A 57,671-nucleotide genomic window follows, 5' to 3' on the forward strand; every position below is an offset into this window, starting at 1 on the left:
CAGATCCAGGTGGACAATGGACCGGAGTTCACCAGCAAGGCACTGGATCAATGGGCTTCCGAGCATGGTGTGCGATTGCAGTTCATTCGGCCTGGCAAGCCGGTAGATAACGCGCACATAGAAAGCTTCAACGGTCGGTTCCGGGATGAGTGCTTGAACCAGCATACCTTCCGTAGCCTGCATGATGCACAACAGAAGATCGAGGCGTGGCGTCTCGATTACAACGCGGCCCGGCCACATAGTGCGCTGGGCTATTTGACCCCGGCGGAATACCGGGAAAAGCATCAACCCCCAACCGCTCAGATTGCTAATTTATGCGTGGTAGACCGATTGGGGTAAGGTCAAGATGGCCCAAACAGAAGGTGCAGGCGCATTTGGACCAAGGCAGCTACTTCAGTAGCTACGAGTGGCAGGTCTTCCAGAAAGTGCATCGATACCCAGCGTTAACCGGCGAGGCAGCTGTCACGACAACGCCGTGGCCAAGAGCTGGTTCCAATTGCTCAAGTGCAACCGGATTCGTCGCAAGAACTACCCATAATCAGGAGGAGGCAACGCGTGATGTGTTCGACCAAATAGAACTCTTCCACAATTAAACGTGCAGTCAGCCGCCAGGAATTAGACAGCGAGGGAAGTTACTCATCACTCACATACTGCTTCCACAAAAACTTGCCTATATCTCTCCAAGAGATTGGATACCATCCTACTCCCCTGCAGCAGCTTTACGAGCCTGTGCCATATGTACCCAATCTACGATTCGATCACTCGGAACATAGCCAGGTACTAGCCTTTGGACTAGCCGTCGAATAGAGGCAACATCGTTTTCATTTAACACCACTTCCAATTGTTCTAAATGTAATAACAATTCACCCCAGGGAATAAACTCCTCGTGCGCCTTCATGATTCTCGGGTGCTTGGTTGGCTGTGGGTTGTCTCCAATCAGCAGCTCCTCAAAAAGCTTCTCTCCTGGCCGCAAGCCAGCCAACTCAATTCCGATATCGCCATCAGGGTTTTGCGCATCCTTCACAGTTAATCCAGATAACTCAATCATGCGGCGAGCGAGATCTATTATCTTTACTGGTTGCCCCATATCCAAAACAAATACATCCCCCCCTTTGGCCATAGCTGCAGCCTGAACCACAAGTTGCGCAGCTTCGGGAATTGTCATGAAATAGCGTGTAATGTCCGGATGAGTTAAGGTAATCGGTCCCCCATCCCGAATCTGCTGGCGAAACTTGGGAACTACAGAGCCGGATGAACCTAATACGTTACCAAATCGCACCATACTGAATTTGGTGTTGGTGCCGGTTTCCGCAAGAGCCTGCAGCACCATCTCGGCGAGCCTCTTACTAGCTCCCATTATATTGGTGGGCCGCACTGCCTTATCTGTACTGATTAATACAAAATCAGAAACGCCTACCTCAACTGCAGCTTGTGCCGTACGCAATGTACCTAACAAGTTGTTTTTTATTCCCACGGCAGGATTATGCTCAACCATCGGCACATGTTTATAGGCGGCGGCATGGAACACTGTGTCAGGTTGCCATGTAGACATGATCTCACGCATACGACCATAGTCTTGCACAGATGCCAGCAAAGGCAACAAAATTGGCCTTGCCTCAAGTTCAAGACTTGCAAGCCTTTCTTCAAGCTCTTGATGAATGGCATATAGAGCAAACTCTGATTGCTCTATTAATAATAACTTGGCAGGTCCAATAGCAATAACCTGCCTACAAAGCTCACTACCAATGGAGCCCCCAGCTCCAGTTACGAGCACCTTTTTAGACGCTATATTCTTAGCCAATAGTATATGATTAGGCGCAACGGGCTCTCGACCCAGTAGATCGTCAATATCCAACTCACGTAAGTCCGATACACTTACCTTGCCTTGCGCCAAATCTGTAACACTTGGAAGGGTTCGCACAGCAACATGAGCTTTACGAATATTGCCCAAGATTTCGTTACGACGACGGCGCGATATAGAGGGCATGGCAAGCAGAACATCACCTATCTTGAGCGAGGCCACAAGGACCTCAAGATCAGTAGGGCTATAAATTGGAAGGCCATTCAAAGTATGACCTTGTAAACGATCATCGTCGTCTAAAAACCCAACCACCTGCATTTCCAGACTTCGCGCCATGGCTGCTGCTAATTGCCGGCCAGCATTACCCGCGCCATAAATCAGCACCTTTGGGCAAGAAATGCGCGTAAACCGGCTTTGGTACTGATCACCCAACCAAGCACGAGCAAAAACTCTGGATGACCCTACCAATAAAAGCAAAAGAACCGGTTGAATGATACCTAATGTTCGCGGCACGTCAGGCATGCCCATAACAGTAAAGATGGCAGCATAAAGCAAACCATAAATGCTAACGCCTCGAACAACGACCATAAGCGCCGACCAACCGCTATAACGAAAAATTGCTCGATAGAACCCGGAAAGAATAAACACAGGTATTGCTATCGAAACGGACGCACACATAGCCAAATACACACCACCCGACAGAGGCACAAACTCATCGAGCCGTAAATAAAATGCCAACCAAACAGATAAGGCGCAAAGGCCAACATCCATAGAAAAAACTACTGTACGCTTGACAGAACGCGGCAAACCCAATGCTGGCATAGAAAAACGGCTTAGAACATACATCATAGAATCACCATAAGAACTGTAAGTTTTGATTAATGCTTGCTTAATTAAACTATCAACCACGACTCACATTCCTACACTCCAACAAGATTGACGCACTGCTCATTAGCAAACGGGAAATGGGGCTATCCCATGTGCTTCAACAATGATCTGATTAGTTTATAGCCCCCAATTGCGCCAAAACAAGATATATCCCACCGGGAAACATCAAAATCCAGAAGGCAATTAACGATTCATCGACCAGAGAAAAGGTCACTGAGAACATCAATTACGCGATCTTGTTGCACTTCAGATAAGTTCGAACCGGATGGCAAACAGAAACCCGTCTCAAACAGATGAGCAGAAATTGACTCATTGGGGCGATGACTGTAATAACGAGCATTTGCGAACAATGGCTGTAGTTGCATAGGCTTCCAAACCGGTCTAGCCTCAATGTTGGCATTCATCAAGCGACTCATCATTTGGCGAAGATCAACTTGGGTATGGGCTAAGTTAATCGTGCCAGTGCTCAACCAGCGATTCGAAAAACTCCAACTAGGTTCGTTCATCCATTCAATAGCCGCTATATGTTTAAGTCCTTCGCGATAGCGCTCAAAAACTCGGCGCCGAGCATCAACACGATCCTTGAGCACACGTAGCTGTCCGCGTCCCACGCCAGCCAAAATATTACTCATACGATAATTATAGCCAATGGTCGTATGCTCATAATGAGCCACAGGTTCTCTGGCCTGCGTAGCAAGAAACCGCGCTCGTTTGATTAATGACTCATCATCAGAAACCAGCATACCACCACCTGAGGTGGTAATAATCTTATTCCCGTTAAAGGAAAAAATCCCCATACGTCCCAGCGAGCCGCTAGGCCGGCTTTTATATCGCGCTCCTAGGGACTCTGCAGCATCTTCAACCAATGGAATACCATAAGCATTACAAAGGTCCAACAACGGATCCATATCTGCGCTTTGGCCGTAAAGATTCACGACAATAACGGCTTTGGGTAGCCGGCCTTCAGCTTTTGCATCTATCAGGGCACGCTCTAGAGCGAGCGGAGACATGTTCCAACTACTAGGCTCAGAATCAATGAATACAGGCTCGGCGGATTGATAAATAATTGGATTAGCAGTTGCGACGAAAGTGAGTGCGGAGCAGAAAACCTTATCTCCAGGGCCGACGTCTAATAACCGCAGTGCCAAGTGAATTGCTGCAGTACCAGAAGATACTGCCGCAGCATGGCTTGTACCAACCTCCATCGCCAGCTCACGCTCGAACGCGTCCACATGTGGGCCCAACGGAGCAATCCAGTTCGTTCGAAAAGCATCCTCAACGAACTCGCGTTCGAAATCACCAATATGCGGTGTAGACAGCAAAATCTGCTCATCTAGTTCTTTACGTTGCAATAAGTCAACCACAGAACCAGCCTCGTCTAAGACTGGAATATGATGAATAGAGTGCTCACTCATCAAAGACAGCGCCTGCTGACGTGTGTATGAACCAACACGCAACGTAACTGGATCTAAGGTGCCAAGCAACGCAAGGGTAGAGCTGAGATCGGAATTACTCAGCATCAGTCTGCGTAAATCACCATCTGTGACCGTGCGCTCAAATGCTCCAGTGGAAGTGACTAACAACAAAATACCTAGACCAGATCGATCAAGCCGTTCCAGTGCATCTCGAACTGTCAAGTTACGAGTTATCTGAATCTCTTTTAACAAAGCCATTCTATTCATAATCTTTTCTTCAGCCTTAGACTTACTTGAACACTCTACGAGCGGGTACGCCAACAACAGTATCTCCAGAGGCGACATCCTGCCTTACAACCGCCCCAGCCCCAATCACAGCATCCGCACCAATATTGATTCCCGGTAGTATGCGAGCGCCAGCTCCTACCAACACACCCGGCTCCAATCTCACCCCACCTGCTAGACTAGCCAATGGTGCGACATGACAATAATCACCAACATAACAGTCATGATCTACTACTGCTCCATGATTCACTATCACGCCGACACCCAGCGCAGAGCAGGGCGCCAGAACTGCACCCGCAGCAACAAAAGAACCGCTCCCCACCTTGGCATAACGAGATACCAACGCGCTAGGGTGAAGAACAGTCCGCAACTGATCGGACCGGATACCCTCAATAATCCGTCGACGAACAAGGTTCTGACCAATAGCAACATGCACAAAATCTCCAGAGCTGAGATTTGCGCTCAACGACCCAAGCACTTGCACCCCCAACAGGACATGCCCAGACAAGGACTCGCGATCATCTACAAAATATAATTGATCAGCCTCTGCACTTAGCTGCAACGCATCCGCGACGACCTTACCGTGGCCACCAGCCCCTACGAGCAATATTCGATTAATAAGAGGCTTATTCTGATTCGGAGCTTCAGTACGCATTGCATTTATTCAGTAAGCCTTGCGTCAGCGAAACACCAGCCAAGTAGTGAACAATTTTCTCGCCAGCCTTACCATCTCCGTACACATTCTGATATGGCGAAGCTAGGCGCATCGGCACTGAAGAAAGTGCCACTCTCAATGCACCCGCCTCCACGGGAACATCTAGTACATTAGAATTGCGCTCTCGCATATTTTGCCTAGTACCCAGATTGATTACCGGCGTACCGAAGCTTGCAGCTTCGATAATCCCGCTCGAGGAATTGCCAATCATCAAATCGACTATCGCCATCCACGCCACAAACTCTTGCCTCGGCAAGTGTGTTTTAATGACAAAATTGCCGATATCTGCAAACTCCTGCAAAGCCATACGGACATCCAAACTACCCGAATCTGCGTTCGGCATCAGCGCCAACACTTGGTAGTCCGAATCCAGCAATTGTTGGGCAATAAGGCGGATTTGTGCACCCGCGCAGTCTGCCTCCTGCAACACCGGATGAAAAACCAGCAAAGCCAAACGCCTTGCAGCATCCAGCCCTTCCTGATTGCACAGCTCATCTCTGCTTCGACCAGCAAAGGCATCAAGGCCATCCAGCCCCGGAGCCCCGACCACTGTAATCAACTCAGGCTGCTCGCCCATACGAATCAGTCGCTCACGGGCAGCAGCGGTGGCTGTAAGGTGCAGATGCGAAAGCTTTGAAATTGCGTGACGTACCGGCTCATCAACAGTACCAGAGCGCTCCCCACCGTGTATATGAACCACAGGAATACCCAGATGTACCCCAGCAAGAGCGCCAGCTAGCATCTCTCCGCGATCGCCAAGAAGCAAAACGATGTCTGGTCGATTTAGTAGCAGCAAATCTGTAAATCCCTGCAACATCACACCAATATTGCGAGCCATTTGAGCACCATCCGCGTTAGCGACCTCACATGGTACATGACCAAGGATCTCAAAACCCTCCGCCTCTATTTCCCTAACAGTTAGTCCAAACTCAGGCGCCAAATGCATGCCCGTCACAACAATACTGAGTTTGAAACGTGGGTCCGCTTGAATAAGCCGTAAAGTAGAGGTGATAAGGCCAAAGTCCGCCCGCGTACCGGTGATGTAACAGATATGACGCACAGCAGGCCTCACGGTACAACCAGATCGGCCCAGGCCAAAGCACTACCTGCGGACATAGATCGTACCAATGAGCGGCCAATTACCGCATCGAAGTCCTTTGGCGCAATGCCTGTACCCGGCCGAAGTAAACAAAGATCTTTCGAAGTAAGAGGCATGCCCGCTTCAACATCTTTTGCCAAGCAGACGCTACGACGTACCAACTCCCTCACAGGAAGCTCGGATGGCACGGGGGCCTTGATGGCAGACCCCAAAGCTTGCTCGGCTGCACGCACTTGCGCTACCAACTCCGCCAACTCAATCGGATCAAGTGACGCAGGGTGATCAGGGCCTGGCAGTCCTTTATCTAAGGTAAAGTGCTTTTCGATTACTGTCGCGCCCAAGGCGACTGCAGCAGTAGAGACTGCGAGGCCTAAGGTGTGATCTGAATAACCCACCGGCAAACCAGTAGCATGTGCCATAGTTCGCATAGCCAATAGATTGACATCTACCGGACTAGCAGGGTAATTAGAAGTGCAATGTAGTAATGTCAACACATCACCAAGAGGCTTGTCGAGACCACAAGCAGTTCGCTCTTGTGCAATCACGGCCACAGCTTGCTCCACTTCCGCCAACGTAGCCATGCCTGAAGACACTATCAAAGGAACATTCTTCGCCGCCAGAAAGCGTAAAAATGGAGTATTAGTAATTTCCCCGGAGGGGACTTTAATACGCCGCATGCCCAATGAGAGCAAAAAGTCCGCCGCATCCTCGTCAAATGGAGTAGACATGAACTCGATATTTAGCTCAGCGCAGCGCTTGATCAATGTTTTGTGCAAATCAGGGGACATTTCCAGCTGTTTGAGCATGCTGTACTGATCACCGTCGCCAGTGGCCGCTTTTTGATATGCCGCTTTCTCCGCTCCCTTGCGTACCAACTTATCCGCAGTGAACGTTTGAAATTTAACGGCATCAGCACCGCATTTCGCAGCCGTTTCCACCAGTTGAAGGGCAAGCTCTTCAGAGCCATTGTGATTTACGCCAGCTTCGGCGATGAAGAAAATATTCGACATTGAAGTCACCAGACAGTTAAGCCACCATCAACCACGATATTCTGACCGGTCACGTAGGAAGAAGCATCGGACATCAAATATACCAAAGCACCGACCAAATCTTCAGGCTGCCCCATACGCCCCAACGGAACTCGTTGACTATATCGGTCTATAAAGTTGGTATTTTGCCCACTTTGAATACCACCCGGTGTCAGCGCATTCACGCGAACATCACGATGCCCCCAATAACTTGATAAGTAATGTGTCAACCCCCAAAGGCCGGCCTTGCTAGCACTATAAACCGCCGGGGTGTTTATCGCCCGTCCTAGGTATTCCGACCCCTCGTAAATTCTCTGATCAGGTGCAGCAATACCATAAATCGATAAAACATTTACAATACTACCGCAACCCTGCTCAGCCATCACCGTACCAAATTCCTGGCAGCACACCATTGCTCCCTTTAGATTCACCGACATAACATAGTCCCAATCCTCCAGAGGGAAAGACTCAAAGGACTCAAAGAAATTCGGACTTTTAGTCGCAGCATTGTTTAAAAGACCATCAATGTGCCCATAACGACTTAGTAACGATGCTCGAATATCAGCTACTTGCTCGCGCTCACGAATATCCGCACAGTATGTTTCTAGCTGCGGAGATGGTAGGCCGTCACGAAGTACAGCTAATGCAGCAGCTTGAGCATCAATGGCAATTACATGAGCCCCCGCCGCAACCAGCTCGCGACAAAAGAAACTACCCAAGATACCTGCTGCGCCAGTAACAACAATGATCTTCTTATCTAGAGAAAAGCGATTCATTCCTAGTCTCGCACTACGGAAATACGTTCCGCCAAAAGCATTTCAACAATTTTGAGGTCCAGTGGACTATCAATATCGATAGAGCGCTCCCTAGGCATAGTATGGAGCCTTAGACTCCCACTCCAGAGCCCCTTAGACAGCGTATGCCTATGCCACACATAGATCGATGCATTCATTGAATAAACCTGAGGTGCTAACTGACGCGCCACAACGCCACCTTGCTGTTCACAGACCAACCCAATGTGCCCATCCGCCTTCCTCTCAACCATATTGAAGTATGGGTTCTTTTCGGACTCGAATGCAGTTATTACGGCATCTACATCACTTTCGAGTAGATTCAAACACGCAACAATATCCTCGGTTAGTCGCAATGGAGACGTTGGATCTAAATCAACGATTCGATCAAACGGACCGTCATGAGTGTCAATCCAATCGCAAAGATGCTGTATCACAGGAATTTTGGCGGCAGAGCTTGTAGCCAACTCTGAAGGGCGAAGAAAAGGAACTCGAGCACCATACTGCTGAGCAACTAAAGCAATTTCAGGGCAGTCAGTTGATACGTAAACTGCGTCGATTTCTGGAAGCGAGAGCGCCTGCTCTATTGAATGAGCAATGAGTGGTCGGCCAGCAACCGGCAGTATATTTTTCCGGGGGACACCAACGGAGCCCCCTCTAGCACAAATTGTTGCAACTGTCTTCATGATGATATTAACTTTGCTTTCAAAACTAATTCTAATGAAGCAATACCTTCAGCAATCGGCAGTGATGTTTTCGCACTAGTTTCGATTGCAGATATTAGCTCTCGCATTGCGGCAATATAAGTCTGCCCAACGTCAAACGCACCATGGTCCAAAGACAAATCCAAACAGCCTTCAGCGGAAGAAACAGATATGTAACGTTTTGGCATATCCCACTCAGCGGTGCCTAGATCGCCGACTATTCTATAGCGACGAAATGGCTGCCTGCTAACATAATCCAACTGGACCGTAGCCAATGAACCAGCCTCTGATTTCATAACAAAACAAGCACAATCCTCAGTCTCTATTCCCAAAGAGGAACCGTAGCCCAAAGCTCCATGAACGTCGATAAATTCACCAAGTATCCAACGTGCAGCATCAATCTCATGAATAAGATCCAGAGAGACCCCCCCCCCCATTGAACGCTTGGCACTATAACTAGAGCGATAATCAGACTTAGGTCGCCAGTCTGGCAGCCACTGACCCGCCTCAAAGCTCGCATGGGCGATTCGCCCTAGCCCACCGGATCGCACCAGTGATCGTAGGGCAACCAACGAAGGCAGGAAACGAAGGTTACACCCCACCTGATTTGGAGGTAACCGACCACCCATACGATTAATACATTGCTTTAGCTGTTCAACCTCATCCAACGAGGAAAGTACCGGCTTCTCAATATAAAATGGAACACCATGTTCTATAGCCGCGATCAAGTAGCGCAAATGCATTGAAGTCGGATTGGCAATCACCATCAAATCCAACTTGATCCTGATCGCCTCGTCCAGACTGGTTACCACAGAAACATGACAACCCAGCGCCTCGATGTCTAAACTAGTTGCACGACAACCCTCACGGAGTACGTATACATGAACGTTTGGACACAGGAAACGGACATTAGCCAAATGGCGAAGCCCAATAGAGCCAGTTCCAATTAAAAGTAGATTCATTGCATTCACCATCAACACCGAATGGTTGAAGTCCAACTAACAGCATGAGTTCACATTACAAACTCAAGTACTGCCGAATAATCGCCAAACCAATGTCACCACTCCTTTCAGGGTGAAACTGAGTCGCCATTACGTTATCGCGTGCTACAGCAGCACAAATGTGATGACCGCCGTAAATGCAATCCGCTAGACGATCAGTCTCACACTTAGGTACCGCGGAGAAAGAATGTACAAAATACACGGCGGGAGACTTACCCTCAAAAGGAGCAAGCATGGTGCCCTGCCAAGTACGGCCATCAGCAGGGACTAGATGATTCCAACCAATATGGGGTACACGTTGAGACTCACCCATTACAGTAGCGGATGGGACCGCTTGAACACGCCCAGGTAAAATACTCAATCCTCGGTGCTCCCCGAACTCTTCGCTGGAGTCAAAGAGTATTTGCATGCCCACACAAATACCAAATAACGGACGTTGCGCATGCACAAAGGCTCGAATTGCATCTCCAAACCCTCTCTCGGTCAGCTCACGTATGCTGTCCTTAAACGCCCCCACCCCAGGCACAACCAGTCGCTCTGCACTTGATACTTTACTTGGATCATCTGTTACTTGGACATCTGCGCCAGAATGCTCAAAGGCCCTTACCACATTGAAGAGATTGCACATCCCGTAATCGAGGATAGTGACCTTGGCCTTAGAAATATGACTCATGAATTAATACTTTCTAACTGGGAGACCTGCATCAAGAGCGGCAGCACGAATATCGCCCACGGATAGACGCCCAAAGTGCAAAACATCAGCCATCGCAATTGCATCAGCCCGCCCAACCTGGGCTGCCTGTACAAAATGCGATACAGTTCCCATGCCACCACTCGCCACCACAGGAACTGGCACTGCCGCACTAATCGCGCGAACCAAGTCTAGATCATAGCCTTGGCGCGTACCCTCACGATCGACAGAGGTAACCAACACCTCGCCCGCACCCAACTCAACCCCACGCATAACCCATTCCAAGACATCTAGACCTGTGCGCTCTCGACCATTGTCGGTGTAAGCCTCCCACCTACCATGAGCCACCTCCTTAGCTTCGATAGACAGAACCATTGCCTGAGAACCAAATCGGCGAGACACGTCACGAATCAATTCAGGGTGACGCACCGCGGCCGTATTGATTGCAACTTTGTCAGCGCCGGATCGTAAAATGTCGCGGGCATCATCAACAGAACGAATACCCCCACCGACCGTTATCGGCACGAATACATCCCGTGCCGCTTTCTTCACAATGTCGCTAAGGTTGTTGCGGCCATAAAGGCTTGCCACGATATCCATGTAAATGAGCTCATCAGCGCCGGCCTCGTAATAACGAATCGCGTGTTGTTGAGGATCACCGATAACGCGCAAGCCTTCCAGACGCACGCCTTTGATAAGGTTTGGGCCTTTGATATCTAACCGCGGAATGATACGAAGATTACTCATGGGCTATTTCACATCCGGATGCCATACAGCGTGACGCAGTTTCCACTGTTCCTCGTCCCATTTCCAAAGATGTGGGGAACGGAAGGAATCAGCAAGACGCGTAAAGTAGTCACGGGTCATGATGGGATCTTCAAACATTTTGGATGCTTGAGGAAATTCGCTGGCTGGAATGCTAAGGTACTTGAATATCTCTTCTGCAAATCGCTCTGGGAACTCGTGATCGTAACGTTTAACGAGCGCAATCCCCTCCTCCCGCAAGATGTCTCCCGATCGAATTTCCTGAGCCGCATCATAACTAGCGCGACCGATACCAAACTTGACCCCAGTCGTGTAGTAGTGAAAGTCATCGATGCGATCATCAATGCTGTTGTACTTGCTGTACGTACCCGGAGTACGCTCTGGCGATGCCTCAAAGCCACCATGCTCAACGGCATAGTAATAACACGCCTGAGGGTGCCACTTTAGGTAGTAGCCGAGGTAATGGACCTCTGTCTTTTTTTCCTCAATTTCATTTGGATTGGCAGGCAAATAAGGTGCCAGATCATGCTGCTCCAATCCAAAGTGCTTCTTGAGATCAGTAACAGCAACTCCACCTAAGCTTACTTTGGATTGATCCTCTGCAGTAAAGTAGGACCAATCACGCTTTGCGGACTCAGTATCACCAATTGGGTTGCCGTACTCAGCCTCATTTTCCCCGTAAATAACCAGGGGGATATTGAAAAGCAAAGACATTTTTGGCGCCAAAGCTTTCTGACCGAACATGAAGGCTTGAAAGGGATGAAACAGATTATCCACCGCTAAGCGCGTCAAGAGTCGATGCGCTCTGCCGTTTGGTGTCATCAGATAGTTGTCGTGACCGGCGTGAATCCAACGCTGAAAGTTGCGCCAACCCCATTCGGTATAAGTGTGAGGAGCCCACGTCACAGTGAGAGGGTGCATCCCGTACTTGTAACGCAGGATATGCGACGCATAGAAACTATCCTTGCCACCAGAGCCTGGAACAATACAGTCATAGCTGCCGTCCTTGCTGCGATGTCGATCCAACAAATCACGCAACTCACGCTCACGCTCATCCCAGTCGATCGTTCCATGCTTCTTCTCTGCAAAACGACAAGCATCACAGACCCCCTCTTCGTCGAAGTGGATAGTTTTTTTCTTCGACTCCTTAGTGTGCGTGTACTCGACTGCAGAGTTCGGACGTTGATTCGAAATCACACACCGCTTACAGAAAACAACGTCGGAAGGGAGCCCATACTTTGTCTCAGACACCTGAGCAGACTCGAGAAACTTAGACTTATCTATCTCTTGAGGTGCAGCAATACGTTCCACGTTCAAACTCCTTGAAATGAATTCAATCAATTACTTAAGTCAACAATGCATCAATGACTTGCACAATCTTCTGCGTGGGGCTCATACCTACAAGATCCTCACGCACTACAACCGGGGAATTTTGCACTTGGACTTGCATAAGGCCATCTCGCAAGAGATCCTCCAGCTCATCCAAAGATTGCACGCCAGCGGAAACACCCATTTGGCTATATGGGGCGTCCGGGGTAAACACCGAGGCATCTATCGAAACCACCATTCGGCCAGCCAGATGAGCCTCTAAGCCCACTGTCGATGCAGTCACTACTACAACATCCACCGCATGCAACAAGACTGCCAAGTCTTCATGGGCAGGGCTGAAATCGACACGATCCTGACCAAACTGAAACTCAACACACTCGCTAGGGTGGTATCTTACTATCAGTCGGTATCTATCGTCGCCTTCAACAACGCTGCGCAACTTTGCCTCGATCTTTCTGGGCAAAGCTGAATCCCCGCTGCGGTCAGCAAATGGATGACGAGCTGGCTCTATTTGCGACGCCCAAAGTATCACACAGCGACCATCATCCCAGCCACGAGCCTCCCGAATGGCAAGGCCAGCACGCCGCACATCAGGATGGGTGAGCCGCTCAAAAGCCGGATTTCCCGTAACAACGACTTCATCCTCACGGCGCCCATGGAGAAGGAACATCCTTCGCACTTCTTCATTCAGCACGCAAACACGCTGTGCATACGCTTGCTGTCCGATCCACTGCACTTCCTGCAAACCAAAGATGTCAACAGCACACAAGGAAGGAATCTGCAGTCGCCCGGCAGCAAGAATTGCCGCTCGCTCGCTTCTGGGGGAGTTAGTTGCCACTACCAAAGCAGGGTGTAAAGCCTTAAACCAGCGAGTAAACAATGCTACAGGCAGGAAGGCTTGGCGGCCTAAAGAGGAGTAAAGAGAAGCAGCCGCCTCCTCGCCATGCTCTTGTATCAGCTCCCGGTAGTTCAGCCCCAAGTAGGCGACAGTTTCCTCTGCAGGAACCACACCTCCCTGAGGTAGCGCTCGAGCCAGCCGCCCCCCTAAATCCAGGACGTCAGAATCAGTCGCACCAGGCAGATCTCGATAGCCGATGTAGGGCAGACCAAAACGCTCAAGGTACGCCCCCGCAGTCGTGAGCGCCAAAAAGACATAGGGCCGTCCAGCAACTTGTAAAGCGCGCGCTACCGGGGCAAGCATGGCGACATGCCCGCCCCCATAGGTCACAAAAACTACGAGCTCGGAAGCAACATCTGGTGAATGATGCTCTGGAGTCAAAGTCGATGTAACGTCAATCATAATGATGACACTCCTGAAGAGAAGGGCTTAGCTGGAATTAAGCGATTCTTACGGCCATGGGAGCGCCGTGATAAATGAGCACCGCTTAAATATTCGGGACGAAGCGGTAATTGATAGCCCGCCAAGAATAAGAGAACAGGAACCAGCAAGGATATTACGCCAAGTCCTTCCAACATAAATGCCGGTAGGCCGCCAAGGAATATAACCGCATAACCACGATTCACGCGTTTACAGCAAGCAATAAGGAATCCATAAACCGCAGCCATAAGCATTCCGACGTATACCCCTCCACGCAGAAAGTCACCACTCAAAAAGGAAACTACGATCGTACTGCGAGAGATGATAGCAAACATGCCAGTAGCACCATCCACTGTAGCCTGGTAACCACTTTCCCCAGCAATAAATCCGGCATATTTATCAACAACAGATATGGCAAGTGATACAAACAAAAACAGCATATATATCGTCAACGGCAATGACCTTGGACGATAAGCACGCCCTAGTAGGAATGTAATTACCAGAGAGGTCATGACCGAACCGGAACTCAGGTTGGCGAGTATAAAAGCAACGACTAACAGCCATGTGGATGGACGCTTAATCATGTAAGCTAGTAGATATCCAACCGACAGAAACACTAAAATGCTTCGATAACTCAATATCAACATCATACAAGGTAGAAGTAACCCAACGTAGCCTCGACGCGCGTCCTTGAAAAGAGATATCACAGGCCACATCAGCCCTACCATCATTGCAGCAGAAGCTCCCCCGCCACCCACAGATTCAACCCAAAGAAACATTTGCGCAACAATAGCACGCAAAGCATGAATCCAAATCAACAGATCGAGCTCAGTCCAATCACTTCCACTCTCAGCAATACTTAACACAAAAGCGACCTGGTTTGCGTAGCCGTCTCCAGATATCAAGTCTTCATCGAGCGAGAGATAAACTCGGCCCGCCAACGTACATACCAAAATGGATATGCAGGAAACAGCTAGGGTCAGCCATACTGGCACACCAGTAGTTTTCAGGCTTCGAGATTGACCTTTACCCATAACTACCATCCACGACTCTTAAGCGTGTGCTGTAATGGCGCATCTACAAAGCGGTCTGCAAGTACCGCTATAAAGCTAGCCAGAACGAGTACGGTGACCCAAATGATCGGCCGAGCAACGTCAACATGGTTTTTTAAGCCGAAATAGATTAAGGGATGCAGCATATATAGCGTGTAGCTCGCGCCACCCATAAAAACAGATAAGCGTATAAATCTGCCAGATGAAATTCTCCATGAAGCAGCAAGAGCAACGGTTGTAAGCGTTGCAGGAACTAGAGCAGCGCGACGCCAACCTGTAGTGAGCTCAAGTTCACTACCTACTGATAGTGCAAAAGCGCACACTACCGCGGTCAACGTAAGCCCCCTAACAACGTTACCAAACCGCGGCAAACGGTCGCGATATATGCACAAATACGCCCCACCCAGAAAGAAAAGCCAGTGGTTAGCAGGATGTACGTAGATCGTCCAGCCCTGTTCAAGCGATTCATATTGCGCGAGGCGAAATGTCAGCCAAAGCATCATCAGCAATGCGCTAAGCAAAAAAACAGTAGGTCGTCGACGCAAAAGCAGGACAAGAGGTAGTAATAGATAGAAAACCACTTCAATGCCAATACTCCACCCCCCAATCACAGGAGTTGAAGTCGGGTCGATAAAACCAAAGAGCAGCGTAGCATTACCAAGCACTTCCAAAGGATCGACGGTCTTCTCAAGCAAATAAGTCTTTGCAAAGACGGAAATGAAGACCACTGCACAGAAAAAGGGCGCTAATCGGGCGAAACGACGGCGTGCATATGCCAGAAGCGAGACAGCCTCAATAGATTTTTCAAATCTACCAGAATAAGCATGCGCTAAACTATACCCACTAAGCACAAAGAAAGTGGACACTCCATAAATGCCAAATATACGTAACAGCTCATAAATTTCATAAGGTAATTCTGTGCTCCCCCATAGCGCATAATGATATGCGGCCACGCCAATAGCGCAAAAACCACGCAGCATGTCCAAAGCATACAGCCGTTCCGTTGCAGCTAAATACTCGCGACTTGCACCAACCTCGCACAAAGCTTTATTCATTTAAATAATCCGCATCAAAAGCAAAGCCACTCACAGACCAAACATACACGCAGCAAATCTAAGCAAGATTATTACTTCTTCAAAATTCTCTTAGATGGATAAGAACCAACCCTGAGGCTAAAAGGAATATTAACCTATCTCTTAGTAGCAATCAGTCAGCGAAGAAACGCATGAAAAATGCGAATGTAAAAGTCTCGCACCACCGCCACCAATGCCCCCAAAGGGCTCATTGGAAAATTATCACCATCCATCAAACCGAGTTTCACGTTACGAGCTTCTGTGGCCGTAGGATGACGGGATGTGCTAAAAAAAATATCCCATATCTGCAATATTGAAGAAAAATTGCAGTCATGATGCTCCGAGTGATTACTGTGATGCAAACGATGTGCTGCTGGGGACTGAACCACCCACCGTCCAAACCAGCCCCAATTTGTACACCAGTTACTGTGTTTAAGATAGCCAAGTGCTTGCAAGGCCAAATAGGCAAGAATGTATTGCTGTGGCGGAACACCAAGTAGCGCAGCAGGGATCGCGTTTATCCCATGTGCCACAACTCGCTCCAAAGGGTGATCGCGCAATGCGGTAAACATTGTCATTTCGGTAGCGCTATGATGAAACTTGTGAAGCTCCCACAATATCGCATAGCGATGCATCCAACGATGTACCCAATAGTTTGAGAAGTCTAAGACAATAATGAATATGCCATAAGCAAGCCATGGCGATTCGATATGACCGAGCCAGTGCATGTCAAGATGTTGTTTAAACCATGCTTGTAACACGTAAATAAGGCCAAAAGATAAAGCCGTACCAATAATAAGTGCAAGGTTGCTTAACACTAACAACGCACTAACCACATCAGTCCAGGCAGTTCCCCCTCCCCGCAAAAGCATGCGCATACTGCTTTGTTGCCAACCAATAGAGCACGCTTCCAATACCATAAGCATTGAAATGAGCGAGAGAGAGATCAGGATACTCTCTCCCACACCGGAGAACATGGCTTGAACCTTTATAATAATTACTTCAAGCATTCAGGGCTCGATCAGAGTTGCTGCCAATGCGACAGCGCCACGAGCGCACGAAGCTCCCGCGTATTGTTTTGCGAGCCATCACGGTGGTTATGTAGTAAAGCGCTAGTAACATCAGGATTGAACCAATCGGTTTTGGCAAGTAGGCGCTGGACATGCTCCATGACGTAAGCACTCTTTCCTTGCCGGAACCACTCCCCTACCGGAACCGTAAACATCTGCTTACGGCGATGAGCCAGATTCTCACCAATTAGGGGCGCCACGGCCTTCTTATACAAGTACTTAGTAACACCATCTTTAAGTTTGAGGGAACCAGGCATACGGAATGCGAATTCCATCATCCGATAATCTAAGAATGGCGTACGCGCTTCCAGCGAAACAGCCATCCCCATTCTGTCCGGTTTCACCAGATTATTGCCGGAAAGCAACAGCTGCATGTCAATAAAAAGCGCTTGGTTAATTCGATCTTGATGCGCGACGGCATCAAAGTAGGGGCGCGCGACATTATAGCTATCAATCTGCGATAACTGCTTGTGCAACCTCGCACCATAAAGACCAAACTTAGCTGAATCAGAAAAGAGGGAAATGCTCTGCAAGTACGCCCGGCGAAATGCTTCATCGTCCAACTCGGCCACACCAGACTGAGAGAAGAAATCGCGGTACTTGTCATACCCAGCAAACAGCTCATCTCCTCCATCGCCAGTGAGAACAACTTTCACATGTTTGGATGCAAGTGCGGATACGCGATACGTTGGTAGGAATGAAACATCGCCATGCGGCTGATCACAGTGCGCAGTAGCCAAGGGCCAGAGGTCAAGCATGTCTGGATCGACACGCTCCATCACATGTTGACAGCCGAATCGATCCGCAGCTTCCTGCGCATAATGTGACTCATCAAAGCGGGGGTCTTCGAAGCCGATGCAGAAAGTCTTAACTGGCTCACTCATGTGACGAGCCATGAGCCCAACAATCGTGCTTGAATCAACACCCCCAGATAAAAACGCACCAAAGGGCACATCGGAGCGAAGCCTTAGGCGCACCGCGTCATCAAGAATGAAATTGAACTCATCAATCCAGTCGCCCTCGGCTCTGCCAAACACGGGCTCAATCTTGGCTAAATTCCACCACTGATGAGTGGAAACACCATCACGCCCCACCCTCATCATATGCCCAGGCATAAGATGCCGAACGCCTTGATACATCGTATGGGGTGCGGGGACATAGTTGAAGGTAAGGTAGTGATGCAACGCCTCTTCATCCGTCGCAGGATGAGGAATGCCAGACTTTAAGATTGATTTAATTTCTGAAGCAAATGTAATCTGACGGCCGTCGTCATGAACATACAGAGGCTTAACGCCAATACGATCACGCACCAAATACATGGCATTTTCACGTGCATCGTAAATAGCGATAGCAAACATGCCATTTAGCTTATGCAAGAAACCAATACCTTCCGACTCGTAGAGACGTAAAAGTACCTCGGTATCAGAATGCGTCCGACATGGATAACCTGCGCGAGCTAATTCCTGAGCCAACTCTACATGATTGAAGATCTCGCCATTTTGAACAACAACGATCTTCCCATCATCGGAAAAAAAGGGCTGGTGCCCGCCCTTCACATCAATAATTGACAAGCGCTGATTACCTACTGCGGCTCCTACACCAGCATAAATGCCCTGATCATCAGGACCACGATGACGTATTGCCCCACCCATCTCCGCAAGAACAGCCGTATCCAGCGAATTGCCTGACCGATTGTAGTAGCCAAAAATACCGCACATATTAGTTGCCGCCTTTAAATACGACCTGCTTGAAGGTCATCAGTATGATTTTAACATCGAGTCGTATTGATGCATTCCGAGCGTATTCCAAGTCCAATGCTTTACGCTGCTCCGTCGTAGCTTCGGAACGAAGCGTAGCTTGAGCAAGACCTGTAATGCCTGGCCGAACTTGATGTCTGACAGCCCAATCTACGTCAGAATAGAGCTCGCGCTGTGCAGGAACATCAGGACGCGGACCAACGACACTCATGTCTCCACAAAGCACGTTGAATAATTGAGGTAGCTCATCAATGCTCGTACGACGGATAAACCGTCCGACAGGAGTAATACGTGGGTCATTATCTTGCGTCGAATACCCACCCAGACTTTCGGCATTTAGGACCATACTTCTAAATTTCCACATACGAAACAACCGTCCTTTTTTACCAACTCGTAATTGGCTAAAGAAAACCGGACCACCATCTTGCAGCCAAATAAAAATTGCAGCTAGCACTAAAATAGGCAGCAATAGGAACATAGCAAGTGCTGAGCACAGCACATCGAAAACACGTTTCATTTTTTGGCAAATCCCAACCAATCTCGCATCATGTCGAACGCTGAGAAAAAATCACAATAACACCCATTGCAATAATTAGCGTGAGCATACTTGCTAAGCTATTGCCTTGAGTAAAATGGCGTAGGAAAAAATCCAAAGCCATTGCCGCTGCCGAGACTGCGACAACTATTCCAACACCCACAGTCATCTTCGTATCCCACCAAGTAAATCGAAATGATTTTATTAGTCCACTTAACCTAGCAAGCGCCAATGCGTGAGTAGTCTGAAATAGAACAACCGCGCAGGCAAGCAAGCCCTCCGAACTCATCCATAACCCAGGAAGTGCAAAGACCGGTAACAATAATAGACAGCCTATCGTTGCCTTAAGCACAGCCGCATGTTTTTCCTGAGAGTTCAGTGCAGCCATTGCCATGCTAGTCAACGCCAAGAATGGCAGCCCAACCATCAGGATCCGAGTCAAACGCGTCACTCTCTCGACCGACTCTGAGCTCATTGCCCCCCCACCGAAAACGAGCGCTACAATTGCCTCTGCAAAAAATGCCACTAGAAGCCCGGCCCCCAATCCATTCAGCGTGGAACGGCGGACTCCATCATGCAAAGCAGTACGCGCTTCAAGTACATTTTGGTGTGCGTTGTAGTGACTTAGTCGAGCCAACGCGACGGTTGCAATCGACGTTATAAGCACCCCCATAGGTAGCTCCACAAGCTTCGTCGCATAATTAAACGCTGATATCGCGCCGTCACTCACATTTGATGCAAGTGCCCTAACAATTACGGGCACTAACAACATCAGAGACGCGCTCAATGCAGTAAGCAGGAACCCCCGTACGAAGCTCAAGTCTAGCAGCCGTCCTCTAACTTCTCCGAAAAACCAGCCACGATGCAAGCACGCGAGCTGGGAAAAAAAGCGCACGCCAGCACCAACAGCAATTCCCAGACCAAGCACTGATAACGACTGATCTACATCGGTGCTAATCATCAGGGCAGCAATAACAGAAACATTGAAGACCAACGTCCCCAAACCGGCGATCAGAAATCGGTGCTGCGCACTTAACGCGGCAGTAGTAACGCCAGAAGCCGCTGTAAGTGGGATTGCAAGAGCTGTAGCAATAATCGCCATAGAGGACGGGAGTGATTCGGGCAATATACCGGGAGCAAGTAATGAAAAGAATACATTTGGTAGCGCGCTAAAGAAAATTGCAAATAGCCCGAACAATAACAAGACTAATAGTAGAGTCTGCCTTATCAGAAGCTGCGCTTCGCTCTCTTGAAGTGACTTCAAACGAGGAACAAGTGCCGCAGTCAATCCCCCCGAGAGTAGTAAATTTACCAACAGGTCCGGAAGGGTAAGTAACAGAACTGCGACGTCCGCTCGCGCAGAAACCCCGAAACTAGAGGCCAATTCAACTTCCCGTACTAATCCACTAAGTCTCCCCGCCAAAACTCCAAGCCCTAAGAGCGCGCTAGCACCAATCACCCAAGGACCAAAACGAAAATTGCCATCGGTGGACATATGCTAACCACGTCGCTTGGCTATCGCAGCAACAACTTGAGTAATAGCGGATCTAATCTCACCATGCCGCAGTTCAAGCTCATCGATAGTGCTTTCGCGATACCTCTCATAAGCCTTGCGTAGCTTTCGAATCTCTTCGGCAAAGTCCATCTGCTGCTGAATTTCTTCCACACTACGTGCATTACGGTGAAATGTTCGAGACAAGATAGCAGCGGTTGAACCTAGGCGAACATGCTCAGCCAGTAGTAAATCTGCAGGGAGTAGTCCCTCTCCAGCCCGAGCTACGCCACCAATTCCAAAAGGGATGGCATTTTCTCGGAGTATTTTGGCCATGCGCTCAACATGACCGGAGAGGAGGAGCTCAAACATGAAGCTATAACCTAGCTCTAAATGCAAGTCATTTAGGCCAATATGAACTTCGTTCACACCCGGAACTCGAATGCAATCAGCAAGATTTTCCATCGCATCGATGGTTTCTACCAAGAGACACACCTTAGCCCTGGAATTCACCGCTCTACAATAACGCCTCACTTCGTCGCTAGTGCGGAACATTGGCAACATCAAAATATCTGCACCACGGGATATTGCGGCATCCACTTCAGACTCAATATCCGAATGAATAGGATTTGTTCTCACAAGCAATGAACCAGAAGGCACAACAGGACGCAGCAGTGAAATATCTTCAATCTTATGTCGACTGATCACTGTATCCAAATGACCTTGACGCTCAACCTTCCCCAATATTTCAAGATCCAAAAAAATTCGATCCGCACCATTCTTGATTGCAAAAGACGCAACCTCTGGGCTTGATGCTATAAACAAAAAACTACACTTATTAATATTCATTCCTAAAACCTTGAATGCCACTGAGGCAAATATACTAAGCAGTAAAAGAGGGAGGCCTCTAGCCATCCCCTTTCAGCATCCGAATATCTTCGAAAACAACCTTAACATTAAGCGCCAGAATCATCTTTAGATGATATCTTGACAACGGTATTACCCAGCATCTCTCCACCCCAAATGCCGCGCACGGAGTAGTACAAATAGGGAGGAAAGAAATAGGCTTAACAAGCCACCCGAAATTCCAATTAATAGGCGACGCGGCCCGCTTTTCCGCTCTGGGATCTGAGCAACATCGAGAGCCTGAATAACCGCCCCTTCATTCGCCTCATCAAGCCGAGCCAACTCAAACTGACGTGCAATCATTTCCATTAAAAGTTCATTATATTTTACCTCGCGCGCACTCCTCACATACGCTAAAGCAGCACCAGGAAGCGTTGAGCGCGACAAGAAGCCTTGCTCACCTGGCGATTGCTTAGAAACTGCTAGTTGCAGCTCCTTACGCAACTCAACCAAGGCAGCCTGAGCACGTTGATACTCAGGATTATCCGAAGTCATACCTTGACGCATCGCAGCAGACTGAATTTCCTGAGCAGAGATTTGAGCACGAATTTGAGCAATACGTTCCATTGCGGATTTCGCCTCTCCTTCCAAGTGCAAAATCCCAGTCTGGGCCTGAATTTCTACGAGCTTAGCCTCAGACATTGCCAGTCTTTCTTTGATTGAATTTAATTGATTCCCAAAAAAAAGTCGACGCTGCGCTGCGGCAGTTACCGCCAAACCACCAGCAACCCTTCGCAACTCCACGACGTAGCCATTCGCTATAGCTGCAGCCTTATTTGGATCTCGGCTCTCGACACTAATCGATATTAACCCGTCCTTTCCTGAAGAAATCTGTGTCGAGGACAATAGCGCATCAACCGCTTCCTCCCGCAACTTCACTTGGTAGTACTGGATAAGCCCAAATTTACTAACCATTGCATCTGTTACGCTACGACTTTTCAACATGCTGATATAGATTTCAGCGGGATTCTTAATACCAAGAGCAGCTCCGGCACCGCCAGCCAATCCACCAATCTGTGCCAAGGCTGCGCTCGCGGCAGACTGCTGTTGTTGCGGAGGCATTATCAAAGTCTTGGCGGTGTAAACCTTGGGCAAAAGAAATGCGCATCCCAAAAAGGCAATAAAACCGACGATGGAAATAGCAACTATTAGCCTTCTGCTATTCCACAAAGGCAAGATCAAGTCCTGCAGCGATATATCGGAACCGCGATCTAACAAATCAATTGACTCCTGATTGTTGTGCATACTCAACTCATCAATTCAAGGATTTAAATGCAGCCGCACCTAAAGCAAACTGGTAGATAATTTGAGACCAGTCCTTTAACTCACGCATCCAAGAAATCTTGTTAAAATCTTCCGGTACGACAATCGTATCGCCAGGCATAATCTCAATACCGCGCATCGCACCAAACAGCCCCTGATTTCGTTTATTCACAACCGAGCCATCCGCACGAATCACAAAGGTGTCCGCCTCATCAGCCGAGCGTGTTGCGCCACCGGCTTGTGCAACATAGTCACCGAGTCGCTTTGTATCGCGGTGGATGTAGGCATTCTGGCTATAAACCGACCCTTGAACCAATACGAATCCAGGCCGCGCCGGAACAAACAGTCGGTCGCCATCTTCGAGCGGCAAATCGGGGAGTTCATCCCAAGTGCGAGCGTCGGTCTCTAACTCAAGCACGATTCGTCCCGTCACGGGCGTTTGCCGCAGCTTGGCGACAAGTTGCTGCTGCGCATCCAAGTCGGCCTTAAGTGCCGCCTGCGCCTCTGGCGTGATGGCCTGATTGGCCTTGATGGAAGCTGAGCGTTGCAGCTCTTGCTCCAACCGATCGGCCAACTCCTTGAGCTTAAGTTGCTGAAGTTGTTTGGCTGACTCGCGATTCAGTTCAGCACCGAACAAGTAGGCATTAGACGTGAGCCCTCCCACTCGACTTACAAGTTGACGTAAGGACTCACCCGCTTGCACACGATAGACACCTGGATTGGCAACCTCGCCTTCCAAGCGCACAAAACGCGTCTGCTTTTGTGAGGGAGCAACAATGTCACGATTGGAAAAGACCGTAACGGTATCGCCTGCCTGCAGAAGAATGTTCTGACTTGGATCGCGCTCCAACACCGCTTTGCCAAGATTAAACGGAACAAGGTCTGTAGACAGATCAGGCGCCATACGCTCAACCACAGCGTAGTCCCAATTAACTTCCAGATTGCCACGATCAAGCTCTTCGGTGAACTTGCCCTGCCCAGTTGTAACTGAAGCATCGCCGAGCGCGGCTCGCGCATCGGACTGGAATTGACTACTTAGCTGAGCAGGCTTAGCCCGCAACTTGCTCAACTCGGGCGCAGCTCCTACTTGGCTGTTCAAACCACCAAGCCTGCCCTTAGAAGTCTCGCTCCCCTCATCCTTCAACCAGCTTTCTGCAACACCAGCGCGGCTGCGATTTACCCAGTAGCCAGGAACAATCAATGCATTCTTGTCAGGGATGATATCGCTGATGCGCATGCCTTCGCGCCATGGGAAACGCATCGTCTGCGCAACATTGCCGCGCAGGGTCACGGCATTTTGCAACTGCGGGGAAACCGCGTGCACATTCACCACATCGCCGGCTTCCAGCTTTGCGCTAGCTTCGCTGCCATCGAGCTTAAATGTGACAACCTGCCGGGCTTTGCGGCCCGCAATGCGCTCGACGCTCACCTGCTGACCAGCCGCCGTCGTCGACAAGCCGCCAGACCACCCCAGCAGATCCTTCAGAGAGCTATCGACCTTGGCTTCATAAACCGCGGGGCGATTGATGCTGCCGTAAATGGCGACTTGGGTACCAACCGGCGGAATGTAGACCACATCGCCCGGCAGAAGGCGAACATCGTTCTGCTTGTCTCCATCGACGATCAGGTCGTAAAGATCGAAGGTGGTGACCACCTTGCCACTGCGCTTGAGTTGAATCGCCCGCATCGAACCGCCCGGCGCCGGACCACCGGAGGCGAGCAGTGCGTTGACCAAGGTGCTCAGAGAGCTAACGGTGTAGGTACCCGGGCGTTTGGCCTGGCCAACCACAAAGACCTGCATGGCACGCAACTGGCCCATACTCACAGTCAGGTCAAAATTCTTATAGATGCGGCCAACTGCTGCCTTCACTTGCGGCACCACATCCTGGTAACGCAAACCACCTACGTTGAGATTGCCCACCTTGGGGATAAAAATCGCACCGTTACGTCCCACAGTGGCCGTCACGTCGATGTCCACCTGTCCCCAGCCACGAATCAGCAGCTCATCACCCGGCCCCAGCACATAGTCGGGCGTGACAGGTACGTTGTCGAGCGGGGCAAAAGTGGATGGTGGCTGCGCGAACATCTCCTGACCAAAGATAGGCAGGTCCTGACCCGTCGTAATACGGATCAGGTCCTGGAACTCCGTTGGCTGGACAGGCTCCGGCAGAGCATAGCTGGAGGCAACGCGCTCACGGGTGTCGCCGAGTCGATCAGATGGCGCGCGAGAATTCACCTCGGCAGCAGCTTGACCCCGGGAACGAATTCGTGGCGTTGTATCAGCATTTCCACCCAGCGATTGCAAGCCCGCGGGTAGCGCATAGTCAAGCGCAGGCTCTGCGGCAAGGGCCGAGACTGGAAAAGCGAAAGCCAGAGCAAGTGACGCCGCAAGGCGCAGAGAGAGAAAACGGGTCATTGGAACCATTCAATGAATACTAGATATGCAGATCAAAGGTTGGCTTATGTATAGGGCCATAGGATGCGGCGCATCGCATCATACCTGCTGTTGCGCTTGCACGACAAAACGGGATGGGCAGGCGTTGCACCGCCGCTTCACCGCGCACTCATCATGAAACTCGCTCAAAACAGCCAGGCCAGCATGCCAAACGTGGCACGCAGCAAGGGCTGCATGATGACGGCAAGCAGGCCGGTCACCATCAGGCCGATCAGGATGAACATGGCATAGGGCTCGACCTGGGCCAGGGTATGGGCGGCGCGATTCGGTAGCAGCGATAGCAGGATGCGCCCACCATCCAAAGGCGGAAGCGGCAGCAGGTTCAGCACCAGCAGGATCACATTGATGTGGATGCCGGCCTGGGCCATGAAATTCAGCGGCGCTTGGTAGGACGAGCCCTCAAAGCCCGCAGCCAGCTTGAGCATCAGTACCCAGCCGATGGCCATCAGCAGATTGGCTGCCGGGCCGGCCGCCGCAACCCACAACATATCGCGCTTGGGCTGGCGCAGATTGCGGGTTTCGACCGGCACCGGCTTGGCCCAACCGAACAGGAAACCACCAAGCACCAGTGCAATGGCCGGGATCAGCACAGTGCCAATCGGATCGATATGCTTGAGCGGGTTCAGCGTCAGGCGCCCTAGCATCTCGGCGGTCCGGTCGCCAAAGTGCCGGGCGGCATAGCCATGTGCGGCCTCGTGCACGGTAATCGCCAGCAGCACCGGTAGCGCGTAGATGGCAATCTTCTGGATCAGGTTCCAGTCATCCATGCGCGCCCCCATCCTGGCGATAGGCCTGCGCGAGGCAGACCGTCGTTATCGCATTCATATCGACACCTCATCAAAGCCATTCGGGTTCTGCGCCTGCCAGCGCCAGCTATCGGCGCACATATCGGCGAGGCCCAGGCGGGCGCGCCAGCCTATCTCGCTCTCGGCCAGCGCCGGGTCGGCATAACAGCTGGCGATGTCGCCAGGGCGACGTGCCACGATTTGATAGGGTACGCCGCGCTGGCTGGCTGCTTCGAAGGCCCTGACCATTTCCAGCACCGAATAACCCTGCCCCGTGCCAAGATTCAGCGTCAGCAGACGCGGCTGCGCAAGCAACGATTCCAGCGCGCACAGATGGCCGCGCGCCAGGTCCATCACATGGATGTAGTCGCGCACGCCGGTGCCATCCGGCGTCGGGTAGTCATTGCCGAATACCGACAGCTGCCTACGTCGCCCTACCGCTACCTGAGCAACAAAGGGCAGCAGATTATTGGGAATGCCATTCGGATCCTCGCCGATCTCACCACTGGGATGTGCGCCAACCGGGTTGAAATAGCGCAACAGGGCAATACCCCAATCGGGGCTGGCCCGATGCTGGTCGCGCAGGATCTCTTCCACCATCAGCTTGCTACGCCCATAGGGATTGGTCGCGCCGGTTGGGAAGTCCTCACGGATCGGCACCGTGGCCGGATCGCCGTAGACGGTGGCGGAGGAGCTGAACACCAGCGTGCGCACACCGTGCTTGGCCATGACCCGGCTCAGCACCAAGCTGCCAAGCACATTGTTGTCGTAGTAAGCGAGCGGCTTCGCGACCGACTCGCCAACCGCTTTCAGACCAGCAAAGTGGATCACTGCATCGGGCCGGTGCTCGGCAAACACCCGCTCAAGCGCGGCCTCATCGCGCACATCAGCCGGGCAGATGGCAATCGGCTTGCCGGTCAGCTTGCTCACGCGCCGTAACGAAACCGGCTTGCTATTGCTGTAGTTATCGACCACCACCACCTGGTAACCGGCTTCCAACAACACCACACAGGTATGCGAGCCGATATAGCCGGCGCCGCCGGTCAGCAGAATCTTCTTCATAGATAGGCTCGATTATTCACTGAGGCCAAACACGGCCAGATCGCCCGCACCCGGGCGGATCAGCACCGGGTCGGCATCGGTCAGATCGATCACCGTGGTGACGGCGGTGCCGCACAAGCCGGCGTCCAGCACGGCATCTACCTCGTGCTCGAGCCGCTCGCTGATTTCCCAGCCATCGGTCGGCGGCCATTCCTCGCCCGGCAGCAACAGGGTGGACGACAGCAGCGGCTCGCCCAGCTCTTCTAGCAGCGCCTGCGCGACGACATTGTTCGGCACGCGCAGACCGATGGTCGCCCGCTTGGCATGGGCAACCCGACGCGGCACCTCGCGCGTCGCCTGCAGAATCACCGTGTAGGCGCCGGGCATCGCGCTCTTCAGATAGCGGTACTGGCGGTTATCGACCTTGGCATAGGTGGCCAGTTCCGACAGATCGCGACAGACCAGGGTGAAGTGGTGCTTGTCATCGACTTGGCGAATACGCCGAATACGCTCCAGCGCATCCTTGTCGCCGAGGTGGCAGCCGAGCGCAAAGCAGGATTCGGTCGGATAGACGATGACACCGCCCTTGCGGATGATGTCCACCGCCTGCTTGATAATGCGCGGCTGCGGGTTGTCGGGATGGATTGCGAGATAGTGGGCCATGGGTGCGAATTGTGCAGTGCATCAGGGGCGTGCGACAAGCAAACGGCAGCTACGTCCGGTCCAAAGCGCTTAAGCCGCGGCAGGCAGCGTTACGCCAATATCAGCATGCCAGCGCTGCCAGACCGGCTGCGGACCGGGCGGCATATCGGGCAGGATGCCCGGCTCGCGCGCGCCCTCCCCGGTCGCATGGTAGTCGGAGCCCGCCGAGGCCAGCAGGCCATGCGCTTCAGCCAGTCGCGCGTAGCGCTCGAAGTCGGCCGGATGGTGGCTACCCGAGACCACCTCGATGCCCTCGCCGCCCGCTGCCTTGAACTCCTCGATCAACTCGCCCATGGTCTGCCGACCAAATTCATAGCGGCCCGGGTGGGCGATGACGGCCACGCCACCCGCCGCACGTATCCAGCCGACTGCATCGGCCAGAGTCGCCCACTGATGGGCCACATAGCCGGGCTTGCCGCGCGCCAGATACTTCTTGAATACACCCTTCATATCCTTGGCCAGGCCGCGTTCGATCAGATGCCGGGCAAAGTGTGCACGCCCGATCATCTCGGGGTTGTCGGCGAACTTGCGCGCGCCTTCCAGCACGCCACCCACCCCGACTGCGGCCAGCGCCGCATCCATGCGCACCGCCCGCTCATCCCGTCCCAGGCGCACGCTGGCCAGTCCGGCTTGCAGCACCGCATTCGCCGGGTCGAAACCCAGGCCGACGATATGCAGTGTGTGCTTGCGCCAGCTGACCGAAATTTCCACCCCCGGCAAAAAGCGCATGCCCAAGCGCCGCGCCTCATCTGCCGCCGCGGCCAGGCCGCGCAGATCATCATGATCAGTCAGCGCAAACAGCTGACAGCCGCGCGCATACGCACGCGCCACCACTTCGCGCGGTGGCAGCATGCCGTCAGAGACATTGGAATGGGCGTGCAGATCGACGGGCAACATGATGAATCCTCCAATACGGCAGTGTATCAGAGCCACCCCATGGGCCCGCGGGCTAAGGCCGGCACCTGGCTGGCCGCTTACCGCAAAGCGACTGGCCAGCGCGCCGATCTCGCGGCTTAGTGCGCGGCCTCGCCGCCCAGCATGGCCAGAATCTCAGCGGTCTTGGCCTGCATCAGTGCTTGATCGGCGCGAGACTCGACATTCAACCTCACCACCGGCTCGGTATTCGAAGAGCGCAGATTGAAACGCCAGTCGGCGAAGGCGATGCTGATGCCATCGGTACGGTCCACCTGCAGAGCCAACGGCGCATAGTGGGCTTCGATGCGCGCAATGGCCGTCTTGGCATCGGCCAGACGCCGATTGATCTCGCCCGAGGACGGATAGCGCGCGATGCGTTCGGCCACCAGGCTGGACAGCGGCGCCGCCTTGATGGACAGCAGCTGCGCCACCAATAGCCAGGGAATCATGCCGCTATCGCAGTAGGCAAAATCGCGGAAGTAATGATGGGCGCTCATCTCGCCACCATATACCGCGTCCTCCAGCCGCATACGCTCCTTGATGAAGGCATGGCCGGTCTTGCACAGCACCGGCGTGCCGCCGGCCGCCTCGACCACTTCCATCGTGTTCCAGGTCAGGCGCGGGTCGTGGATGATCTTGCTGCCCGGCTGACGATGCAGGAAGGCTTGCGCCAGCAGGCCAACGATGTAATAGCCCTCGATGAACTCGCCCGTCTCGTCAAACAGGAAGCAGCGGTCGAAATCGCCATCCCAGGCAATGCCCATATCGGCGCCGTGTGCACGCACTGCGGCGGCCGTGTCGGCGCGGTTCTCTGGCAGCAAAGGGTTGGGAATACCATGCGGAAAATGCCCATCCGGCTCGTGATGGACCTTGATGAACGCTACCGGCACCCCACGCCGGGCGAATTCGGCTTCCAGCACATCAATCACATGGCCAGCTGCACCGTTGCCGGCATTCACCACCAAGCGCAAGGGGCGCAAGGCCGCGCAGTCGATATAGCCAAGCAGGTGCTGAACATAGTCGGCCAGGATCGATTGCTGGCTTAGCCTGCCTTGCCGCGAGGCGGCGGGGAAGTCGCCACGCTCGGCGCGCGCCCGTATCGCCAACAGACCGCTGTCGCCGCTGATCGGCTGCGCACCGCGCCGCACCAGCTTCATGCCGTTGTAATCCATCGGATTATGGCTGGCCGTCACCTCGATGCCGCCATCCACATCCAGATGAAAGGCCGCGAAATAGACTTCCTCGGTACCGGTCATGCCGATATCGATCACGTCCGCACCGCCATCCATCAGACCGCGTGCCAACGCCGCCTTCAGGCTCTCGCTGCTCAAGCGCACATCGCAGCCCAGCACCACGCGACTGGGCTGCAGCTCGGCGGCATAGGCGCGGCCAATACGGTAGGCAATGTCTTCATTCAGCTCGTCGCCAAGACGGCCGCGGATATCGTAGGCCTTGAAACAGCTCAGGGTTTGGCTCATGGCAGGCAATGTCTCGATCAAAGAGGGAGCAAATGCGGCGGATGCATGTTCATCAGTCCCCGCTGGTCGGCGCTTCAGTGCCGGCCGTAGCTATCTTCAAAGCGCACGATATCGTCCTCGCCCAAGTAGGCGCCCGACTGCACTTCGATCAGTTCCAGCATCAGCTTGCCTGGGTTTTCCAGCCGGTGCGTGGTGCCAAGCGGTATATAGGTAGACTGGTTCTCGCTCAGCAGGCTGACCTGCTCGCCACAGGTCACCCTGGCCGTACCGCGCACCACAATCCAATGCTCGGCACGGTGGTAATGCATCTGCAGCGAGAGCGAGGCGCCCGGCTTGACCTCGATGCGTTTGACCTGGAAGCGCCCACCCGCATCAATGCCCTCATAACTGCCCCAGGGCCGATAGACTTTGCGATGGGTACTGCATTCGCTACGCCCAGCCGCCTGCAGATGCTCGACGATCTTCTTTACTGACTGGGCCTGATCCTTGTGTGCGACCAGCACCGCATCGGCTGTTTCAACGATCACCAGATCCTGCACGCCAACAGCGGCCACCAAGCGGTGATTGGCATGCACCAGGCAATCGTGACTGTCCTGCTGCAGGACATCGCCAAGCAGCGCATTGCCATTGGCGTCACGTTCCAGAATATCGGCCAAGGCCGACCAGGAACCGATATCACTCCAGCCGATATCAGCTGCCACCACTTCACCCAGCTGGGTGTGCTCCATCACCGCATAGTCGATCGAATCGCTCGGGCAGGCTGCAAAGGCCGCCGGTGCCAGACGGGTGAAGTCGAGGTCCCGCTCGGCGCCCGCCACCGCCGCTTGAATCTGCGCCAGCATCTGTGGCTGCAGGCGCCCGAGCTCGGCCAAGAAGGCATCGGCACGGAACAGGAACATGCCGCTGTTCCAGAAATGTCCGCCCGCATCCAGCATGGCCTGCGCCCGCGCGGCGTCCGGCTTTTCGATGAAACGCTGGATCGCGTGCAGACCATCGGGGCTGGCCGCGCCGCGCTGGATGTAGCCATAACCGGTATGCGGCGCATCGGGCACGATGCCAAAAGTCACCAGCTTGCCGCTGTGTGCAGCCGGTAGCGCCTGCTCGATGCAGTGATGGAAGGCGTCGGGATTCTGAATTACATGATCGCTGGCCAGCACCAGCAGCACAGCGTCGGGGTCGGCCTGCAAGGCCAGCAGTGCACCGGCGGCAATCGCCGGGGCGGTATTGCGCGCCACCGGCTCCAGCACCACATGCGCGGGCTGACAGGCGATGGCCCGGCATTGCTCGGCCACCATGAAACGGTGCTCGGCATTGGTCACCACAATGGGCGCCGCCGCACCGGCAGGAATGCGCGCAATGGTCTGCTGCAGCAGCGAAGCTTCGCCGGTCAGGGCCAGGAATTGCTTGGGGTAGGCAGCGCGCGATAGCGGCCACAGGCGTGAACCGCTACCGCCGCACAGGATCAAGGGAACCAGGGACATCGACTTCCTCCAACTTATTGTTCATTGGCAGGGAGGCGCTACTGGCGCGACCTGAGGCGCTTCGGCAAGCTGCGCTCCGCTGTCTTGGGGCGCTTTTTAGCACGTCTTGGCGCGCTTGCCTGCCTGGCGGGCTTTTTACCGGTCGATATGCGGCCTTTTAGCCCAAGTCCACATACATCACCGCCAGAATCTCGATTTCTTCCTCGCCGGCCGGGCCGCGCAGCAGCACCACATCACCTTCGCGCGCCTTCAGCAGGCAGCGCGCCAGCGGTGAGATCCAGCTGATATGACCCTTATCGAGATCAAGTTCGTCCACGCCGACGATGCTGACGGTCTGCTCCTCGCCATTGCCACGCAAGACGGTGACCGTGGCAGAGAAAAACACCTGATCAGTCGCCTCGCGCATGGCCGGGTCGACCACTTCGGCATTTTCCATGCGCTTGGTCAGAAAGCGGATGCGCCGGTCTATCTCGCGCAGGCGCTTCTTGCCATAGATGTAGTCGCCGTTTTCCGAACGGTCGCCATTGCCGGCCGCCCAGTTGATCATCTGGGTCAGCGCCGGGCGCTCCTTGCTGACCAAGTCGTGCAGCTCGGCGCGCATGCGCTCCCAGCCGCCTGGGGTCATATAGTTCTTGGTCGAACTCGGTAGCTGCAGGTGCTCGGGTAGCGCCTCGTCCTCGTCGGCCTCGCTCTCGCGGGTGAATGCCTTGTTCATGGCGGGGTCGCTCAGCGGTCGGGCGTGCGGCCGGTCATGTTCAGGCCGGCCCATTTGAGCACCGACAGCACTTCACGCTCATCCAACTCGTAATACTGGCCGCGCTTGAGGCGCCCAGGCAGATTGAGCATGCCGAAGCGCACGCGCATCAGGCGCGAGACGGTCAGGCCGAAGTGCTCGAACATGCGGCGCACTTCGCGGTTGCGGCCTTCCTTGAGGATGACGCGATACCAGTGGTTCATGCCTTCGCCGCCCTGGTCCTGCATGGTCTGGAAGCTGGCCATGCCGTCTTCGAGCTCGATGCCATCCAGCATCTGCTGGCGCTGTTCCTCAGTCAGGCTGCCCAACACGCGCACCGCGTACTCGCGCTCCACTTCGAAGCTCGGGTGCATCATGCGGTTGGCCAGATCGCCCGAGGTGGTGAAGATCAGCAGGCCCGAGGTGTTGTAGTCAAGACGACCGATGGCCACCCAGGCCGAAGATTGCACTTTGGGGAGGCGGTCGAACACCGTGGTACGACCTTCCGGATCATCGCGGCTGACCAGCTCGCCTTCCTGCTTGTGATACATGAGGATACGCGGCAGGCGGTCCGGCCATTTGATATCAACCGGCTTGCCATCAAAACGCACCTGATCACCCGGGCTCACGCGCGAGCCGGGCTCGGCCAGCTTGCCATTGATGGACACGCGGCCATGGCTGACCCATTCGTCGCAATCGCGGCGCGAACCTACGCCGGACAGGGCCAGCGCCTTCTGGATGCGCAGGTCGCCAATGTATTTGACGTCCACACGCTTCTCGCGCAGCTGCTGCGCATCGGCTTCCTGTTTCTCGCTACCACGGCGCAGGCGCAGCTTCTTGGCGCGCTCGACCACCGGGGCGGCTTGCACCGCATTCGCCTTGCGCTGCTCACGGCGCGCATCGGCATCCAGCTGGGGGCGAGGTTGGCGTGCTACGCGCTCGCCACGGTTGGCGGCATCGCCCCCCTCTTCGCCATAGCGTTTGCGCTGGCGTTCTTCCACACTGCCAAACGCACGTCCACCCATCACATGTTGTTCAAACTGCGGCTTGCGGCCGGCCGGGGCATCCCCCTGCGCACGCGCACGCCCTTCGCCGCGCGGGCCGGTCGGTGCGGCGCGATTCCCATCGACGGGGCCACGACGCGTATCGCGCGGCTGCTCGCCATAGCGGCCTTCCGACTGACCGCCGCGCGGACCACGCGCTGGTGCGCCTTCCGGGTTGCGGCCACGCGGGCCGCCGGCAGGCGCGGCGCGATTACCGTCCACCGGAGCACGGCGCGTGTCGCGCCCACCCTGTTCGTAGCGGGTGTCGCCGGCCGCAGCGCGCGGGGCGCGCGGCTCCTGACCATAACGGCCATCCGGGCCAGCACTGGTCTGACCGCGTGCGCCACGGCCGGTCGGCGCGGCATTGCCGCGACCGCGGCCGCCTTCTTCGGTGAAGCGTCCGCGCGATTCATCGCGCCCGGCAGGGCCGCCAGGCTGGGGGCGGCCGCGGCCAGCCCCACGTGGGGCGGGGGCATTGCCGGTGTAGCTGGCAGGCGATTTCGGGGCGGGTTTACGGGGCGGGGCCATGGGCGATACTCCAATGACAAACGGCGGTGCGGGCACCGCCGTTGCCAATAAATTGATTCGAATGAGGCGATTATAGCGCTTTGGCCGGCTCTACAGCCGCAGCACGTGCCAGCCAGTCCCAAACACGTGGGTTATCCATATGCGCCAGATTGAAACGCAACCAGGCCGTGGTCTCGCCACGCGGGCAAAATAACGAGCCCGGCGCCAGCATCAGTCCCTCTTCCACCGCGGCCTGGGCGAGCGGCGCGGTGTCCATCACGCCGGGCAGGCGCGCATAGCAGAACATGCCGCCGCTGGGCTGCGCCCATAGCGTGTAACCCATGTTTTCCAGGCGCGGCAGCACGGCGTCGCTGACCTGCTTGAGGCGGGTCTTCACGCGTTCCATATGCTTGCGATAGGCGCCTTCGGTCAGCATCGCATGCATGACGCGCTCCGCCACTTCCGAGGTGGATAGCGAGGTCAGCAGCTTCAGATCGCACAGATCCTGCGCGCGGCGCGGGTCGGCCACGATATAGCCGACGCGCAGATTGGCCGACAGGGTCTTGGAAAAACTGCCGATATAGATGACCCGGTTCAGCTGATCGAGCGCCGCCAGCCGCTCGCCAGGGCCGGTCTGGAAGTCGCTGAAGATATCGTCCTCGACAATGGTCAGATCGTATTTCTCGGCCAATTGCAGGATCCGGAAGGCATTGGCGCGATTGAGGCTGGTGCCGGTCGGGTTGTGCAGCACACTATTGGTGATGAAGAGCTTGGGCTGATGCTCAGCCAGCAACTGCTCGAGCACCGCCACATCCGGGCCGTTCGGCGTGCGCGGCACGCCCAAGAGGCGCGCGCCGTTCAGTTTCTGGTTGGCAAACAGATTGAAGAAGCCCGGCTCATCGACCAGCACCACATCGCCCTCATCGACCAGATAGCGCGCGATCAGGTCAAGCGCCTGCATGGCGCCCGCGGTTAGTACGATCTGCTCGGGTTGTGCCTCGATCTCCAGCTCGGCCAGCCGCACACACAACTGCTGGCGCAGCGGTCGGTAACCAAACGGCTCGCCGTAGGAAGTCAGTCGGGCATTCGGGCGGCGGGTCAGGTCACGCAGCGCTTTTTCCAGCTCGGCCTGCGGCATCCAGTCGGCCGGCAGCCAGCCGCAGCCGGGGCGCAGCAGATTCGCATCCGAGGTCAGCGCGTCATGCCGCAGCAGCCACAGACTATCCACACAGCGGCGTAACGGCGGCTCGCGGCGTGGCGATAAATGCGAGCTGGCCTCCATGCGCGAGGCAACGAAGAAGCCAGCACCGCGGCGCGACTGCACATAGCCGAGCGCCACCAGGCGGTCGTAGGCCTCCACCACGGTGAACTTGGACACATGGTATTCGGCGGCAAAGCGGCGGATCGAGGGCAGGCGACTGCCCGCGCGCAAGCTCTTGTCGCCGATGCGGGCGATGAACTGCTCAACAATCTGCTCGACCAGCGGGCGGGCGGCGGCATGGTCAACGACTAGGGGCGTCATGGCGGGCTCTCCGGCGTGTACCGGCACAAACTGTCCGGACTGTCTGGCGATTGTCTGCCGGATAGGCGCAGACAGCAACGCCGATTACCCGTATCGCTTAGCCGCTCGGATCGGCCTGCTGAACCAGGTCGCTCAGTGCTGCCCTAATGCGCCTGCTCGCGCCGCCGTACCACGGTCACGCTGCATGGCGATTCGGCCACTACCTGGGCGGATACGCTGCCCAGATGCCGGCGCAGCGCCGAGCTTTCACGTGCACCCATGATCAGGTGGTCGACCTGATTCTGGCGCGCGAACTCGACCAGGGCGCTGGCCGGGTCGGGCGCCGCCAGCACATGGAAGGTGATGCGTGCCTCGGGCAGGGCCAAGGGCTTGGCCCAATGACGCACACTGACCATGCGCTTCACGCGCAAATTGCGCCCCGCCTCGTCCTCATTGAAATCGATGCCGATGCGCTGGGTCTTCAGCACGCTCACGCAGGCCAGGCGCGCCTCGCCCGCCACACTCATCAACAGCCGCACCGAGCGCAGCAGCGATTCATTCAGCGCCTCCTGCCCAGGCGACACATCCACCGCCACCATCACGATGGGCGCACGGTCGAGCCGTTCGGCCGCACTGTGCTGGGCGACCGGCTCGCGCCCCAGTGCGCGCAGCCAGCGCTTGAACACCGGCCAGAGTGCGTCGGCCTCGCGCTTGTCGGCCAGCGCGGTAAGCGGTAACTGGTCGGGGTGGCGCAGCACCAGGGCCAGCTCGGCCGCAGTGGCAAAGCGTTGTGCCGGGTCCACCGCCAAACAGCGCAGGATGATCTGCTGCAGCCAGGGCGGACAGTCGGCACGCAGCGCGCGCGGCGGCGTGGGATCACGCCACAGGCGCTTGCGCACCCCAGCCTGGCTGGTGGGGAAGCCAAATGGGCGCACACCGGTCAGCAGGTAGTAAAGCATCACGCCCAGGGCAAACAGATCGGAGCGTGGCTCATTGCGATCATGCAAGACCTGCTCGGGCGACATATAGGGCGCGGTGCCGAGCGGCAGGCGGAATTCCTCGGCCAGCAGATCAGGCAGGCGGTCGTGGCGTGCCAGGCCAAAGTCCACCAGCACCGCCGTGCCATCGGGGCGGAACAGGATATTGCTCGGCTTGATATCGAGGTGGATGACCTGCTGGCGGTGCAGATCGTGCAGCGCCTCGGCCACCCGCGCGCCAATGCTGGCCACCACCTCAACGCTCAGCGGCAAGTCATCCAGCCGCGCACGCAGCGATGCACCGCCCACCCGCTCCATGACCAGATAAGGCTGGGCGGTGAAGTCACCGCTGGCGACAAATGCGGGTACATGCGGGCCATGCAGGCGTGGCAGGATCATCTGCTCGGTCTCGAAGCCGACGATGGCGGTCGGATCATCCTCACCGCGCAGACGCGGCAGCTTCATCACCATCTCGCCGCGAAAATGCGCATGGCTGACCGCCCAGATGGTGGCCATGCCACCATCGGCCAGTTTTTCCTGCAGGGTAAAGCCGTCGATCTGCTGGCCAGGCTGGAAATCCAGACGCGCCATGCTCAGCCCGCCGTTTCCAGACGACGTGCCAGCGGCTCGGGCAGGCCGGCGGCACGCACCGCCGCGGCAGCGCCCGCATTGTCGTAAGGCACGCGCCGGAAAGTCAGGCTCTGGCTGTCGGTATCGAATAGCGCATAGGCGGCGGCCGGATTGCCATCGCGCGGCTGGCCGGCCGAACCGGGAATCGCCAGCCAGCGCCGCGGCCCCGCCAGCGGAATCGCCTGCCCAGGCACCGGCAGGTAGTGGCCCAGCTTGCCCATGCTGGACAGGTTGTACAGCGCCGGGTCGTGCGCATGGCCGCAGAAGATGAATTTATGCGGTACGGCCGCCAGCGCATGGGCGGCATCGGCCGGGCTCAGCACATACTCCCATTCCTCCGGCTGCCAGGGGTTGGCATGGGCGAAGAAGCACTGCTCGAGCTCGGCCGTCAGTGGCAGGCTGTGCAGGAAATCGCGCTGATGCGAAGCGAGGCGCGGGCGCGTCCATTCGATCACCGCCTGGGCATCGGGCCGCATGCTGCGGCGCAGCGTGCCCGCGGTGGCCGCATCATGATTGCCTCGCACCGCAATCGCGCCCCATTCCACATAGTGCATGACAGTATCGAGTACCCATTCCGGGTCCGCCCCGTAGCCGACGTAATCACCCAGAAACACATAGCGATCGGGACTGAAGTCGGCCGCATCGTCGAGGCAGGCGCTCAAGGCCTGGCGATTAGCATGAAGATCGGTCAAGAGGGCAAGCAGCATGGCGGCAGATTCGACAGAACAGGCTTCCAGCATAAGGCCTGGCGCGCCTACACTGTTGCCCTTTATCAAACCCGGGTCGCCCGCCATGTCCGATTACGCCCTGCGCCTCGCCCGCCTGCACGCCGAACTCGACATCCGCGCCGACCACCCACAGCTGCAGGCCCTGCCCTGCTGCAGCGAAGCCAGCCTGCTGGTGCCGCTTGGCCTCGATGCCTTCGGGCGCGACCAGTTCGCCGAACCGACCACGGCGGCCGCCTGGCGCGCCATGCACGCGGCCGCGCTGGCCGACGGCGTGGTGCTGCAGCTCGCCTCCGCCTTTCGCAGCGTCGACTACCAGGCCGGTCTGATCCGCCGCAAGCTGGCCCAAGGCCAGAGTATCGACGCCATCCTGACCGTGAGCGCCGCGCCCGGCCATAGCGAGCACCACACCGGCCGTGCGCTGGATATCACCACGCCCGATAGCGAGGCGCTGGAACCAAGTTTCGAACACACCCCCGCCTTTGCCTGGCTGCTCTTGCATGCGGCGCGCTTTGGCTTTCGCCTCAGCTACCCGCGCAACAACCCCTACGGCATTGCTTACGAACCCTGGCACTGGTGCTATGCACCGGCTGCCACCACCCCGGCCTGACCATGCCCCATACCCAACTCTGGCTGATACGCCACGGCGAGACCGCCTGGAATGCCGAACGTCGCTTCCAAGGCCATACCGATGTGCCGCTGAACGCCACCGGCGTGCAGCAGGCCAAGAAAGTGGCCGAGAAGCTGATCCGCCAGCACGGCCAGCAGTCGTTCAGCGCCGTGTACAGCAGCGATCTGAGCCGCGCGCGCCATACAGCCGAGCCGACCGCGCTGGCGATCAAACTGCCGATACGCCTCGACGCACGCTTACGCGAACGCCACTACGGCGTGCTGTCCACGCTGACCCCGGAAGAAATGGCTGCCGAGCACCCGGAAGCGTTCCGCCACTGGCAGCAACGCGACCCGGCCTATGTGCTGCCTGAGGGCGAGAGCCTCAACCAGTTCAATCAGCGCGTGCTCGACGCGCTGGCCAGCATCGCGCGCGAGCACCCGGGCCAGGCGGTCATCGTGGTCGCGCATGGCGGCGTGCTCGATTGTGCCTACCGCGCCGCGCAGAATATGCCGCTGTCCGAGGCACGCCAGCACCCGCTGCACAATGCCAGCGTGAACCAGCTGCGCTTCGCCGACGGCCGTTTCCATATCGAGCGCTGGGGTGATATCGGCCACCTCGAACAAGCCGCCATCGACGAGCTGTAGACCATGGCCAAGGCAAAGACCGTCTACACCTGCGCCGAATGCGGCGGCATCAACCCGAAATGGCAGGGCCAATGCCCGCACTGCCAGGCCTGGAACACGCTGAGCGAGACGCTGGCACCCGAGCCGCGCACGGCGAACAGCCGCTTTCATGCGCTGGCCGCTGGCGGCGGCGTGCAATCGCTGGCCGATGTCGACACCGCCGAAGCGCCGCGCACACCGACCGGCAGCGAGGAACTCGACCGCGTGCTGGGTGGCGGCTTGGTGCGAGGCGCCGTGGTATTGATCGGCGGCGACCCCGGCATCGGCAAATCCACGCTGCTCTTGCAGGCGCTGTGCCACCTGGGCCAGCAACAGCCGGTGCTGTATGTCTCAGGCGAAGAGTCGGCGCAGCAGATCGCGCTACGCGCGCGCCGTCTAGCCCTGGAAGCCGGGCCGGTGCGCCTCCTAGCCGAGATCAATCTGGAAACCATCCTCGCCACCCTGGCCAAGGAAAAACCGCAGATCGCGGTCATCGACTCGATCCAGACCGTGTATTCCGAGCAGCTGCAATCGGCACCGGGCAGTGTAGCCCAGGTGCGCGAATGCTCGGCCCAGCTGACCCGCTATGCCAAGCAGAGCGGCACCACCATCCTGCTGGTCGGCCATGTGACCAAGGATGGCGCACTGGCCGGCCCGCGCGTGCTCGAACATATCGTCGACGCAGTGCTGTATTTCGAGGGCGATACCCATTCGAGCTTCCGCCTGATCCGCGCGCAGAAGAACCGCTTCGGCGCAGTAAACGAGCTGGGCGTGTTCGCCATGACCGACAAGGGCTTGCGCGGGGTCAGCAACCCGTCTGCACTTTTCCTCAGCCAGCACAGTGAACCGGTGCCGGGTGCCTGCGTACTGGTCACTCAAGAGGGTACCCGCCCCCTGCTGGTCGAAATCCAGGCCCTGGTGGACGAGGCCCATGCGCCGAATCCCAAGCGCCTAGCCGTGGGTCTGGAACAGAACCGGCTCGCGCTGCTGCTGGCGGTACTGCACCGGCATGCGGGCGTGGCCTGCTTTGACCAGGATGTCTTCCTGAATGCCGTGGGTGGCGTGCGCATTGCCGAGCCGGCGGCCGACCTGGCCGTACTGTTGGCCATCGTGTCCTCGCTGCGCGGCAAGGCCCTGCCCGAAAAGCTGGTGGTGTTCGGCGAAGTGGGGCTGGCGGGTGAGGTACGCCCGGTACAGCGCGGCCAGGAACGCCTGAAGGAAGCTGCCAAACTCGGCTTTACCTGCGCCATCATCCCCAAGGCCAATGCACCCAAGACCCCGATACCAGGCATGAAGGTCACCGCGGTGGAGCGGCTTGAGCAGGCCGTCTCGGCCATGCGTGGCGACTGAGCTATCGCGTCTATCTAAACATTCAATCGCCCGATCCATTCCGGTTGCGCGGATGTTCGGTTACGATTCGCTCCGTACTGCCGGTTGCCCCGGCGCGTTCTAGATCGATTGGAGAAATAATGAGCAACGAGCTGATTCACCACGTAAGCGATGCCAGCTTTGATAACGACGTACTGAAGGCCGAAGGCCCGGTGCTGGTCGACTACTGGGCTGAGTGGTGCGGTCCGTGCAAGATGATCGCCCCGATCCTGGACGAAGTGGCGAATGAATATGCTGGCAAGCTCAAGGTCAGCAAGCTGAACATCGATGAAAACCAGGCCACCCCACCCAAGTACGGCATCCGCGGCATCCCGACCCTGATGATCTTCAAGGATGGCGCCGTGGTGGCCACCAAGGTCGGCGCGCTGAGCAAGTCGCAACTGACCGCCTTCATCGACAGCCATATCTGAGTCGACACCCAGCGAAATACCCGAAGCCGCGTGCCTGCCCTACGACAGCCACGCGGCTTTTATATTGCTGCTCGTTGACAGCCAGCAAACGCGCAACTAAGCTCCGCGCATACCTAGATCCAGCGATTGCCGATGTTTCCTTTCCGGCAATGACCGGCGCCCTGCCGAGCCTCTCAGTACTCCCAGATTAAATAAATCCCTCCACCCAGACTGGAAAGTCTATCCGCACATGCATTTGTCCGATCTAAAGCACAAGCACGTATCCGAGCTGGTCGATATGGCCACCGATATTGACGGTGCAAACCGGATGCGCAAGCAGGACCTGATCTTCGCCCTTTTGAAGAGCCAGGCCAAAAAAGGCGAAAGCATCTTCGGCGACGGCACCATGGAAGTGCTGCCCGATGGCTTCGGCTTTTTGCGCAGCCCCGATACCAGCTACCTGGCTGGCCCAGACGACATCTACGTCTCGCCCTCGCAAATCCGCCGCTTCAACCTGCATACCGGCGACACCGTCGAAGGCGAGATCCGCACCCCCAAGGATGGCGAGCGCTACTTCGCGCTGGTCAAGGTGGACAAGGTCAACGGCGAACCGCCCGAAGCCGCCAAGAACAAGATCCTGTTCGAAAATCTGACCCCGCTGTTCCCGACCAAGCGTTTGCAGCTTGAGCGCGACATCAAGTCCGAACAGAACATCACTGGCCGCATCATCGATCTGGTCGCACCGATCGGCAAAGGCCAGCGCGGCCTCCTGGTTGCGCCGCCCAAGTCGGGCAAGACCGTGATGCTGCAGAACATCGCGCATGCGATCACCGCCAATCACCCCGATGTGGTGCTGATTGTGCTGCTGATCGACGAGCGCCCCGAGGAAGTGACCGAAATGAGCCGCAATGTGCGCGGCGAAGTGGTCGCCTCGACCTTCGACGAACCGGCCACACGCCATGTGCAGGTCGCCGAGATGGTGATCGAAAAGGCCAAGCGCCTGGTCGAGCACAAGAAGGATGTGGTGGTACTGCTCGACTCGATCACTCGCCTGGCGCGCGCCTACAACACCGTGATCCCGGCCTCGGGCAAGGTGCTGACCGGCGGTGTGGATGCGAATGCCCTGCAAAAGCCCAAGCGCTTCTTCGGCGCGGCACGCAATATCGAGGAAGGCGGTTCGCTGACCATCATCGCCACCGCCCTGATCGATACCGGCAGCCGCATGGATGACGTGATCTACGAAGAATTCAAGGGCACCGGCAATATGGAAATCCATCTCGACCGCCGCATGGCTGAGAAGCGGATTTACCCGGCCATCAACGTCAACCGCTCCGGTACCCGCCGTGAAGAGTTACTGATTCCCGCCGAGCAACTGCAGAAGATCTGGGTGCTGCGCAAGCTGCTCTATCCGATGGACGAGCTCGAAGCGATGGAATTCCTGTTCGATAAGATCAAGCAGACCAAGACCAATAACGACTTCTTCGATTCGATGCGTCGTTGATGGATGTTAGGTTCTTGTTCACCTGATCCTGCAACCGGCCTGTTCCCAGGCCGGTTTTGCTTTGCGCCGCGCGTGGTTTTTCTTGCCCAATCAAGACGTTCTCACGCATAATCGCGAACTTTTCTACGTAAGACGGGCGCTGCACAACCCAGGCCCACCTTTAGCTAAGGGACCCCCGAAATGAAAGCTGGCATTCACCCCGAGTACAACGAAGTCATCTTCTTTGACGCTAGCGTTGACTTCAAATTCCTGACCCGTACCACCATGAAGGCACGCGGTGCTGAAATGATGAAGTGGACCGACGGCAAGGAATACCCGGTCGTGCGTCTGGACGTGTCGTCCGAATCGCATCCCTTCTACACCGGCAAGCAAAAGATCGTCGATACCGCTGGCCGTATCGAGAAGTTCAAGAACAAGTTTGCTCTGTACGGCAAGAAGTAATTCCTGCGCGTATTTGCGAAAAAGGCAGCCTAGGCTGCCTTTTTTGTTGTGTCTGCCGCAGGCCATGCGACCCCGGCCCCACGCCTGTTAGACTCCGCGCATTGCCCAGCCGCCCCTCACGATGCTCACCTACACCCCGCCCCACGAACAAGACCTACCCCCTGCGACCGAGAAGCCCTGGCTGCTCCTGCTGCTTTGCCTAGCCTGGCTGCTGCCTGGCCTGCTTGGGCGCGAGCCGCTCAAGCCAGACGAGATCATCGTCAGCGATATCGTGCGCCATCTGCTTGACGGTGGCAGCTGGAGCCTGCCGCAAATGGCCGGCGAGCCCTGGCTGGAGCGCGCACCGCTGTTCTACTGGGTGGCGGCCGGTTTTGCCTATCTGGGCCAGTGGCTGGGCCTAAGCTTGCATGAAGGTGCGCGGCTGGCTACCGGCGCCTGGATGGCACTCGCGCTATGGGGCGTTGGCCTCGCTGCGCGCGAACAGATTGGCCGGCGCCATGGGCGCAGCGCGGTGTTGATCCTGATTGGCTGCGTGGGCCTGTTGATGCCCGGTCACTCGCTCAGCGGCGATGTGGCGGTGCTGGCTGGCTGGGGCTGGGGCATCTATGCGCTGGCGCTCGCACCGCGCCTTCCCTTCCCGGCCGGCGTGCTGCTTGGTGTGGCGATGGCGGTCTGCGGCTTGGCTGGCAGCCTGGCCGAGGCCGCCCTGCTGCTGGTGCTGGCACTCGGCCTACTGTTGTTCCGCCACTGGCGCTTCCAGCGCTATGCGCTAACCCTGATTATCGCCATGGCGATTGCCCTGCCGCTGATCGCCAGCTGGCCGCTCACCCTGCGCCAGGTGGCGCCGGCTGCCTTCACCAGCTGGTATGACATCTACTCACTCGGTTTCTTCGGTGGCTTTGCCCAGCTGCGCGCGCTGCACCCATTTGGCTACTACCTGTCCCTGCTACCCTGGTTTGCTTGGCCAAGCTGGTTCCTGGCCGGCGCCACGCTGTGGATGCAGCGCGACCGCCTGCATCAGCCGCGCTTCCAGCTGCCGCTGCTGGCCGGCGGCCTCACCTTGCTCTGCCTGCTGCTGTCCGATAGCGGCCGCGCGGGTTACGCGCTGCTGCTCTTGCCGCCACTGGCGCTGATCGGTGCGGTAGGACTCGATGTGTTGCGCCGCGGTGCCGCGTCCTTCATCAACTGGTTCGGCGTGCTGACCTTTGGCTTCCTGGCGCTGTATATCTGGGTGATCTGGAGCGCCATGCATCTGGGCAGCCCGGCGCGCCTGTCCGAGCGCATCCGCGAGCTGGCGCCCAGTTTCGAGGCCAGTCTGTCCATCCCCGCCCTGGTCCTGGCGGTACTGATGACGGCGGCCTGGCTGTGGGCGGTATCGCGCAGCCGCACCATGGGCCGCCAGGCGGTCACCAACTGGGCCGCCGGCATCACACTGTGCTGGGGCCTGGCTACCGCCTTTGCCAGCGGCTGGGTGGATGCGCGCACCAGCTACCGCGACTTTGCCGCCAGCCTGGCCGGCCAGCTACCCAAGCATGAATGCGTTAGCAGCGAGAACCTGCAAAGCAATCAGCGCGCGGCCCTGCATTACTACCTGGGCCTGAACACCAGCAGACGCGAGATCCACCCCGATAGCGACTGCCGCTGGCTGCTGCGCCAGGGTGGGCGCGAGACACTATCGGCGCCGCCCGGCTGGCAGGAAGTCTGGCAGGGGGCTCGCCCCGGCGATCGCAACGAACGCTATTACCTGTACCGGAAGCCGGTCGTATGAGCGATAGCGCCACCCTGGTCGGCATGCTGGCCGGCTTTTGCACCACCGCCGCCTTCCTGCCCCAAGTGATCCGGGTCTGGCGCACGCGCCGTGCCGACGATATTTCCCTCGGCATGTATCTGCTCTTTGTCAGCGGCACCATACTGTGGCTGGTCTACGGCCTGATGATCGGCTCGCTACCAGTCGTGCTGTACAACATCATCACCAGCCTGCTGGCCGGCGCAGTCCTGCTGCTCAAGCTCTACTTCGAGCGCCAGCGTCGCCAAGCGGTACAAAAGAATCACTAAGCGCCAGGAACTTGGCGACGAAGCTGCTGGTCGGAGCTGCTGCATAGGGACTACACTGCACACCATGTCTGGGCTCTACACTCTCTTTCTGCGGCTTCTGCCGGCCATCTGCGTCGCCATCATGACGCTGTTGCCCGCGCACGCCGCTGCGCCCAGCCCGCTGATCAAGAAGCCAGCCGTGCAGCAGATGGAAGAGCCCTGCCATAGCCCCATGGCCAGCAAGACTGTCAGCAGCAAGCCCGCCAAGAGTGATTGCTGCAATGGCGGTGACTGCAGCGCCAAATGCGCGAGCCAATGCGTGAAGCTGACCCCGATGGGCCTGCTGTTTGGGCAGGCCGATAGCCGGCTCTGCCGCCCCAGCCCCCTGCTGGCCGATAATTTCGACAGCTCCAGCCTGCCACTCCCTGAGCGGCCTCCCCGTTTGATCTAGTCTTCCCTCACGTGCTGCGCCTGCCCCTGGGCATGCGCTGTCCTTGTTGTTGGCCGCTGTCTGCGGCCGAACCGGAGACTGGTATCTTGAAACTCCCCCTCCTTGCCCTGCCTTGGCTATGGGCAGCGGGCGGCGCCTGTGTGCTTGCCGCCGCGCCCGACTATCCGCCGCTGGCGCGCTTTGATGCCGCGGCCCAAGCTGCCGTACAGGCGCGACTGCAGCAGCCGATCGATGCCGAGCGCGCTGCGCAGCTCGCACTGCTGCAACACCCCAGCGCCCGCCTCGCCTTACTCGAACTGGGTAGCACGCCGAACGCCCTGCTGGCTGCAGGCCTGCTTGACCCCGCGCGCTTCGATGCCTGGCAGGTATTGGCCAGTGCGAATACCCGCCTCGACAGCAGCCGGAGCAGCCAACTGGCCGAGCTTCAGGCCATCGCCCACACAGCGCAACAGGCTTGGGTAGAGGCTGCCGCCGCACAGGCGCTGCTGCCCCTACTCGATCAGGCGCAGACCGCCCACCAGGCCCAGGTAGAGCTGGCGCGCAGTCGGCGTGCGGCGGGCACGCTGGCACGCCTGGATGAGGCGGAAACGACTGCCGAGGCGGCCGAAGCCGAGCTAGCCGTGCAGGACGGCCACGCTGCGGCCCAGATCGCACTCAGCCATCTGCGCCAGGCGCTGGGCCTGCCGCCTGGCAGCGCCCTGCAGCTGAGCCCACTTGCGGCACCGCCGCGCGCTGCACCCGAGTTGGCCAGTCTGCTCGCCCAAGCACGTCTGAAAAGCCATGCGCTGCGCCAGGCGCTGGACGAAGCGCGCCGCGTGCCGGACAGCGAGCAGAACGCGCTCCAGCAGCGCCCGCTCAGCCTGCCGCTTCTGGATGGGCGCAATGCGCTCGGCCATCGCGACAACCAGCTGGCCGCGCGCCTGAAAGCCGAGCGCAGCATCCTGCAGGCCGAGGCCGAGTTGAGCGAGCGCCGTAGCCGCTATCTGCAGGCGCTGCAGCGCTGGCAGCTGCTTCAGGACCGGATCCTGCCCGAGCGGCGCACGGCGCGCAGCGAGATGCTCAAGCACTACAACGGCATGCTGCGTGGCGTGGATGCGCTGCTGGAGAGCAGCCAGGCGGAACTCGCAGCCCAGCAGCAGCTGATTGAGGCCCAGCGCGATGCCTGGCTGGCCTGGCTGGCTCTGGAGCAAAGCGTGGGCGGGCGCCTGCCTGTGCCAGCCACAACCGACGCTGCCCCCGGCCCGGCCCCCAACCCAGCCCCTATGCAGCCCATGCCGCACACCATGCACCGGCATGGACATCCGCAGCCGCCCGCCGACAAGGTCGAGCCAGCGCAAGCTGCCCATCACTGATTGCCTGCGCAAGGATATCCGTATGCAAAGACGTACTTTTCTCAGCAGCCTGGCCGGCTCGGTAGCGGCCCTGGCAGCCTTACCCAAGGCACAAGGCGCCGAACAGGCAGTGCAGGCGCTTGGCCTGCCTTCCAGTGATGTGGCGCGCGGCGGCCGCACGCCGGTGGTGACCCTGAATGGCCAATCCCTGGCCTGGACCCTGCAAGACGGAGTGAAGGAGTTCCGCCTGGTGGCCGAGCCGATCGAGCAGGAAGTGGCGCCCGGCATGAAGGCCAAGTTCTGGGGTTATAACGGCAGCACGCCCGGCCCGACCATCGAGGCCATCGAAGGCGACCGCGTGCGCATCTATGTGCAGAACAAGCTGCCCGAGCACACCACCATCCACTGGCACGGCCTCTTGCTGCCCAATGGCATGGATGGTGTGGGTGGCCTGAACCAGGCGCAGATTCCGCCCGGCAAGACCGGCGTATACGAGTTCACGCTGACCAAATCCGGCACCTTCATGTACCACCCGCATGCCGACGAGCAGGTGCAGATGGCGCTGGGCATGATGGGCATGTTCATCGTCCACCCGAAAAACCCGAATGAGCGGCGCGTCGACCGCGACTATGCGTTTCTGCTCTCGGCCTACGATATCGAGCCGGACACCATGACGGCCAAGACGGCCACCATGACCGACTTCAATCTGTGGACCTTCAACTCACGCACCTTCCCTGCCATCCAGACCCTGGTGGCGCGCCAGGGCGAGCGGGTGCGCATCCGGGTCGGCAATCTGACCATGACCAACCACCCGATCCATCTGCATGGCCATATCTTCAAGGTGACCGGCACCGATGGCGGCTGGGTGCCGGCCAGCGCGCAATGGCCGGAAGTCACCACTGATGTGGCGGTAGGCCAGATGCGGGTGATCGAGTTCATTGCCGATGCGCCGGGCGACTGGGCCTTCCACTGCCATAAATCGCACCACACCATGGGGCCGATGGGGCATGCAGTGCCGAATATGTTGGGCGTGGACCAGCAGAAACTCACCGCCAAGATCGAGCGACTGCTACCCGGCCAGCACTATATGGCCATGGGCAGCAATGGCATGGCCGAGATGCAGGACATGGCCAATATGGGCGACATGATGCCGCTGCCGGCCAATACCCTGCCCATGATGACCGGCGAAGGCCCATATGGGCCGATCGAGATGGGTGGCATGTTCACGGTGCTGAAAGTACGTGCCGATCAGAAAGCCGGTGATTACAGCGACCCGGGCTGGTATGCGCAGCCCAAGGGCACGCAGTCCTGGATCATCGATTAAGCCAAGGAGAACATTATGAAAGCCCTCACCCTGCTACTGGCTGGCGCGCTTGCCTTCAGCGCCCAGGCCGCCACCCTGTACAAGAGCCCCACTTGCGGCTGCTGCGGCGCCTATGCCGACTATCTGAAAGCCCAGGGCATTGCCCATAGCGTGGTAGCCAGCGACGCCCAGCTGGCCCAGATCCGTCAGCAGCATCCGACTGGCGACAAAGCCAGCTGCCATACCCTGCTGATCGCCGGCTATATCGTGGAAGGCCACGTACCGGCCGAAGCGATCCGCAAGCTGCTGCGCGATAAGCCGGCCATCCGGGGTATCGCCCTACCGGGCATGCCGGCCAGCTCGCCAGGCATGGGGCCAGCCCAGCCTGGCAGCCTGTCCATCGTCACCCTGGAAAAGAATGGCAGCAGCAAGCCCTTCCTTACTCTCTAAGCCAACTAATCAAGACAAAGGAACTGCCATGCGCTTCATCCCCACTCTCGCTGCCCTCATGCTGGGCAGCGGCGCCCTGGCCGGTGGCCAGCACGCCGGCCATCATGCTTACAGCTTTGGCGAACCGGGCAAGGCGGCTGAGGCCAGCCGCACCATCACCGTCGAGGCCAATGACCAGATGCGCTTCGTCCATGAACCGTTCGAAATCAAGCAGGGCGAGACCGTGCGCTTCGAAGTACGCAATAGCGGCAAGGTACGCCATGAATTCAGCATCGGCGACGCGGCCAGCCAGCGCGCCCACGCCCTGATGATGAAGAAAATGCCCGATATGAAACATGACGACGACCCGAGCGCCGTCACGCTGGAACCAGGGGAAAGCAAGACCCTGGTGTGGAAGTTCAGCAAGGCCATCCCGGCCGGGCATGTGCTGTTCGCCTGCCAGATTCCTGGCCACTTCGAAGCTGGCATGCATAGCAAGGTCAAGCTGAGCAAGTAAGACCTGCTGGCCGGACGCCCATGCCGGCCAATGCCATGGGCACTTGAAAGGAGCCTCTTCAATGCAGCAAACCACCTTGCGTATTCTGGCCCTGCTCGGCCTGCCCAGCCTCGCCTATGCGGCCAGCTGCTGTGGCATGGCCATCTGCTGCGGCCTGCCCTGCTGCCCATAAGGCAGCCCAGCCAGAAACGACAATGCCAGCCCTTGGGCTGGCATTGTCGTTTCTGGCGCACGCGGCGTGATCTACATGGTGTGCGTGGTACGCGTGGACTGCAGCGCACCGCCCAAAAGGCCCTCGATCTTGGCGCGGGCCTGGGTACCGGCCTCATTGGCCGAGAATTGCACACCGATGCCCTGAGTGCGGTTGCCATGCCCACCGGCCGGGCTGATCCACACCACCACGCCCGACACGGCGATACGGGCCGGATCTTCCAGCAATTGCAGCAGCATGAAGACTTCGTCGCCCAGGCTGTAGGCCTTGGCAGTCGGAATAAAGATGCCACCGCCCTTGATAAAGGGCATATAGGCGGCAAACAGGCCGGCTTTTTCCTTGATGCTGAGCGAGAGCACCCCACCGGCACGGGGGGCGCTGGCTGCAGCAGCGGGTTTGGGCGCTTCAGACATCGGGTTCAACCTTTTGGCATGGGCCTGACGGCCTGCTGATAAGCAAAAAACAGTTGTTCGTAAACCAGGCGGGCATTGAGTGGATGGCTGGCCAGCTTCTTCGCGGCCAGTACCGTATCGTGATAGCGCATCAAACGCACCGGGTCGAGCCCGCTCGCCAAGGGCGCCAGCCGGCTCATGTCATCGGGATAATAACGGACAGAGTCGGCCAGGCCCAAGCGCGCCAGATCATAAACCCAGCGCGCGAGCCAATCGGTGACCTTGCCGACCTCGAGTTTCTGCTTGTCCAAGCGCTCGGCGAGGGCAAGAGGATCAAGCTGGCGCGGCTCGGCTAGCTCGGCTAGCAGGGCGCGCCGCAGGGCCAGTGCACTGGCATCGGCACGCTCAATCGCAGCCAGTGGTGCACCGCCCGCCTCGGCCAGATGGGCGGCCGCATCAGCAAGACCCTGCGCCTCCAGCCAGGCCAGGGCCTGCGCACGTTCGGGCAGCGGCATCGGCAGCTGGCGGCAGCGGCTGCGTATGGTGGGCAGCAGGCGACGCCATTGATGGCTGATCAGGATGAAGATCGCGCCGGGTGGCGGCTCTTCCAGCGTCTTCAGCAAGGCATTCGCGGCGGCCAAGTTCAGTGCCTCGGCCGGCTGTACCAGGGTTACCCGCTGGCCGCCGCGGTGGGCGCTCAGGTGTACGAAGTCATTGAGTTCACGCACCTGGTCGATGGTGATCCAAGCCGAGGGCTTTTTCTTGGCCTTGCTCTCACTGTCGGCCTCCTCGTCCTCCACCACCGGGGTCAGCTCGCGGTAATCGGGGTGGTTGCCCGCCTCCACCCAGCGGCAGGCCGCGCATACCTCACAGGGCTTGGCGTCGCTCGTGCTCTCGCACAACAGCGATTTGGCCAGGTGGCGCGCAAAGGCCAGCTTGCCGATGCCCGGCTCGCCGGTGATCAGCAGCGCATGATGCTGACGCGCATCCTGTGCACGCAGCGCCTGCCAGGTCGTGCCTTGCCAGGGATACAGCATCAGGCGGACTCCAGCTCGGCCAGGATGGCGGCCAGCTCGGCCTGGATCGCCGCCAGCGGCCTATCCGCATCGATGATGCGCAAGCGGCCCTGCGAGGCCGCGGCGCGCGCATGGTAGGCACTGCGCACGCGTTCGAAGAAGGCATCCTGCTCACGCTCGAAGCGGTCGAGCTCGCGCCCATTGGCCAGCCGTGCGCGGCTGACCGCCAGCGGCACATCGAACAGCAGGGTCAGATCAGGCTGCAGCAGGCCCGCAGGGCGCCCCTGCACCCATTGCTCCAGCGCGGTGAACTTATCGAGCGCCAGTCCACGCCCACCCACCTGGTAGGCATAGGTTGCATCGGTGAAGCGATCACACAGCACCCACTGGCCGCGCGCCAGCGCCGGCTCGATCAGGCCGGCCAGGTGTTCGCGCCTGGCGGCAAACATCAGCAGCGCCTCGGTTTCCAGGTCCATCTCCTCGCTCAGCAGCAAGGCGCGCAGCTTTTCGCCCAGCGGCGTGCCGCCCGGCTCGCGGCTGACCAGATGATCGATGCCCTGTGCGTGCAGATGCGCGGTCAACCAGGCTAAGTGCGTGCTCTTGCCCGCACCATCCAGGCCTTCCAGCGAGATAAAGCGGCCGCGCTGCATTATTTGCCCCCCAGCAGGTAGCGACGTACCGCCTGGTTGTGCTCGGTCAGCGTAGTGGAGAAATATGAGCTGCCGTCGCCCTTGGCCACGAAGTACAGTGCCTTGGACTGGGCCGGGTTGGTGGCAGCCAGCAAGGAACCCATGCCGGGCATGGCAATCGGCGTGGGCGGCAGACCGCCGCGCGTATAGCTGTTGTAGGGCGTATCGGTTTCCAGGTGCACCTTGCGCAGATTGCCGTCAAAGGCCTCGCCCAGGCCGTAGATGACCGTCGGGTCGGTTTGCAGGCGCATGCCGATGCGCATGCGGTTATGGAATACCGAGGCAATCATCGCCCTGTCCTTGGCCGCGCCGGTTTCCTTCTCGATGATGGAAGCCAGGGTCAGCGCCTCATACGGGCTCTTCAGCGGCAGATTGGCGGCACGCGCCTCCCAGGCTGCAGCCAGCTGCTTTTGCATGGCCTGGTGCGCACGCTTGAGCACCTGGATATCCGAGCTTTGCTTGGCAAAGTGATAGGTATCAGGGAAGAACAGGCCTTCCGGGCTGGCGGCATCGCTACCCAGCAGGGCCAGCAACTCGGCATCGCTGAGCTTGCCCGTGTCGTGGCGCAGCTCGGGGTGACGGGCAAGCGCAGCCTTGACCTGGCGCCAGTTCCAGCCTTCCAGCAAGGTCAGCGTGGCGCTGGAGACATCGCCATCGGTGAGCTTGGCCAAGAGCTGCAGGGGCGTGAGCGGCGTACTGATCTCATAGCTGCCGGCCTTGATGCGCGCCGCCGAGCCATTCACGCGCGCTACCAGGGTCAGCAGCCAGGGCTCGGTGACCAGACCTTCGGCCGCCAGCTGATTGGCCGCCATGCGCATGGTGCTGCCGCGGCTCAGTTCGAAAGCGCGTGGCGCATCGGTAAGTGGAAAGGGTGTGCTCAGATAACGGCCGATATAGGCGCCGGCCGCAGCCAGTAGCAGCACCAGGATCAGCAGCAGAAAGCCCAGCACGCGGCCGGAATTAGTCTGCCGGCGGGGTTTGCGGTGTGTTCGGCGTTTGGCCATGTTCAGCAGTACGGAAGAATTGTTCGACAACGGCAAGTTCGCGCGTGCGCCGCATCGGCGGCAGAGCCTGCCAGATGCGCTTGCCATACGGTTTTTCCACCAGGCGGGGGTCGGCAATCATCAGCACGCCCCGGTCGCCCTCGTCACGGATCAGCCGTCCGGCGCCCTGCTTCAGGGTAATCGCTGCGCGCGGCAACTGATACTCCATAAAGGCATTTCGCCCGGCCTTATTGATCTTTTCGATACGCGCCGCCAGCACCGGGTCATCGGGCGCGGCAAACGGCAGCTTGTCGATCACCACCAGCTGCAGCTGCTCGCCCTTCACATCGATACCCTCCCAGAAGGTCTGGCTGGCCACCAGCACCGCATTAGGCAGGGTACGGAAGCGCTCAAGCAACTCGGTACGCGTACCCTCGCCCTGCAAGAGCAGCGGATAAGACAGGCCCATGGCCGGCAGGCGCGCCTGCAGGAGATCATAAGCCTCGCGCATCGCGCGCAAGCTGGTGAACAACAGGAAGGCGCGCCCTTGCGAGAGTTTGAGCAGGGGCAACGCCTTTTCCACCACCTGGGCGGTGTAATCGCGGCTATTCGGGTCGGGCAGGCCCTGCGGCACATACAGCACCGCCTGCTGCTTGTAGGCAAACGGCGACTCCCAGGCCGCCTGCTCGGCATCCCACAGGCCCATCTCGTGCGCGTAATGGTTGAAGTTGCCATTCATGGCCAGGGTGGCCGAGGTGAACACCCAGGCGCGCTCGCCGCTCATCTGGCGCGCGAACAGGCGGGCGATATCCAGCGGGGTGGCATTGAGCTGGAAGCCATGCGCGCCGACTTCAAGCCAGAACACCGCGTCGTCAAAAGGGTCCTTGCTGCGCACCGGCTTGGCCGCTTCACCGCTAGCGACTTCAGCCATCGGATTGGCCGCCTGCTCGCCACGCGCGGCACCACTGATCCACAGGCGCAGGGTGGACAACTGCTCGGCCGCGCGACGACGGCAGTTTTCCAGGCCTTCCGAGCGCTCGGCCTGGTCGGCCAGCCGTTCTGACAGGGCACCCAGGGCCTCGTCCAGCACGGCCAGTGCGGCATGGAATTCCAGATTCTCGGCCAGCGCATGCTGAGGCGCGCGCAGCGTATCTTGGCCGAACACCAGGCGCAGATCGCGCACCGCCTTGTCCAGCGCCAGCGCGGCGGCCGGCAGATGGACGAAATCCTTGGCGGCTGCCAGCGCCTCGGCGCGGCTATCGCGCGCCAGTTCCAGCAGCGCGCCGGAAGACACGGTTTCGCCAAAGAACAGGCTGGCCACCTCGGGCAGCTGGTGCGCTTCGTCAAAGATCACGGTATTGCAGCGCGGCAGCAGCTCGCCGGCGCCCTCGTCCTTCAGCCACACATCGGCGAAGAACAGATGATGGTTGACCACCACCACGTCGGCATCGAGCGCCTGGCGGCGCGCCTGCAGCACGAAGCAATCCTGGTAGTTCGGGCAGTCGGAACCCAGGCAGTTCTCGCGTGTGGACACCGCCTGTTGCCAGACCGGCGAGGATTCGGGCACCGCCGAGCAACCCGATTTGTCGCCATCGGGCGAAGTGGCGGCAAAGCGCACAATCGCATGCAGCTGGGCCACCTCTTCCTTACGCGCAAAACGTCCCTCATGCATCGCGCGCTCCAGATGGTAGCGGCACACATAGTTGGCACGTCCCTTGAGCAGGGCGGTAGTCACTGGCACCTTGAGCGCGGCGCGCACCTTGGGCAGATCGCGGTGGAATAGCTGGTCCTGCAAGGTCTTGGTGCCGGTCGACACAATGACCTTGCCGCCCGACAGGAGCGCCGGCACCAGATAGGCATAGGTCTTTCCGGTGCCGGTGCCGGCCTCGGCGATCAGCGGCTTCTTGTCGCGTATCGCGCGCTGCACCGCTTCGGCCATCTCCACCTGCTGGGCACGGGGACGATAGCCGGGCATGGCCTGGGCAAACAGGCCGCCTTCGGAGAAGACATCGGCGAGGGTGATCACAAGGGCGGGCCAGCTGGGTAGAAAAAACCGGCGGATTCTAGCATGGGCGGCCTGCACGGCCGCCGGCCGGGGCGGGAATGAAAAACGCCGCCCCGGCTGGAGCGGCGTTCAATGGCTGATTGCGTCTGGCCTAGGCGCGCACATCAATCACATTGCCCAGATTGGGCGGATTGCTGGCGGGCTGCGGCAAGGCTTGCAGCAGGGTCATGGCATTCTGCGACTGGATATCCATGGCCTTGCGCAGCATCAGGATCGATGCCGTGGCCTGGGTACTGGCCGCAGTGGCGTTGGACGCCGCATTGGCAACACTGGAAATATCCATGCTTTTCCTTTCAAGGCTGAAACTGCACGCAAACTGATCGCTTTGATACGAGTCTTCTGCGAGACAGTTCCAGTCTATCGGCTATTTGCGTTTTTTCTTGAGTGATTTACTCGACTTGGCCTTGCTGCCAACGGCTTTCTTCTTACTCACACTGCGTTTACCGGCCTTGGCCTTGCTGTTCTTGCCGCGCTTGCTGAGCACCTTGCCACGCGTGTTCTTACTAGAAGCTGCCACGCGCGGCCGGCCAACCGGCTCAGCGGCGGCCGGCGTATCGCCTGGCAGCGGGGTATCGATGGCATTGACGGTGGCAGCGGGTACGACTTGCACGGCCGGCGGCTGCGCAATCGGCAAGGTCTCTTCTGCCAGAGCGAACAAGGGCAGCAGGCCGGCCAGCAAGAGCGGCAGGCCAAGGCGATAGAGGCGGGACAGGGAGGTCGACATGGATTCCAGCATTCTGCGAATAGGGGCAAAGCGGCGCCGCGAACACCTGGGGTGGCGGCGCAAAAAGAGGCGCGCATTTTAACGGTACTAAGCTCATGCCGCAGGCTTTGTTTTGCAGTGCGGCAAAGCTCCCTATAATCGGGCGCTTTCCCGCCAGCCAGCTTGCGAGCCGCCGTGAACCCCCTGCTAGACCGCCTGCAGCCCTATCCGTTCCAACGCCTGAAGGCCCTGCTCGGCCCCGTCGTGCCCAGTGCCGATCTGCGCGCAATCGACCTGTCCATCGGCGAGCCCAAACACCCGACCCCGCAGCTGATTAAGGACGCGCTGAGCGCCAATTTCGCCGGCCTGGCCCAGTACCCTGCCACGCTCGGCTCCCCAGCGCTGCGCGGCGCGATAGCCGACTGGCTCGCGCAGCGCTATGACATTGCCCGCCCCGACGCCGAGCGCGAGGTGCTGCCGGTCAATGGCAGCCGTGAAGCACTATTCAGCTTTGTGCAAGCCGTGATTGATCCCAGTGGCGGCGCGAAGCCGGTGGTGATCTCGCCCAATCCCTTCTATCAGATCTACGAAGGCGCGGCCCTGCTGGCCGGCGCCGAACCGTATTACCTGAACTGCGACGCGGCGCAGCGCTTTCAGCCCGACTGGGCCAGCGTGCCCGAGGCGATCTGGCAGCGCACCCAGCTGGTCTTCGTCTGCTCGCCCGGCAATCCAACCGGCGCAGTGATGAACCTGGACGACTGGCGCCAGCTGTTCGCGCTGTCCGACCGTTACGGTTTCGTGATCGCCAGCGACGAATGCTATTCGGAAATCTGGTTCGACACGCCCCCCCTGGGCGGCCTGCAAGCCGCGCGCCAGCTCGGGCGCGATTACACGCGCCTAGTGGTGTTCTCCAGCCTGTCCAAACGCTCGAACGCGCCCGGCCTGCGTTCGGGTTTCGTGGCCGGCGATGCCGCCATCCTGGCCGGCTTCCTGCTCTATCGCACCTATCATGGCTCGGCCATGTCGGCCACCGTGCAGGCAGCCAGCGCAGCCGCCTGGCGTGATGAAGCGCATGTAGAGGCCAACCGCGCCGAGTACCGGGCCAAGTTCGAGGCGGTGGTGCCGCTCTTGGCCGGCCCGCTGGCGGCCGAGTGGCCGGATGCCGCCTTTTATCTGTGGGCCCAGGTGCCGGCGCGCTATCAGGGCAATGATGTGGCCTTCTGTCGCGATCTATATGCACACTGCCGCGTGACCGTGCTGCCCGGCTCCTATCTGGCACGCGAGGCCCACGGCAGCAATCCGGGCGCCGGACGCATCCGCATCGCGCTGGTGGCGCCGCTGGCAGATTGCATTGAAGGCGCACAGCGCATTGCGGCCTTCTCCGACTGACGCCATGTATAGCGCGACCTTTATTTTCGATACGCTGCAGTTCGATGCGGCCTTTCATACGCTCGACGCCGAGATCGCCGCCGCTGCGCGCCAGACCGACGGTTATCTGGGCGAGGAAGCCTGGGAAGACCCGAAGAGTGGCCGCATCGCCAATGTCTATTACTGGTCCAGCGAAGCCGGCCTGCACGCCCTGATGCAGCACCCGCGCCACCTGGAAGCCAAACGTCAGTACAGCCAGTGGCTGAGCGGCTATCAGGTCATTATTGCCCAGGTGCTGCACAGCTACGGCGATGGGCAGATTGCCCACCCGACCCGAATCAAAGCGGCCGACGCCCCAGCATCGGCCTGAACCCCAACCCAGCGAAAGCCCCGCCATGAGCCAGCAACTGCAATCCATCATCGAAACCGCCTTCGAAAACCGCGCCGAGATCACCCCGGCCAGGATCAGCGCCGAGGTGCGCGATGCGGTCGAAGCCGCCATTCTTGGCCTTGATCGCGGCGAATACCGCGTGGCCGAAAAGAAGGACGGCCAGTGGGTGGTCAACGAATGGCTGAAGAAGGCGGTGCTGCTGTCCTTCCGCGCCAATGACAACAAGCTGATGGACGGCGGCGAAACCCGCTTCTTCGACAAGGTGGACAGCAAGTTCGCCAACTGGCGCGAGGCCGACTTTCGCGCCGCCGGCTTCCGCGTGGTGCCGCCCGCCATGGCACGCCGCGGCAGCTTCATCGCCAAGAATGCGGTGCTGATGCCGTCCTATGTGAATATCGGCGCCTATGTCGATGAAGGCACCATGGTCGACACCTGGGCCACGGTCGGCTCCTGCGCGCAGATCGGCAAGAATGTGCACCTAAGCGGCGGCGTCGGCATCGGCGGCGTGCTCGAACCCTTACAAGCCAGCCCCACCATCATCGAAGACAACTGCTTTATCGGCGCGCGCTCGGAAATCGTCGAAGGCGTGATCGTGGAAGAAGGCGCAGTGATCTCGATGGGCGTCTACATCGGCCAAAGCACCAAGATTTACGACCGCGAAACCGGCGAAGTCACCTACGGCCGCGTACCCGCAGGCTCGGTAGTGGTGAGCGGCAATCTGCCCAGCGCCGACGGTAAGTACAGCCTCTACTGCGCGGTGATCGTGAAGAAGGTGGATGCCAAGACCCGCGGCAAGGTCGGTATCAACGAGTTGCTGCGCGGTATCTGATAGACCCGGTGCC

At 57.8% G+C, this 57,671-nt stretch carries 56 protein-coding genes and 1 pseudogene; 18 read left to right on the top strand and 39 right to left on the bottom strand.

The features are described from left to right. Positions 1–339 (top strand): integrase core domain-containing protein (locus tag BT173_RS16200; protein WP_245794197.1); only part of this gene is annotated, 339 nt, incomplete at its 5' end. A 5-nt stretch (positions 340–344) separates the two neighbouring features. Continuing rightward, positions 345–590 (top strand): annotated as a pseudogene (locus BT173_RS19885) (IS3 family transposase); the annotation flags it as partial. Between the two features lie 110 nt (positions 591–700). Here the strand turns inward: BT173_RS19885 and BT173_RS16205 are convergent. The 32 genes from BT173_RS16205 to BT173_RS16355 all read right to left on the bottom strand — a co-directional run bounded on the left by BT173_RS16205 (position 701) and on the right by BT173_RS16355 (position 37,933). Then, positions 701–2,710, bottom strand: coding sequence for a polysaccharide biosynthesis protein (locus BT173_RS16205; RefSeq protein ID WP_308417590.1), 2,010 nt, complete (start codon positions 2,708–2,710; stop codon positions 701–703). Positions 2,711–2,880: 170 nt separating this feature from the next. Beyond that, positions 2,881–4,425 (bottom strand): aminotransferase class I/II-fold pyridoxal phosphate-dependent enzyme, encoded by a 1,545-nt coding sequence (locus BT173_RS16210; protein WP_281247384.1) that lies wholly within the window; start codon positions 4,423–4,425, stop codon positions 2,881–2,883. Beyond that, positions 4,394–5,044 (bottom strand): acetyltransferase, encoded by a 651-nt coding sequence (locus BT173_RS16215; protein WP_072429723.1) that lies wholly within the window; start codon positions 5,042–5,044, stop codon positions 4,394–4,396. Before BT173_RS16215 ends, BT173_RS16210 begins: the two co-directional genes overlap by 32 nt. Continuing rightward, a complete protein-coding gene (gene neuC / locus BT173_RS16220) occupies positions 5,034–6,164 on the bottom strand; it encodes a UDP-N-acetylglucosamine 2-epimerase (protein WP_084658751.1) in 1,131 nt (376 codons plus the stop codon). Before neuC ends, BT173_RS16215 begins: the two co-directional genes overlap by 11 nt. A gap of 8 nt (positions 6,165–6,172) precedes the next feature. Next, positions 6,173–7,213 carry an N-acetylneuraminate synthase gene (neuB, locus tag BT173_RS16225; protein ID WP_072429725.1) on the bottom strand — a complete coding sequence of 347 codons (1,041 nt, stop codon included), beginning with the start codon at positions 7,211–7,213 and terminating at the stop codon, positions 6,173–6,175. 5 nt (positions 7,214–7,218) lie between these two features. Next, positions 7,219–8,007, bottom strand: coding sequence for an SDR family oxidoreductase (locus BT173_RS16230; protein ID WP_072429726.1), 789 nt, complete (start codon positions 8,005–8,007; stop codon positions 7,219–7,221). A gap of 2 nt (positions 8,008–8,009) precedes the next feature. Continuing rightward, complete coding sequence (locus tag BT173_RS16235; protein ID WP_072429727.1) at positions 8,010–8,708, bottom strand: acylneuraminate cytidylyltransferase family protein; 699 nt, start codon at positions 8,706–8,708, stop codon at positions 8,010–8,012. Next, entirely contained in the window at positions 8,705–9,688 is a 984-nt protein-coding gene (locus tag BT173_RS16240; protein WP_072429845.1) for a Gfo/Idh/MocA family protein, read from the bottom strand. The genes BT173_RS16235 and BT173_RS16240 overlap by 4 nt, the downstream gene beginning before the upstream one ends. Positions 9,689–9,743: 55 nt before the next feature. Then, positions 9,744–10,400, bottom strand: coding sequence for an imidazole glycerol phosphate synthase subunit HisH (hisH, locus tag BT173_RS16245; RefSeq protein ID WP_072429728.1), 657 nt, complete (start codon positions 10,398–10,400; stop codon positions 9,744–9,746). A 3-nt stretch (positions 10,401–10,403) separates the two neighbouring features. Next, positions 10,404–11,165 (bottom strand): imidazole glycerol phosphate synthase subunit HisF, encoded by a 762-nt coding sequence (gene hisF, locus BT173_RS16250; protein WP_072429729.1) that lies wholly within the window; start codon positions 11,163–11,165, stop codon positions 10,404–10,406. Between the two features lie 3 nt (positions 11,166–11,168). Beyond that, positions 11,169–12,494 carry an N-acetyl sugar amidotransferase gene (locus BT173_RS16255; RefSeq protein WP_072429730.1) on the bottom strand — a complete coding sequence of 442 codons (1,326 nt, stop codon included), beginning with the start codon at positions 12,492–12,494 and terminating at the stop codon, positions 11,169–11,171. Positions 12,495–12,528: 34 nt separating this feature from the next. Then, on the bottom strand, positions 12,529–13,812 hold the full coding sequence (locus BT173_RS19450) for a CDP-glycerol glycerophosphotransferase family protein (protein ID WP_139256202.1): 1,284 nt from the start codon (positions 13,810–13,812) through the stop codon (positions 12,529–12,531). Next, positions 13,809–14,864: a hypothetical protein gene (locus BT173_RS19455; protein ID WP_139256203.1), complete on the bottom strand. Its 1,056-nt coding sequence runs from the start codon at positions 14,862–14,864 to the stop codon at positions 13,809–13,811. Before BT173_RS19455 ends, BT173_RS19450 begins: the two co-directional genes overlap by 4 nt. Positions 14,865–14,866: 2 nt before the next feature. After that, entirely contained in the window at positions 14,867–15,937 is a 1,071-nt protein-coding gene (locus BT173_RS16265; RefSeq protein ID WP_072429732.1) for an acyltransferase family protein, read from the bottom strand. Between the two features lie 155 nt (positions 15,938–16,092). After that, positions 16,093–16,965, bottom strand: coding sequence for a sterol desaturase family protein (locus BT173_RS16270; RefSeq protein WP_072429733.1), 873 nt, complete (start codon positions 16,963–16,965; stop codon positions 16,093–16,095). 11 nt (positions 16,966–16,976) lie between these two features. Then, the gene (gene asnB, locus BT173_RS16275) at positions 16,977–18,743 is read right to left on the bottom strand and encodes an asparagine synthase (glutamine-hydrolyzing) (RefSeq protein WP_072429734.1); all 1,767 of its coding nucleotides are present in this window, start codon (positions 18,741–18,743) and stop codon (positions 16,977–16,979) included. Between the two features lies 1 nt (position 18,744). Beyond that, entirely contained in the window at positions 18,745–19,299 is a 555-nt protein-coding gene (locus tag BT173_RS16280; protein ID WP_072429735.1) for a sugar transferase, read from the bottom strand. Positions 19,300–19,327: 28 nt separating this feature from the next. After that, the gene (locus BT173_RS16285) at positions 19,328–20,812 is read right to left on the bottom strand and encodes a lipid II flippase MurJ (protein WP_084658755.1); all 1,485 of its coding nucleotides are present in this window, start codon (positions 20,810–20,812) and stop codon (positions 19,328–19,330) included. A 3-nt stretch (positions 20,813–20,815) separates the two neighbouring features. Next, complete coding sequence (locus BT173_RS16290; RefSeq protein ID WP_072429846.1) at positions 20,816–21,658, bottom strand: aldolase/citrate lyase family protein; 843 nt, start codon at positions 21,656–21,658, stop codon at positions 20,816–20,818. Positions 21,659–21,808: 150 nt separating this feature from the next. Continuing rightward, positions 21,809–22,960: a Wzz/FepE/Etk N-terminal domain-containing protein gene (locus tag BT173_RS16295; RefSeq protein ID WP_072429737.1), complete on the bottom strand. Its 1,152-nt coding sequence runs from the start codon at positions 22,958–22,960 to the stop codon at positions 21,809–21,811. Positions 22,961–22,970: 10 nt separating this feature from the next. Then, the gene (locus BT173_RS16300; protein ID WP_072429738.1) at positions 22,971–25,394 is read right to left on the bottom strand and encodes a polysaccharide biosynthesis/export family protein; all 2,424 of its coding nucleotides are present in this window, start codon (positions 25,392–25,394) and stop codon (positions 22,971–22,973) included. Between the two features lie 164 nt (positions 25,395–25,558). Further along, positions 25,559–26,200, bottom strand: coding sequence for a site-2 protease family protein (locus tag BT173_RS16305; protein WP_072429739.1), 642 nt, complete (start codon positions 26,198–26,200; stop codon positions 25,559–25,561). Between the two features lie 54 nt (positions 26,201–26,254). Beyond that, positions 26,255–27,280 carry a UDP-glucose 4-epimerase GalE gene (galE, locus tag BT173_RS16310; RefSeq protein WP_072429740.1) on the bottom strand — a complete coding sequence of 342 codons (1,026 nt, stop codon included), beginning with the start codon at positions 27,278–27,280 and terminating at the stop codon, positions 26,255–26,257. 12 nt (positions 27,281–27,292) lie between these two features. Further along, a complete protein-coding gene (locus BT173_RS16315; RefSeq protein WP_072429741.1) occupies positions 27,293–27,922 on the bottom strand; it encodes an L-threonylcarbamoyladenylate synthase in 630 nt (209 codons plus the stop codon). Positions 27,923–27,991: 69 nt separating this feature from the next. Further along, a complete protein-coding gene (locus BT173_RS16320; RefSeq protein WP_072429742.1) occupies positions 27,992–28,858 on the bottom strand; it encodes a 3',5'-nucleoside bisphosphate phosphatase in 867 nt (288 codons plus the stop codon). A gap of 116 nt (positions 28,859–28,974) precedes the next feature. Continuing rightward, positions 28,975–30,354, bottom strand: coding sequence for a phosphohexomutase domain-containing protein (locus tag BT173_RS16325; RefSeq protein WP_072429743.1), 1,380 nt, complete (start codon positions 30,352–30,354; stop codon positions 28,975–28,977). Between the two features lie 74 nt (positions 30,355–30,428). Continuing rightward, the gene (locus BT173_RS16330; RefSeq protein WP_072429744.1) at positions 30,429–31,835 is read right to left on the bottom strand and encodes a mannose-1-phosphate guanylyltransferase/mannose-6-phosphate isomerase; all 1,407 of its coding nucleotides are present in this window, start codon (positions 31,833–31,835) and stop codon (positions 30,429–30,431) included. Positions 31,836–31,992: 157 nt separating this feature from the next. Then, on the bottom strand, positions 31,993–32,460 hold the full coding sequence (greB, locus tag BT173_RS16335) for a transcription elongation factor GreB (protein WP_308417591.1): 468 nt from the start codon (positions 32,458–32,460) through the stop codon (positions 31,993–31,995). Between the two features lie 101 nt (positions 32,461–32,561). Beyond that, entirely contained in the window at positions 32,562–34,139 is a 1,578-nt protein-coding gene (gene rluB / locus BT173_RS16340; protein WP_084658763.1) for a 23S rRNA pseudouridine(2605) synthase RluB, read from the bottom strand. Positions 34,140–34,209: 70 nt separating this feature from the next. Next, positions 34,210–35,640, bottom strand: a complete 1,431-nt coding sequence (locus tag BT173_RS16345; RefSeq protein WP_072429746.1) for an aminotransferase-like domain-containing protein — start codon at positions 35,638–35,640, stop codon at positions 34,210–34,212. 143 nt (positions 35,641–35,783) lie between these two features. Next, the gene (locus tag BT173_RS16350) at positions 35,784–37,187 is read right to left on the bottom strand and encodes a bifunctional serine/threonine-protein kinase/universal stress protein (protein WP_072429747.1); all 1,404 of its coding nucleotides are present in this window, start codon (positions 37,185–37,187) and stop codon (positions 35,784–35,786) included. A 2-nt stretch (positions 37,188–37,189) separates the two neighbouring features. Then, complete coding sequence (locus BT173_RS16355; RefSeq protein WP_072429847.1) at positions 37,190–37,933, bottom strand: metallophosphoesterase family protein; 744 nt, start codon at positions 37,931–37,933, stop codon at positions 37,190–37,192. Positions 37,934–38,018: 85 nt separating this feature from the next. Here BT173_RS16355 and BT173_RS16360 point away from each other — a divergent pair, with 85 nt between their 5' ends. The 13 genes from BT173_RS16360 to BT173_RS16420 all read left to right on the top strand — a co-directional run bounded on the left by BT173_RS16360 (position 38,019) and on the right by BT173_RS16420 (position 49,011). Beyond that, positions 38,019–38,561, top strand: coding sequence for a M15 family metallopeptidase (locus BT173_RS16360; protein ID WP_072429748.1), 543 nt, complete (start codon positions 38,019–38,021; stop codon positions 38,559–38,561). Between the two features lie 2 nt (positions 38,562–38,563). After that, positions 38,564–39,208, top strand: a complete 645-nt coding sequence (locus tag BT173_RS16365; protein ID WP_072429749.1) for a histidine phosphatase family protein — start codon at positions 38,564–38,566, stop codon at positions 39,206–39,208. Between the two features lie 3 nt (positions 39,209–39,211). Further along, positions 39,212–40,576 (top strand): DNA repair protein RadA, encoded by a 1,365-nt coding sequence (gene radA, locus BT173_RS16370; protein WP_072429750.1) that lies wholly within the window; start codon positions 39,212–39,214, stop codon positions 40,574–40,576. Between the two features lie 119 nt (positions 40,577–40,695). Beyond that, entirely contained in the window at positions 40,696–41,025 is a 330-nt protein-coding gene (trxA, locus tag BT173_RS16375; RefSeq protein WP_072429751.1) for a thioredoxin TrxA, read from the top strand. 229 nt (positions 41,026–41,254) lie between these two features. Continuing rightward, positions 41,255–42,505: a transcription termination factor Rho gene (gene rho / locus BT173_RS16380; RefSeq protein WP_072429752.1), complete on the top strand. Its 1,251-nt coding sequence runs from the start codon at positions 41,255–41,257 to the stop codon at positions 42,503–42,505. Positions 42,506–42,685: 180 nt separating this feature from the next. After that, positions 42,686–42,946 (top strand): type B 50S ribosomal protein L31, encoded by a 261-nt coding sequence (locus BT173_RS16385; protein WP_072429753.1) that lies wholly within the window; start codon positions 42,686–42,688, stop codon positions 42,944–42,946. A gap of 121 nt (positions 42,947–43,067) precedes the next feature. Beyond that, positions 43,068–44,714, top strand: coding sequence for an ArnT family glycosyltransferase (locus BT173_RS16390; protein ID WP_072429754.1), 1,647 nt, complete (start codon positions 43,068–43,070; stop codon positions 44,712–44,714). After that, positions 44,711–45,001, top strand: coding sequence for a SemiSWEET family sugar transporter (locus BT173_RS16395; protein WP_072429755.1), 291 nt, complete (start codon positions 44,711–44,713; stop codon positions 44,999–45,001). The genes BT173_RS16390 and BT173_RS16395 overlap by 4 nt, the downstream gene beginning before the upstream one ends. Positions 45,002–45,122: 121 nt before the next feature. Then, positions 45,123–45,431 carry a hypothetical protein gene (locus tag BT173_RS16400; protein WP_139256204.1) on the top strand — a complete coding sequence of 103 codons (309 nt, stop codon included), beginning with the start codon at positions 45,123–45,125 and terminating at the stop codon, positions 45,429–45,431. A gap of 86 nt (positions 45,432–45,517) precedes the next feature. Next, on the top strand, positions 45,518–46,783 hold the full coding sequence (locus BT173_RS16405; protein WP_139256205.1) for a TolC family protein: 1,266 nt from the start codon (positions 45,518–45,520) through the stop codon (positions 46,781–46,783). Positions 46,784–46,805: 22 nt separating this feature from the next. Beyond that, positions 46,806–48,086, top strand: a complete 1,281-nt coding sequence (locus tag BT173_RS16410; protein WP_072429758.1) for a multicopper oxidase family protein — start codon at positions 46,806–46,808, stop codon at positions 48,084–48,086. A gap of 15 nt (positions 48,087–48,101) precedes the next feature. After that, the gene (locus tag BT173_RS16415) at positions 48,102–48,515 is read left to right on the top strand and encodes a DUF411 domain-containing protein (RefSeq protein ID WP_072429759.1); all 414 of its coding nucleotides are present in this window, start codon (positions 48,102–48,104) and stop codon (positions 48,513–48,515) included. A 28-nt stretch (positions 48,516–48,543) separates the two neighbouring features. Further along, positions 48,544–49,011 (top strand): cupredoxin domain-containing protein, encoded by a 468-nt coding sequence (locus tag BT173_RS16420; protein ID WP_072429760.1) that lies wholly within the window; start codon positions 48,544–48,546, stop codon positions 49,009–49,011. 243 nt (positions 49,012–49,254) lie between these two features. On the opposite strand, the gene BT173_RS16425 is transcribed toward BT173_RS16420, so the two are convergent. The 7 genes from BT173_RS16425 to BT173_RS16455 form a co-directional block, all read right to left on the bottom strand. Continuing rightward, positions 49,255–49,635, bottom strand: coding sequence for a PilZ domain-containing protein (locus BT173_RS16425; protein ID WP_072429761.1), 381 nt, complete (start codon positions 49,633–49,635; stop codon positions 49,255–49,257). Between the two features lie 5 nt (positions 49,636–49,640). After that, positions 49,641–50,651 (bottom strand): DNA polymerase III subunit delta', encoded by a 1,011-nt coding sequence (gene holB, locus BT173_RS16430; RefSeq protein WP_072429762.1) that lies wholly within the window; start codon positions 50,649–50,651, stop codon positions 49,641–49,643. Then, positions 50,651–51,280 (bottom strand): dTMP kinase, encoded by a 630-nt coding sequence (tmk, locus tag BT173_RS16435; protein WP_072429763.1) that lies wholly within the window; start codon positions 51,278–51,280, stop codon positions 50,651–50,653. The genes holB and tmk overlap by 1 nt, the downstream gene beginning before the upstream one ends. Continuing rightward, positions 51,280–52,269: an endolytic transglycosylase MltG gene (gene mltG / locus BT173_RS16440; protein WP_217651495.1), complete on the bottom strand. Its 990-nt coding sequence runs from the start codon at positions 52,267–52,269 to the stop codon at positions 51,280–51,282. Before mltG ends, tmk begins: the two co-directional genes overlap by 1 nt. A 10-nt stretch (positions 52,270–52,279) precedes the next feature. Next, positions 52,280–54,328, bottom strand: a complete 2,049-nt coding sequence (gene yoaA / locus BT173_RS16445; protein WP_217651496.1) for a DNA repair helicase YoaA — start codon at positions 54,326–54,328, stop codon at positions 52,280–52,282. 130 nt (positions 54,329–54,458) lie between these two features. Next, positions 54,459–54,650, bottom strand: coding sequence for a YjfB family protein (locus BT173_RS16450; RefSeq protein WP_072429764.1), 192 nt, complete (start codon positions 54,648–54,650; stop codon positions 54,459–54,461). Between the two features lie 81 nt (positions 54,651–54,731). Further along, the gene (locus BT173_RS16455; protein ID WP_072429765.1) at positions 54,732–55,091 is read right to left on the bottom strand and encodes a hypothetical protein; all 360 of its coding nucleotides are present in this window, start codon (positions 55,089–55,091) and stop codon (positions 54,732–54,734) included. 174 nt (positions 55,092–55,265) lie between these two features. Here BT173_RS16455 and dapC point away from each other — a divergent pair, with 174 nt between their 5' ends. From dapC to dapD, 3 genes are read left to right on the top strand one after another with little or no spacing between them, the layout of a single operon-like run. Next, positions 55,266–56,459: a succinyldiaminopimelate transaminase gene (dapC, locus tag BT173_RS16460; protein ID WP_072429766.1), complete on the top strand. Its 1,194-nt coding sequence runs from the start codon at positions 55,266–55,268 to the stop codon at positions 56,457–56,459. Between the two features lie 4 nt (positions 56,460–56,463). Continuing rightward, positions 56,464–56,808 (top strand): antibiotic biosynthesis monooxygenase family protein, encoded by a 345-nt coding sequence (locus BT173_RS16465; RefSeq protein WP_072429767.1) that lies wholly within the window; start codon positions 56,464–56,466, stop codon positions 56,806–56,808. Positions 56,809–56,833: 25 nt separating this feature from the next. Beyond that, a complete protein-coding gene (gene dapD, locus BT173_RS16470) occupies positions 56,834–57,658 on the top strand; it encodes a 2,3,4,5-tetrahydropyridine-2,6-dicarboxylate N-succinyltransferase (protein ID WP_072429768.1) in 825 nt (274 codons plus the stop codon). Positions 57,659–57,671: the final 13 nt, after the last annotated feature.

Source organism: Chitinimonas taiwanensis DSM 18899 (assembly GCF_900119825.1).
Lineage (GTDB): Bacteria > Pseudomonadota > Gammaproteobacteria > Burkholderiales > Chitinimonadaceae > Chitinimonas > Chitinimonas taiwanensis.

Excerpts from the sequence above, each read along its gene's own strand:
- BT173_RS16400 (WP_139256204.1), top strand. The coding sequence starts at position 45,123 with ATGACGCTGTTGCCCGCGCACGCCGCTGCGCCCAGCCCGCTGATCAAG.
- BT173_RS16280 (WP_072429735.1), bottom strand. The coding sequence starts at position 19,299 with ATGAAACGTGTTTTCGATGTGCTGTGCTCAGCACTTGCTATGTTCCTA.
- BT173_RS16295 (WP_072429737.1), bottom strand. The coding sequence starts at position 22,960 with ATGCACAACAATCAGGAGTCAATTGATTTGTTAGATCGCGGTTCCGAT.
- trxA (WP_072429751.1), top strand. The coding sequence starts at position 40,696 with ATGAGCAACGAGCTGATTCACCACGTAAGCGATGCCAGCTTTGATAAC.
- rho (WP_072429752.1), top strand. The coding sequence starts at position 41,255 with ATGCATTTGTCCGATCTAAAGCACAAGCACGTATCCGAGCTGGTCGAT.
- BT173_RS16420 (WP_072429760.1), top strand. The coding sequence starts at position 48,544 with ATGCGCTTCATCCCCACTCTCGCTGCCCTCATGCTGGGCAGCGGCGCC.
- BT173_RS16390 (WP_072429754.1), top strand. The coding sequence starts at position 43,068 with ATGCTCACCTACACCCCGCCCCACGAACAAGACCTACCCCCTGCGACC.
- BT173_RS16360 (WP_072429748.1), top strand. The coding sequence starts at position 38,019 with ATGTCCGATTACGCCCTGCGCCTCGCCCGCCTGCACGCCGAACTCGAC.
- BT173_RS16240 (WP_072429845.1), bottom strand. The coding sequence starts at position 9,688 with ATGAATCTACTTTTAATTGGAACTGGCTCTATTGGGCTTCGCCATTTG.
- greB (WP_308417591.1), bottom strand. The coding sequence starts at position 32,460 with ATGACCCCAGGCGGCTGGGAGCGCATGCGCGCCGAGCTGCACGACTTG.
- BT173_RS16265 (WP_072429732.1), bottom strand. The coding sequence starts at position 15,937 with ATGAATAAAGCTTTGTGCGAGGTTGGTGCAAGTCGCGAGTATTTAGCT.
- BT173_RS16410 (WP_072429758.1), top strand. The coding sequence starts at position 46,806 with ATGCAAAGACGTACTTTTCTCAGCAGCCTGGCCGGCTCGGTAGCGGCC.
- holB (WP_072429762.1), bottom strand. The coding sequence starts at position 50,651 with ATGCTGTATCCCTGGCAAGGCACGACCTGGCAGGCGCTGCGTGCACAG.
- BT173_RS16350 (WP_072429747.1), bottom strand. The coding sequence starts at position 37,187 with ATGGCGCGTCTGGATTTCCAGCCTGGCCAGCAGATCGACGGCTTTACC.
- radA (WP_072429750.1), top strand. The coding sequence starts at position 39,212 with ATGGCCAAGGCAAAGACCGTCTACACCTGCGCCGAATGCGGCGGCATC.
- BT173_RS16215 (WP_072429723.1), bottom strand. The coding sequence starts at position 5,044 with ATGCGTACTGAAGCTCCGAATCAGAATAAGCCTCTTATTAATCGAATA.
- BT173_RS16385 (WP_072429753.1), top strand. The coding sequence starts at position 42,686 with ATGAAAGCTGGCATTCACCCCGAGTACAACGAAGTCATCTTCTTTGAC.
- BT173_RS19455 (WP_139256203.1), bottom strand. The coding sequence starts at position 14,864 with ATGGGTAAAGGTCAATCTCGAAGCCTGAAAACTACTGGTGTGCCAGTA.
- dapD (WP_072429768.1), top strand. The coding sequence starts at position 56,834 with ATGAGCCAGCAACTGCAATCCATCATCGAAACCGCCTTCGAAAACCGC.
- BT173_RS16345 (WP_072429746.1), bottom strand. The coding sequence starts at position 35,640 with ATGACGCCCCTAGTCGTTGACCATGCCGCCGCCCGCCCGCTGGTCGAG.
- BT173_RS16230 (WP_072429726.1), bottom strand. The coding sequence starts at position 8,007 with ATGAATCGCTTTTCTCTAGATAAGAAGATCATTGTTGTTACTGGCGCA.
- BT173_RS16285 (WP_084658755.1), bottom strand. The coding sequence starts at position 20,812 with ATGTCCACCGATGGCAATTTTCGTTTTGGTCCTTGGGTGATTGGTGCT.
- BT173_RS16330 (WP_072429744.1), bottom strand. The coding sequence starts at position 31,835 with ATGTCCCTGGTTCCCTTGATCCTGTGCGGCGGTAGCGGTTCACGCCTG.
- rluB (WP_084658763.1), bottom strand. The coding sequence starts at position 34,139 with ATGGCCCCGCCCCGTAAACCCGCCCCGAAATCGCCTGCCAGCTACACC.
- BT173_RS16450 (WP_072429764.1), bottom strand. The coding sequence starts at position 54,650 with ATGGATATTTCCAGTGTTGCCAATGCGGCGTCCAACGCCACTGCGGCC.
- BT173_RS16305 (WP_072429739.1), bottom strand. The coding sequence starts at position 26,200 with ATGGATGACTGGAACCTGATCCAGAAGATTGCCATCTACGCGCTACCG.
- BT173_RS16290 (WP_072429846.1), bottom strand. The coding sequence starts at position 21,658 with ATGAATATTAATAAGTGTAGTTTTTTGTTTATAGCATCAAGCCCAGAG.
- neuB (WP_072429725.1), bottom strand. The coding sequence starts at position 7,213 with ATGTCGAATATTTTCTTCATCGCCGAAGCTGGCGTAAATCACAATGGC.
- BT173_RS16300 (WP_072429738.1), bottom strand. The coding sequence starts at position 25,394 with ATGACCCGTTTTCTCTCTCTGCGCCTTGCGGCGTCACTTGCTCTGGCT.
- BT173_RS16355 (WP_072429847.1), bottom strand. The coding sequence starts at position 37,933 with ATGCTGCTTGCCCTCTTGACCGATCTTCATGCTAATCGCCAGGCCTTG.
- BT173_RS19450 (WP_139256202.1), bottom strand. The coding sequence starts at position 13,812 with ATGATTGACGTTACATCGACTTTGACTCCAGAGCATCATTCACCAGAT.
- tmk (WP_072429763.1), bottom strand. The coding sequence starts at position 51,280 with ATGCAGCGCGGCCGCTTTATCTCGCTGGAAGGCCTGGATGGTGCGGGC.
- galE (WP_072429740.1), bottom strand. The coding sequence starts at position 27,280 with ATGAAGAAGATTCTGCTGACCGGCGGCGCCGGCTATATCGGCTCGCAT.
- BT173_RS16325 (WP_072429743.1), bottom strand. The coding sequence starts at position 30,354 with ATGAGCCAAACCCTGAGCTGTTTCAAGGCCTACGATATCCGCGGCCGT.
- BT173_RS16455 (WP_072429765.1), bottom strand. The coding sequence starts at position 55,091 with ATGTCGACCTCCCTGTCCCGCCTCTATCGCCTTGGCCTGCCGCTCTTG.
- BT173_RS16395 (WP_072429755.1), top strand. The coding sequence starts at position 44,711 with ATGAGCGATAGCGCCACCCTGGTCGGCATGCTGGCCGGCTTTTGCACC.
- BT173_RS16425 (WP_072429761.1), bottom strand. The coding sequence starts at position 49,635 with ATGTCTGAAGCGCCCAAACCCGCTGCTGCAGCCAGCGCCCCCCGTGCC.
- BT173_RS16235 (WP_072429727.1), bottom strand. The coding sequence starts at position 8,708 with ATGAAGACAGTTGCAACAATTTGTGCTAGAGGGGGCTCCGTTGGTGTC.
- hisF (WP_072429729.1), bottom strand. The coding sequence starts at position 11,165 with ATGAGTAATCTTCGTATCATTCCGCGGTTAGATATCAAAGGCCCAAAC.
- BT173_RS16315 (WP_072429741.1), bottom strand. The coding sequence starts at position 27,922 with ATGGCCCACTATCTCGCAATCCATCCCGACAACCCGCAGCCGCGCATT.
- BT173_RS16270 (WP_072429733.1), bottom strand. The coding sequence starts at position 16,965 with ATGCTTGAAGTAATTATTATAAAGGTTCAAGCCATGTTCTCCGGTGTG.
- BT173_RS16365 (WP_072429749.1), top strand. The coding sequence starts at position 38,564 with ATGCCCCATACCCAACTCTGGCTGATACGCCACGGCGAGACCGCCTGG.
- hisH (WP_072429728.1), bottom strand. The coding sequence starts at position 10,400 with ATGAGTCATATTTCTAAGGCCAAGGTCACTATCCTCGATTACGGGATG.
- asnB (WP_072429734.1), bottom strand. The coding sequence starts at position 18,743 with ATGTGCGGTATTTTTGGCTACTACAATCGGTCAGGCAATTCGCTGGAT.
- BT173_RS16320 (WP_072429742.1), bottom strand. The coding sequence starts at position 28,858 with ATGTTGCCCGTCGATCTGCACGCCCATTCCAATGTCTCTGACGGCATG.
- BT173_RS16465 (WP_072429767.1), top strand. The coding sequence starts at position 56,464 with ATGTATAGCGCGACCTTTATTTTCGATACGCTGCAGTTCGATGCGGCC.
- BT173_RS16415 (WP_072429759.1), top strand. The coding sequence starts at position 48,102 with ATGAAAGCCCTCACCCTGCTACTGGCTGGCGCGCTTGCCTTCAGCGCC.